Raw genomic sequence first — 46699 nt, 5'->3', positions numbered from 1 at the left:
TTTGGGTGTTTTCTTCTTACCGGGGGGCCGGGGGGTGGGGGTACCCCTGAGGGAGTCAGAGTCCCTCAGGGTTCCCCTCACGGCCCTACCGGGAGACCGATGCGGCGGAGTCGGTGTAGCGGGCGCGGAGTTCGCGTTTCAGCAGCTTTCCCGTGGCATTGCGAGGAAGCTCGGCGACCACCTCGACCCGGCGCGGGCACTTGAAAGCGGCGATCCGTTCCCGGCAATAGGCGATCACCGCGTCCCCGTCGAGCGAGTCGTCGGCGGGGACGACCACCGCGACCACCGTTTCTCCCCACTGCGGATCCGGCGCGCCGATCACCGCGACGTCGGCGATGCCCGGATGCCGGTGCAGCACCTGCTCGACCTCGATCGGATAGACATTCTCGCCACCGGAAATGATCATGTCCTTCTTGCGGTCCACCAAAGTCACGAAGCCGTCCGCGTCGCAGCGGGCGAGGTCGCCGGAGTGGAACCAGCCGCCGCGCATGGTTTCGGCGCTCGCTTCGGGCAGGCCCCAGTAGCCGGCGAAGACGTTCGGGCCGCGCAGCACCAGTTCGCCGACCGTTCCGGTGGGGACGTCGTCGTCGCGTTCGTCCACGATCCGCGCCTCGACGTGCAGGAAGGGCCGTCCGACGGACCCGGCGTGCGAGCGCACGAACGCCGATTCCAGCACCAGGGCGGCGGGGGAGAGTTCGGTCATCCCGAAACCCTCCACAAAGGTCAGTCCCTTGCCCTCGTAGAACTCGATCACCGGCAACGGGCACGGCGCGCCGCCGCACAGCAGGTAGCGCAGGCGCGTCAGGTCGTAGGAATCGAAGTCCGGGACCTGCGTCATCGCCGCCCACATCGCGGGCACCATGAAATGGACGGTGACCTTCTCCCGCTGGATCAGCGCGAGTGTCTCTTGTGGATCGAACTTCCCCGCGACCACCACGGTGCCGCCCGCGTACAGCAACGGCAGGGTGAACAGCGCCAGCCCGCCGATGTGGAAGAGCGGGGCGACGGTCAGCGTGATGTCGGAGGGGAGCAGGCCCTCCCCAGAAGTGAGCACGTTGATCGCGTTCGCCTCCAGGTTGCCGTGGGTGAGCATGGCGCCCTTGGGTCGCCCGGTGGTGCCGGAGGTGTACATCAGCACCGCGACCTCGTCCGGCCCGGTCGGTTCCAGTTCGACGCGGTCCTCTTGGACGAGTTCGCTGTTGTTGACCAGCGTCCGCGCGCCGGAAGCCTCCTTCGCGAGCGCGGCAAAGGTGTCGTCGTGCACCACGACCACCGGCCGCGCGTCTTCGAGGAGGTACTCGACTTCGGCTGCCGCGAGCCGGAAATTGATCGGCAGCGTGATCGCGCCGAGCCAGGCGACCGCGAAGAGCGTTTCGAGGTAGCCGGTGGAATTCAGGCCCAGCAACGCCACCCGGTCGCCCTTGCGCACGCCCAGCCCGCGCAATGCCGCCGCCCGCCGCGCGACCCGCTGTTCGAGGTCGGCATACGTGATCCGCTCGCCGGTCTCCGCGGCCACGAGCGCGACCGACTCCGGGGTGACGGTGCCGCGCCGGGCAATCCACTGCGCCAAGCTCGATGCCATGCCGAGACTCCTTCGTCGCCGGGGACCACGACGAAGGTAACCGTACGGACGGTCAGTGGTCAAACTTTCGGCTACAGTGGGCCGATGCCACCCAAAGGCCGCGCCGGGGACATCCTGGCGACGTTCACCCGCTACGTCGCCGAACGCGGCTACGACGCCGCGAACTTCTCCGACATCGCCGGCGAGCTGGGGCTGTCGAAGGGCACCATCGTGCACCACTTCGGCACGAAGGACCGGCTGCTGGCGGCGCTGCACGAGTCGTACATGCGCCGCAGGCTCGCCGAGGCCGCGCTGATCCGCGAGCGCCTCGCGACGCCGACCCAGCAACTCGCCGGGCTGCTGTACGCGTTCGTGCTGTACCAGGTGGTGGACCGGGAGGCGACCGTCGCGTTCCAGCGCGAGATCGTCCGGCTGGCGGACAGCGAGGCGATGGCGCAGGGCCGCCGGATGCGCGCGGAATACCTCGACCTGGTGCGGGCGGTGTTGTCCGACGGAGTGGCGTCGGGGGAATTCCGCTCGTGCGACGTCGAGGTGCAGAGCCTGCTGATCTTCGGCTCGGCACAATGGGCGTGGACGTGGTTCGACCCGGACGGCCCGGTATCCGCGGAGGAGGTGGGCGCGCAACTGGTCGATTTGGTCCTGGGCGGACTGTTGGTGCGGCGGACCCGGCTCAGCGGACTGACCGAAGTGGACGGAAAGGTGGTCCACGCCGTCCGTCAGTCCATTGCGGACGTCACCGGATCCTGAGCCGCCGCATCATCTTCAGCCCGGACAGCATTCCCTCCACGTACTTCTCGTACTTCTGTCCCGGCCGAGGGCTCATCACGGGCTTCTTCAACACCGCCAGGTTCTGCACGTCGGTGTACTTCAACAGCCCCTGATCACCGTGCCGGGCACCGACTCCGGACGTCTTCACCCCGCCGGAAGGCGTCCCCTTGGCGGCATAAGCCGTCGCCAGACTGTCGTTCACGTTGACGTTGCCCGTCTCCAATCGAGCGGCCACCGCGGAGGCCGCTCGAAGGTCCTTGCCCCACACCGAAGCGTTCAGCCCGTAGTCGGTGTCGTTCGCCAGTTCGACGGCCTCGTCCACCGTCCGGTACCGATGCAACGCCACCACCGGCCCGAAGGTTTCGGTGACCCCGCACAGCATGTCCTTCGTGACGCCTTCCAGAATGGTCGGCTCGAAGAACGCTGGGCCCAGATCCGGTCGGGGACGCCCGCCGCACAGGACGGTGGCTCCCTTGGCGACCGCATCGTCCACATGGGACTTGACCCGGTTCATGTGGTCCACGGAAACCAGCGATCCCATTTCCGGGCCGAAGTCGTAAGCCGCACGGACATCCAGCGAAGAAGCCTTGGCGACAAAGGCTTCCTTGAATTCCTCGTAACGCGACTCCGGCAGGTAGATCCGCTCGATGTGCATGCAGATCTGCCCGGTGTTGCCGAACGCGCCGAACACCGCGCCCGGCACCGCGTCGGCGAAATCGGCGTCCGGGAGCACGATCATCGGGTTCTTGCCGCCGAGTTCGAGGCAGCAGCCGATCAGGTTCCGGCCGGCCTGCTCGCCGATCACCTTGCCGGTGGCGGTGGAGCCGGTGAACATCACGTAGTTGGCCTGGTCGATGAGCGTGGGGCCGACGTCCGGCCCTTCGCCGCACACCACTTGGAACAAACCGCGAGGCAGCCCGGCTTCTTCCAGCAGTCGCACGCCGTAGAGCGGCGAAAGCGCGGTCTTGTTGTCCGGCTTCAACACCACCGCATTGCCCGCCATCAAAGCCGGAATGGCGTCGGAAATGCCGGTGGCGAACGGGAAATTCCACGGCGCGATGATGCCGACGACACCCTTGGGCACCCGGATCTCGGTCGACGACGACACCAGCGGCACCGGTCCGCCGCGCCGGGTCGGAGCGAGCAGTTTGGGCGCCCGCCGCAGGTAGTGGCTCATGATCATCGGCGGATCGCACGTTTCCTCGATCGCCATCCGCCGGTTCTTGCCGCTTTCGACCTGGATCAGGTCGGCGATCGTCCGCGCGCGGTCGATGAAGAGCGAATGCGCCCGCCGGAACACCGCGAGCCGTTGCTTGAGCGGCGTCGCGGCCCATTTCGCCTGCGCCGCCCGGGCGGTGGCGAACGCCTGCTCGATGTCCGCGGGCGTCGACTGCGGCAGCTCCACCAGGACATCGCCGGTGTAGACCTCGGTCAGCGGCCACACCGCGCCTCCCGAGCCCGGCACGCGCGCGACGAGCTGCCGGAGGAACTCGTCGGTCGCCGAGGCCGGGCGAGTGGGCCGGACCGGGGTGACGGTCATGGTCTTCCGCTCCTTCTCAGTTGCCGGAAAGAACCAGCTGCGCGCCCATTTCGCCGATCATGATGCAGGGCGCGTTGGTGTTGCCGCCGGTGATCGACGGCATGATCGAGGCGTCGCAGACCCGGAGCCCGTCCACGCCGCGCACCTTGAGGTCCGGCCCGACGACAGCCAGGTCGTCCACGCCCATCCGGCAGGTGCCGACGCCGTGGTACACCGACGTCGCGCGGTTGAGGATCGCGTCGCGCAGCTCCTGGCCGCGCACCTGCTTGCCGGGGTGGATCTCCTCGTTGATCGAGCCTTTGAACGCCTTCGACGCGAAGATCTCGCGCACCATCTCCGATCCCTCGCCGAGCACTTCGAGGTCGGCCGGGTCGGAGAGGTACTGCGGGTCGATGAGCGGCGTCGCGGACGGATCGGCCGAGGCGAGCCGGATCGTGCCGCGGCTCTTCGGGTAGATCAGCGTGGTGAGCACGGTGAGCGCCGGCCGCTTGTCGACTGGATGCCGGATCGGCGCGTCCTGGTTCGGCGACACGTACGCCCACGGCAGCAGGTGCAGCTGCAGGTCCGGCACTTCCGAGGCTTGCGACGTCTTGAGGAACGCCAGCGCCTCGAACACCGAGTTCGCCAGGAAGGTCGAACCCGGCTTCAGCAGCTCGCGCGCCATCCCGCGGGCGAAATACGGCGCGGTGCCCTTGTTCTTGCACGACGACACCTGGAACGTCAGCGCGTGGAACATGTGGTCGTGCAGGTTGTCGCCGACCGGCAGGTCCGCGAGCACGTCGATGCCGTGCTCCTTGAGGTGCTCGGCGTGCCCGATCCCGGACAGCATCAGCAGCTGCGGCGACCCGACGAACCCGGCGGCGAGGATGACCTCCTTGCCCGCGCGGATCGTGCGGTGCTTGCCGCCCGCGTCGGTCACCTCCACGCCGGTCGCGCGGCCGTTCTCGATCACCACTTTCCGCACGAACACGCGGGACTGGATCTCGAGCGTCCGGGGCGCGAGGTGGTGCAGATAGCCGCGCGAGGCGCTGTAGCGGAGGCCGTCGGCAGCGTTCTGCTGCATCCGGCTGACGCCTTCCTGGGATTCGCCGTTGTAGTCGTCGATGATGTCGCAGCCGATCGCGTCGGCCGTCGCGTCGAGGAACTGCAGCGTGCCTTCCTGCGGGATCTTGTTGCGGGTGATCTTGATCGGCCCGCCCGCGCCGCGGAAGGCGTTCTCGCCGTCCTCGAAGTCCTCCATGCGCTTGTACGCGGCGTTGACGCTGTCGGCGTCCCAGCCGGTGTTGCCCTCGGCCGCCCAGGAGTCGAAATTCGCCCGGTTGCCGCGGACGTAGACCATCCCGTTGACCGAACTGGAGCCGCCGAGCACCTTCCCGCGCGGCACCGGCATGCGCCGATCGAGAACATGTTTCTGCGGGACCGAGTAGAACCCCCAGTCGCTCATCTTCTTGAGCTGGGGCACCGCGTGCAGCGGGGCGACCAGCCCCGGCTTGCGCAACAGCAGCTGCTCGTCGCTCTTGCCCGCTTCGAGCACGATCACGCTGGCCCCGGACTCCGCGAGCCGTCCGGCGACGGCAGCTCCCGAGCTGCCCGACCCGACGACCACGTAGTCGGCTTCGTTGCTCCGGGCCACCCTGGCTGCCATGTCCGCTCCTCGTCCCGCGCACCGCCGAAACTATAACCTGTTCTAGTTCAGGCACGGTATAGCTTTCCCGCTCGCCGCGCAACGCTTGGCGCGCGAACCTGATTGACTTGCCGCATGGGGACCGAGGAAGCGAACCGCCGCATCGACGCCGCGCTCGCCGCCGGGGAGACGACGCTGGATCTGCGGGGGCTGCACCTGACCGAGGTCCCGGCTCGGGTGGCGGAGCTGGGCGGTCTCGAGAAGCTGGTGCTTGAAGGCAACTTCCTGCGGGAGTTGCCGGAATGGCTGACAGACCTGCCGCTGCGGGCGGTGAACGCCCGCCGGAACCGCCTCGTCCGGCTGCCGGAACGGCTGGGGGAGATGACCGGCCTCCGGAGCCTGGAAATCGACCGGAACCGGCTCGTCGAACTGCCGCCGGCGCTGGCCGGCCTCGAACTCGCCGAGTTGTGCGTCGCGTCGAACCTGCTGGCAGAACTGCCGGAGTGGATCGGCGGGATGACCAGCCTGGAGATCCTTGACCTCGGCACCTGCCGGTTGGCGACAGTCCCGGAGTGGGTGCGCGGCCTGCCGAGCTTGGTCCGGCTCGACCTGGACGGCAACCGGATCGAAAACCTCCCCGACTGGCTCGGCGAGATCTCCGGGCTGGCGAAGCTGTACCTGCACGACAACCTCCTGACCGAACTGCCGCCGTGGCTGCGCGGCCTGCCGCTGGCCGAACTGCACCTCGACGACAACCCGCTGGCCGGGCTGCCCGCCTGGCTGGGCGAAGCGGCCGGGCTGAGGGAACTCGGCCTGGCCCGCTTGCGCCTGACGGAGGTCCCGGAGTGGATCGCCGGGCTGAACCGCCTCGCCGAACTCGACCTGGACGGCAATCGGCTGACCGAACTGCCGGGCTGGATCGGCGGCCTGGAGAACCTGACCATGCTGGACGTCGCGCGAAACCGGCTGCGCACGCTGCCGCCGCTGCCGTCCGGACTCCGGGAACTGCGGCTCGCGTCGAATCCCGTCCCGGAGCTGCCCGCCCATCTGGCGACTCTGCGCGGCCTGACGACCCTGACGCTCAGCGACCTCGCCCTGGACTCGGTGCCCGGGTGGGTCCGCGGCTGCACTGGCTTGACGCGGCTGTACGTCGACCAGAACGAGCTGACCGAACTGCCGGAGTGGCTCGGCGAGCTGACCGCGCTGGAAGCATTGTGGACCAACGACAACCGGCTGACCGAGCTGCCGGAGTCACTGCGCTGCCTGCGCAACCTTCGACGGCTGTACCTGGGCAACAACCTGCTGCGCGGCCTTCCCTCGTGGCTAGGCGAGCTGACCGGGCTGACCACACTCGGCGTCGGCGCGTGCGGCCTGACTGGGCTGCCGCAGTGGCTGAGTGGGTTGCGCGGGCTCGAAATCCTGTGGCTGAACAACAATCCGCTGCGTGAGCTGCCGGACTGGTTCGCCCGGCTCGAGAATCTCGTCCAGCTCCGGCTCGACAAGACCCAGCTCGCCGAACTGCCGGACTGGCTGGGCGATCTGGCCCAGCTCACCACGCTGTACCTCGACTCCTTGCCGCTGCGCGAGCTGCCGCCATGGCTGCGGAGAACCGAGCTGACTGACCTGAGCGTCACCAATTGCGGCCTGGAAGCGCTGCCCGAGTGGCTCGGGGATCTGACGTCGCTGCAAGTCCTCCAGGCATCCGCGAACTACCTGGCGGACCTGCCCGGTTCGCTCGGCCGCCTGACCGAGCTGACCGAACTGCGGACGGACAACAACCGGCTCGCTGAGCTGCCTGGCCCGCTCGGCAACCTGCGCGTTCTCTCCGCGCGAGGAAACCTGATCGCGCGGGTGCCGGATTGGGTGCGCCGGTGCTCTGACCTTCGCGAGCTGTCGCTGGGGGACAACCGGCTCAGCGGAGTGCCGGAATGGCTGGGCGATTTCCCCGCGCTGACGAGGCTGGACCTGGCTCGCTGCGACCTCGGCGCGGTGCCCGGCTGCGTGCGCGGCTTGCGTCAGCTCGACGGGCTGGACCTGAGCGACAACCGGATCGCGGAGCTTCCCGGCTGGTTCCCGGAACTCGCGAACCTGACCGACGTGCGGCTGGACCGCAACAAGCTGGCCGTCCTTCCCGCGGAGCTTGCCGAGCTGAAGCGCCTGGGATCGCTTTCCGTGCGGAACAACCAGCTCGCCGAACTGCCGCGATGGCTCGGCTCGTGCCGCTCGCTGACCGAGCTGTACATCAGCACGAATCCGCTGGGCCGTCTGCCGGACGTGGTGGGCGATCTGAGCGGCCTCGCGATGCTCGAGTTCGACGACATCGGGGCGACCGAGCTGCCCGCGTGGCTGGCGGGCCTCACCGGGTTGTTCTATCTCTCGGCGGACGGGAACCCGCTGGAGCGGACAGACTTCGACTTCGGCGGGCTGACCGGGCTGCGCACGCTGTACCTGGCTCGATGTTCGCTGCTTGAGCTGCCGGAGACACTGGCGCGACTCACCGGATTGAAAACTCTCGTTCTCAGCAACAACGTGCTTTTCACGATGCCCGAATGGCTGACCTGCTTGACGGGTCTCACCAGTTTATCCTGGGACGGCAACGAACTCGCGGGCTTTCCGGAGAACATCGGCGATCTCGTCAAACTGAGGTCATTGCGAGCGGGGCGGAACGATCTCCTTAGTGTGCCGGGAAGCCTGGTCGACCTCGCCGCCCTCGAAACGCTCGATCTGTCGGTCAATAACCTGCTGAACCTCCCTGAACCTCTCGACAAGCTCGTGAAGCTCGAAACGTTGTCTTTGGCGGAGAACTCGCTGAGCGAACTCCCGGAGTCCCTGGGGCACGTCGCTGGTCTCCGCAGCCTGGACGTCCGGGGCAATCAACTCACTGCCCTCCCGGAAAGCTTCCCCCGCCTGGAACGCCTCGCCACCCTCCTCCTCTCCGACAACCGCCTCCGCAGCCTCCCCGCCGCCCTCATCGAACTCCCCAACCTCACCACCCTCAGCGTCTCCGGAAACCCCTTCATCAGCCCACCCCCGGAAATCACCGCCAGCGGCTCGGAATCCGTCCTCGAATTCCTCCGCGAACGCGAACGCGGCAGCACCGCGCAATGGGTCTCCAAACTCCTCGTAGTAGGCGAAGGCGGCGTAGGCAAAACCTCCCTAGTCCGAGCCCTAGCCGAAGACGACCACGACCCCGACGAACCTTCTACGCACGGCCTCCTCGTCCGGGACCTCGAACTCGCCCATCCAGGACGCGACGTCCGGATGCGGCTCAGCACTTGGGATTTCGGCGGCCAGCAGATCTACCACGCTACCCACCAGTTCTTCCTCGCCAACCGTTCCCTCTTCGTCCTGCTGTGGAATTCGCGGCTCGGCTGGGAACAGGGGAAACTCCATTACTGGCTCGACATCATCACCGCCCGCGCGCCGGAATCGCCGATCGTTCTCGTGGCCACGCACATTCACGGCCGTCCGGTGGATCTGCCGCTGGCCGAACTGCGGGCGAAATACCCGAGAATCGTCGCGAGCGTGCACGTGGACAACGCGACCAGGGACGGCGTCGGCGAACTCCGCGACCTTCTCGCGCAGCATGCCGCGGAACTGCCGCTCATGGGTTCGGAATGGCCGACGTCCTGGCTGGCCGCCGCGGACGCCGTGCGGCAGACCCAGGAGAACCACATCACGGTCGGCCGGATGTGGCGGATCATGGCCGAAGCCGGGGTCACCGGCGCGGAGCCGAGCCGGTTCATCGCGCGAGCGCTGCACGAACTCGGCGACATCCTCTACTACCCGGACGACCCCGAACTGCAGGAAACGGTCGTGCTGCGGCCCTCGTGGGTCAACGACTACATCAGCCGCGTCCTCGACAGCGACGAGGTGGCCGAGCGGCACGGGCTGCTCACCAGGGAACACCTGACCGGGCTGTGGCACGACCTCGACAAAGGGATTCGCGACCATTTCCTCGGCATGATGGACAAATACGACCTGTCCTACCGCGTCGAGTCGAACGGCGGGGGAGACCTCAGCCTGGTCGTCGAGCGGCTGCAGTGGAATCCGCCGGAATACGAACAGCAATGGGCGGCCGCGCGGGAGAATGCGCGGCAGATCAAGGTCATCTACCAGCTCAACACCATGCCGCCGGGCATTCCGACCTGGTTCATCGCGCGGTCGCACCGGTTCAGCCGCGACGTGCACTGGCGCACCGGCGCGCTGCTCGGCCATCGCGACGGCCGCCACCTCGCGCTCGTCAGCGCGGACCGGCAGCACAGCACCGTCGAGCTGACCGTGCGCGGGCCGTCGCCGGTCGGGTTCTTCATGGTGCTCGACGAGGGCCTCAACCTGACCCTGGAACGGTTTCCCGGCCTGGACATCACGCGCCGCGTGCCGTGCCGGTGCGAGCCGGACTGCCCGGAGCTGTTCGACTACGAGAACCTCCGCGCCCGGCTGGAGCGCACGCCGCCGAAGCACGAGATCGAATGCCATCGCTCCGGCGAGCAGGTCTCGGTGCCGGAGCTGCTGTTCGGCCTCGCGCCGGCGGAGCGTGATTCGACGCGCGCGTCCATGGAGCAGCTGACCCGGACCGTCGAGCAGTTCGGCGAGCGGCTGGAGGAACAGAGCGACTACCACCAGCGGATGTTCCTTCGCCTGCAACGGCTCGCACAGCTTCAGCAGGAAGCCCGCTGCCCCAGCGTGTTCGCGGTCGTCCCGGCCGGGCGGCGGCGGATCACCGGCTCGCCGTACGAGATCCATCTCTACTGCGAGGAACCCGGCGCCTGGCATCGGCTGGACGGCGGCAAGGGCGTCTACCCGGTTTCGCAGCCGCACGAGTGGTTCGTGAAGCTCGGGCCGTACCTGGAACACCTCATCCGGGTCCTGAAACACGCCGCGCCGCTGGCCGGGCCGGTGCTCGGGGTGACCGCCGGCGTGCTGAACGAGCAGCTGAAGTCGGACACCGACCTGATGAAGGAGCTGGCCGCGCAGCTGCCGAAGGACCTGCACCGCGAGCGCGTGCTGCCCGGCTCGGACCGGCCCGACGACGACCTCCCGGAGCCGCACGCGAAGACCGACGCGGACTTCCGCGCGCTGAAGGCCATGCTCGGCAAACTCGACCCGGACGAGGAATGGGGCGGCCTGTCGCGCTACGACACGCCGGAGGGACTCACGCTCTATCTGTGCCCGGAGCACCTGGCCTTCTATCGCAACCCCGCGTGAGCGGCCTTGCTCCGTTCGGTGCGACCCCGCGCACACCGGCTGCGCAAACCAGGCGATAAGCGACACGTCGGACCCTCGGGCGATTGACGACCGGCCGGACGCCGCCGTACGGTGCTGCTCGCGCGACGGCTTCCCGAAGCCGGTGAGATTCCGGCACGGTCGCGCCACTGTGTGCCCATCCCGGGCGAGTCAGGTCGAGGAGCCGTCGTCAGGTCCACCCGCAAGGGACGCGTCATCCCGAAGGAGAGCCATGGCCACCATTCCGGCCGACCGGTCCACGCCGGTCGTCTTGCCCGTGTCGAAAGCCGCTTTGCTGCTCGGCGCGACCATCGTCGGCGCGCTGCTGCTGTACTACTTCATCGGCGTCGACCAGGGCGCGGTCTCGATCTTCGGCAGCGACACGCACGTGCACGAGTTCGTCCACGACGCGCGGCACTTCCTCGGCTTCCCCTGCCACTGACGCGCCCGGAACGGACAACCGAACAATGCAGAACAAGCTGATTCTGCGCGGCCTCCTCGCCGGAGCGCTGGGCGGATTGCTGGCGTTCGTCTTCGCGCGGATCTTCGCCGAACCGCTGACCCAGGCGGCCATCGACTACGAATCCGGCCGCGACGAGGCGCAGATGGCGCTCGACAAAGCCGCCGGGATGGCGAGCGAACACGAGGGCCACGAGATTTTCAGCCGTGCGGTGCAGGGCAACCTCGGCATCGGGCTCGGCATGGTGCTCTTCGGAGTCGCCATGGGCCTGCTGTTCGCGGTGACCTACACCGTGCTGCTGGGCCGCGTCGGCCGGATCCGCGCGCGGGTGCTGGCGGTGCTCGTGGCCGGGGCCGGATTCCTGTCGCTGTACCTCGTGCCGTTCCTGAAATATCCGGCCAACCCGCCGGCGATCGGGCACGAGGCCACCATCGGCGCGCGCACCGGGCTGTACCTGACGATGGTCGTCGCGTCGGTGGTCTTCCTGGTCGCGGCCGTCGTCGCGGGCAAACGGCTCGCGCCGCGGCTGGGCAACTGGAACGCGACGCTCGTCGCGGGCGCCGGGTTCGTCGTGCTGTCCGCGCTCCTGATGGCGCTGCTGCCGTCGCTCGGGTCGCTGGCCAGCAACGTCGCCGAATACGGCCCGCAGACCAGCGAAACCCCGCTGCCGCTCAAAGCGCCTGACGGCCAGATCGTGTATCCCGGATTCCCCGCCGACACGCTCGTCGGGTTCCGGCTGTACTCGGTGCTGGCGCAGGTCATCCTGTGGGCGACCATCGCGCTCGTGTTCGGGCCGCTCGCCGAACGCGTGCTGGACCGCGGGCGCGCGGTTACCGTCGAGGCGTGAACCCGCTGACCGGACTGGGCCCGTTCTTCGCCGTCGACACGCATGCGGCCGAGGAACCGGCCTCGCCGTGGCGTCCGCTCGCTGAAGTCCTCGATGACGGCCCGGTGCTGCGGAGGCGAATCGCGCAGAACCGGGCCGTGCTCGGCGGCGATTTCGTGGAATTGCGGGTCGCGGCGTCGATCGCGCATCTCGGGCTGGCGGCGCGGCTCATCTCGCCCGCGCTGGGGCTGGCTGTCGGGGCGGGAGCGGTTCCGGATTACTCGACGGCTTGGTGGCAGCCGAAGCTCGGCGGTGCGTTTCCGTTGTCTTTGACGAAAGATCCGCCGGTTGAGTCCGATGTGGTCGCTGCCTTCGCGGAACGGGTGCTGCGCGGTCCGTTGGCGCGGCTGGACAAGGCGATGGCGGCGTTCTCGCTGGCGGAGAATGTCCGGCGGGGGAATGTGGCGTCGGCGCTGAACGGCGCGGTGACGGTGCTGCGGTCCGAGCGTCCAGAGTGGACGGACCGGGTCGCCGGAATCGTTGCCGCGCTGGAGGAATTGCCGGAGCTCGTCGGTACTGCGACGCGGGAGAACGGTCGGTTCCGGCGTCGCAGCTGCTGCCTGTTTTATCGGGCGACGCCGGATCGCGACGGTCCGAAGTGCGGGGACTGCGTGCTGGTCTGATCGGTCAGGGCGCTCGGTTGGCTTGGTAGGCGATCATGATTCCGGCGAAACGGTCGGCTTCGTAACAAGGGTCGGCGTACGCGTCCAGCTTGGGATCGGTCGCTGTGACGGTGACGTTGAGAAGCGTGTCGGCGGCGACGCCGGTTTCGACAGTGCAGTGGCCGTCGCGGCTGTCCCGGTGAACGCCGGGGTAGCTGTGGACGAGGACCGGGGCGAAGCCCGGAACCGCGGACCGGCGGTGGTACAGCGCTTCCAGCCCGCCTGAGGTGGTGTCGACGGAGGCGACGTACGTCAGGGCTTTCGTGTCGTGGGGGATCCACGTGCAGGCGGTTTCCCCGGCGGCTGGAGCGGCCGTTCCCTGGTTGCTGACGAAGAACATGGCCAATTGGTGCGAGGTCATCAGATCGCAGGGTTTGGTCGTGAATTGCGTGAGATCCAGCGGGGCGTCGGGCAGCGGCGGCGACAGCCGCGGCGGAGGCGACGGTGCGGACGAGCAACCTGCGACGCCGAGGACGAGCGCGAGCAGCAGGGCAGCCCGGCGACTGTCGTCCGGAGGCACAATTTTGTTCGGCGCCACGGAATTGAGCATAGCGGTATTTCGGCGCTCTCGGTTTTCGGCTGAATGGCAGCGAAAGACCGTTTTGTGCGGCTGAATGCCGAAATCTCTCACTGCGGTTTTCTCAGTAGTGGGCCTTGGGGAGGTCTGTGCCTCGCGCCGCATACCATCGCGCAGCCCTGCGGGGAGGGCCCGGCTGGCCAGGCGGTGCTCCGCATCCCTGGCAAGCCACCGCTACAACGAACCTGCCACACACCGCACCGCTGAGAAGCCCTCACTGCGGTTTCGCGGCCCGGCGAGCAGCCAGGGCAAGCCGGGGAGCCCGGTTTTGTCGGTGCTCGGACCTACGATGCGGAGCATGACGCGATATGTCGACGAAGACCTGCACGACGCGGAGTTCCGCGAGTGCGATTTGACCGGGGCGCGCCTGATCGGCGTCGTCCTGCAGGACGCCGTGATCGACGGGCTCGTCTCCAACCTCGTGGTGAACGGGGTCGAGGTCAGCGAGTACGTCGAGGCGGAGCTGGACCGGCGGCATCCGGTGCGAGTGCTGCTCCGCTCCGAGGACCCTGCTGATCTGCGCGAGGCAGCGCGGCAGCTCCGGGCTGCCTGGGACGCCACGGTCGAGCGCCTCCAGCGTGCGCCCGGCATTGAGCGCCGCAGCGTGAACGACGAGTGGTCGGCGGTGCAGACGATGCGCCACCTGGTCTTCGTTCACGATTCGTGGTTCCGCCGTTGCTGTCTTGGCTCGGCGGAGCAGTTCACGCCGATGGGCATCGGGCCGGAGGTCGAGCCGTACCGGGAAGCGCACGGGCTGGACCGCTCGCTCGATCCGTCCCTCGACGAGATCGTGCGCGTGCGCGACGCGCAGTCCGCCGAGCTTGAGGCCTGGCTTGACGAGGTCACCGCCGCGCAGCTCGCGGCGCCGGCACCGGTGCCCGAGGACGATGTCTGGCCGCCGTACGCGCGGGGCCGCTCGGTGCGGCAGTGCCTGCGCACGGTGCTCAACGAAACCTTCGAGCACCACGGGTTCTGCGTCCGCGACCTCGACCTGATCGAAGCTCAGGAGTAGAGCCGGATCTCAATTGTGCCGGAACCGCCTCAGCGGACCTGCGATCGAGATCCGCGCGGGGAACACTGGTGAAGGAGAGCGTTCGGGAGGTTGCCATGCGGAGGAACTACTGGACCTACAGTGCCGGGCTGCTCGTCGCGTGGGCGCTGGTCTTCCTGCTCGTCGGCCTGCTCCGCGGCGGGCACGAGGTGCAGGTCGTGCTGCCGGTGTTCGGCGGCTTCTGCATCGGCTGGGTGAGCACCACCATCGCGCGGTACGTGTACCCGCCGCCGAAGCAGTGGCTGAGCTGAACGCGTCCCGGTCGCCGAGACGATCGCCGCCGCGGCGGTGCCGTTGTTCGTAGGCTCGGCGCGGTGTTCTCCGAACGAGCGTTCTTCTCCTTCGTCGCATTGGCCGACCCCGCGCGGAAACGCGAGTACAACGAGTGGCATCAGCTCGACCACCTGCCGGAGAACCTGCGCCTCCCCGGCGTCGCGCACGGCGATCGCTGGGCCTGGACCGGCGACGGCGCCGCGAGCCCGGAGCTGGCGGGTGTCGACTACGTCGCGATGTACTGGTTCCGCCCGCCGTACGAGCACAGCGTGGCCGAGTGGCGCAAGCTCGGCGAAGACTCGTTCCAATGGGGCCGCGGGCCGCTGATCCCGGGCGTGCGGCGGCCGTTGCTGGGGTTCTTCACGCCGGTGCTCGGCTACGTCGCGCCGCGCGTCCGGCTGTCCGCGGACGCGCTGCCGTTCCGGCCGAACCGCGGCCTGCACGTCACGGTCACCGAACTGGCCGAACCGCACAGCGACGAAGCGCACGCGCAATTCGCCTGGCAGGACCGGACACGCATCCCTGACCTGCTGACCTGCCCGGGCGTCGCCGGCGCCTGGACGTTCTCCTTCCTCGGCAGGCAGCAGCATTCGACATTGAAGATCGGTTCCGGCGGAGAACGCGAGCCGGGTTCGGTGCGGGTCCGGCTGCTGTACCTGGACGAGGACCCGGTGGAAGTGAGCCGCGAAATGGCCGAGCGAGAGCGCCGCTGGGAGCCCGCACCGCATCCCGAGGCCGAGCGGATGCTGCTTTCCGGACCGGTTCGCACGATCGTCCCGTGGCAGGACTGGTGATCCGCGTCGAGGAGTGGGCCGCGCTGCACGATCTCGTGCACCGCTACGCCGCCCGCGTCGACGAGCGCGATTTCACCGGAGTCGCCCGGTTGTTCGGCGAACCCGGCGACCCTGGCGAACCCGGTGTGCTCGTGCTGCCGGATCCGCCGCGCGAGTTCGGCCCGGTCCGGGAGCATCGCGGCCCCGAAGCCGTCGCAGCGGCCCTGTCAGTGCTGGACGAGGTGCCGCTGACCGCGCACGGCATCACCGGCACCGTCTTCGACCCCGGCGACGACCCCGCGACCGCCCGCGGACGGATCGCCTGCGTCGCCCACCATGTCACCCGGCGCGACGGAAGATTCGCCGACGCGGTGTGGCATCTGCGCTACCTCGACCGCTACGCGAAGACCGGCGGCGAATGGCGGTTCGCGCGCCGCGAGGTGCACCTCGATCTGATCGGAACGAGGGAGGTCCGCGCGTCCCGCCTCGGCCGGTGACCTGCGCCGCGTCACCCGAACGGGCGGACCCGTCCGGGGCGGCGGCGCGACGGGTTTGCCCGGAAATTGCGTAAAGTCGAGTCCATGCCAGGGGACGACGGCCTGCTCACGCAGGACAGCACGCGCGGGCTCACCGCGGCCGAGGTGGCCGAGCGGGTCGCCGCGGGACGGACCAACGACGTGCCCTCGCGCACGAGCCGCAGCGCGTGGGAGATCGTCCGGTCGAACGTCTTCACCCGGATCAACGCGATCTTCGCGGTGCTCGCGGTCATCATCTTCTCCACCGGTTTCCTGCTCGACGGGCTGTTCGCCGGGGTGATCGTGGCGAACAGCGTCGTCGGCATCGTGCAGGAGCTGCGGGCCAAGCGGACGCTGGACCGGCTCGCGATCGTCGGGCAGGTGCGCCCGCGCGTGCGCCGCGACGGGACGAGCAGCGAGCTGGCCCCGGAAGAAGTCGTCGCGGACGACGTGATCGAGATCGGCGCGGGCGACCAGGTCGTGGTCGACGGCGAGGTGCTGTCCGCGGACGCGCTCGAGGTCGACGAATCGCTGCTCACCGGCGAATCGGACCCGGTGGTGAAACGCGCGGGCGACCCGATCATGTCCGGCAGTTTCGTGGTGGCCGGGAATGGCGCGTACCGGGCGACGAAGGTCGGCTCGGAGGCGTACGCGGCCAAGCTGGCCGAGGAGGCCGGCCGGTTCACGCTGGTCGATTCGGAGCTGCGGAACGGGATCAACAAGATCCTGAAGGTCATCACGTACCTGCTGATCCCGGCCGGCGCGCTGTCGATCTACAACGCGCTCTCCGGTTCGCAGGAGCTGCCCGCCGCACTGCGCGGGATGGTCGCGGCGCTCGTCCCGATGGTCCCGGAGGGGCTGATCCTGCTGACGTCGGTGGCGTTCGCGGTGGGCGTGATCCGGCTGGGCCGCAGGCAATGCCTGGTCAACGAGCTGCCCGCGATCGAGGGGCTGGCCCGCGTGGACGTCGTGTGCGCGGACAAGACCGGCACGCTCACCGAGAACACGATGCGGCTGTCCGAGCTGCGGCGGCTGCACGAGGCGGGCGAGGCTCCGGAGACGGTGCTGGCCGCGCTCGCCGCCGCCGACCCGCGGCCGAACGCCAGCCTGGTCGCGATCGCCGAGGGCTGCCCGGCCGCGCCGGACTGGACGCCGACCGCCGTGGTGCCGTTCTCGTCGGCGCGGAAATGGAGCGGCGCGGCGTTCGGCGAGCACGGCGACTGGGTGCTCGGCGCGCCGGACGTGCTGCTGCCCGCCGAATCGGAGGAGCGCGCGGAAGCCGAACGGATCGGCGCGCAGGGCCTGCGGGTGCTGCTGCTCGGCCGGGCCGCGAACGCCGTCGACGCGCCGGACGGGCCAGGCGAGGTCACGCCGGTCGCGCTGGCCGTGCTGGAGCAGAAAATCCGCGGCGACGCCCGCGAGACGCTGGACTACTTCGCCGCCCAAGGCGTTGCGGTGAAACTGATTTCGGGCGACAACGCGGTGTCGGTCGGCGGCGTGGCCCGTGCGCTGGCGCTGCCCGGCGGCGAGGCCCCGGTGGACGCGCGGACGCTGTCCGAGGATCCCGGCAAACTGGCTGAGGAGCTGGAAGGCACCGCGGTGTTCGGCCGGGCGACGCCCGCGCAGAAGCGGTCGATGGTGGCGGCGCTGCAGGCTCGCGGACACACGGTCGCGATGACCGGCGACGGCGTCAACGACGTCCTCGCGCTGAAGGACGCCGACGTCGGCGTCGCGATGGGCGCGGGCAGCCCGGCGACCCGTTCGGTCGCGCAGATCGTGTTGCTGGACAACGCTTTCGCGACCCTGCCGCACGTCGTCGGCGAAGGCCGCCGGGTGATCGGCAACATCGAACGCGTCGCGAACCTGTTCCTCACCAAGACGGTGTACTCGGTGCTGCTGGCGCTGATCGTCGGCGTGCCCGGGCTGATCGGCCTCGACTCGATGCCGTACCCGTTCCTGCCCCGGCACGTGACGATCGTCGGCTGGTTCACCATCGGCCTGCCCGCGTTCGTGCTGTCGCTGGCTCCCAACAACGACCGCGCGCGCGGCGGATTCGTCGGCCGCGTGCTGCGGATGGCCATCCCGGCCGGGGTGGTGATCGGGGCCGCGTCGTTCGTCTCGTACCTCCTGGTCCATCCCGGCAATGCGACCACCGATGCCGCGCAGGTCCAGGCGAGCACCACGGCGCTGATGACGTTGATGGCACTCGCATTGTGGGTGCTGGCGGTCGTCGCGCGGCCCTACACCTGGTGGAAAGCCGCGCTGGTGGCGACGATGGCGGTGGTCTCGGCGCTGATGTTCCTGCTGCCGTGGACGCGCGAGACTTTCGAACTCGACCCGAGCAACACGACGTACACGCTGACCGCGGTGTGCTGCGCCGCGGCGGGAGTGGTGCTGATCGAGATCGGGCGATGGATCGGGAACCGGATCGGGCATGACGGTCCGTGAGGGGAACCCTGAGGGACTCAGAGTCCCTCAGGGTTCCCCTCACGGACCACTGGCGGCGCTATCGCCGGGCGCGGGCGTCCTGGGCGGCCAGCTCGGCGTCGGTCAGGACGATCGCGTCCGGCCCCGGGAAGACGGTCGACTCGTGGTCCGCGCCGAGCCAGCGGACGGTGAACGGCGGGCCGCCGTCCGGCGACCCCACGGCCACGATGCGGCCCCGGTGCTCCGGCACGTCCACGTGGATTCCCTTCACGACCAGCCAATCTCCGCGCTGTGCGTGCATGGTTCCTCCTCTGACGGATGACGACGCCCGGAGCGATACCTCGCCGCGCACGGCGCGAAACCTCGAAGTAGTCCGATCAGGGGTAAGCAAGTGACTTTTCGTGTTCCGCTCGGCGTGACCACGGCGTTCGCGCGGCGGCATCGGGCGCCTCCGCTGGCGGCGGTCTCGCACGACGTCGTCCGCGAGCATTTGAGCGAACCGGCGGCGTGGCTAATCGCGCACCACGTCCCCGCGAAACGCTTTCCGGCCGCGACGGATGATGCTCACGCCCGCCGCTGAACGTCCTGAGTCTGCATCAGCTTCGTCAGCAACCCCACCAACTGACCCCGCTCCTCAGCCGTCAACGTCGCCGCCCAATGCTGTTCCCCCGCGTTGTACGCCGCGAAGCACCGGGCGAACGTCTCCTGCCCCTCCGGCGTCAGCTGCAGCAGCACCGTCCGCCGGTCCTCCTGCGACGGTTCCTTCCCGACCAACCCGTTCGCGGCCAGGTTCTCCACCGCCGCCGACACCGCCGCCCGGCTCATCCCCGACAGCGCCGCCACTCTGCGCAGCTCCAGCGGGCCAGAAGCCGACAGCACCAGCAGCAGCCGCAAACCGGTGCTGCTCAGCTGAGCTGATTCGTTCAGTTTGATCTCGCCGAGCCGGGCATGCAGGTCGTAGGACAGCAGGTCGGTGGCCCGGTGCAGGGTCATCACCAGCCGCATCGCGTCCGGGTCGACCTCGGGCAGGGTTTCGCTCACCGAGCGGACCGCGTGGTCGACAAAGGTCCAGTAATCCGGCTCGGCGGCTTCGGGCTCCCTCACGCCTCTCGATCATGCCAGGTTCCCCGAGATTGTCAAAGGTTGAACGTCAAAGCCTTGACAATGTTCCGGGCCGGCTTCTAGCGTTCCCGGCGTCCGAGAGAGCAATGGAGGTCTCGATGCGACACCGAACCCGAGGGTGCGTTGCCGCCGCCGTGTGTGCGGCGCTCGTGGTGGTGAGCGGTTGTGCCGCTCCGCGGGAGCCCGCGCCGGAAGGCGCGCAGAAGAAAGGGGCCGGGGCGGAGGCGGCGGTCCAGGTCGACGCAGGGCTCAGTGCGCTCGTGCCGCAGCGGTACCGGGACAAGAAAACGATCACCGTCGCGACCAGCGCGAGTGTCCCGCCGCTCGCGTTTGTCAATAGCGGCAACAACAACGAGATCACCGGCGTGGTCGTCGACCTGACGAAGGCGTGGACGAAACTGCTCGGCCTGGACGTGCAGGTGGTGCGCACCGAGGGCGGCAACGTCATGCCGGGTGTCCTTTCCGGACGGTTCGACGCCGTGATGTCGGTGGGGGACTTCACATCCCGGCAGCCCACCATGGATTTCGTCGACTTCCTGCGCGGCGGCACCGCGTTGATGGTTCGTTCCGGGAATCCGCACGGCGTCAAAGGGATCGACGATCTGTGCGGCCGTTCGCTGGCCATCGGGCGCGGGTCGATCGAGGAGACCGACGCGCAGCGGGTCAGCAAGGAATGCGTCGGCAACGGCAAGCCCGCGGTGAACATCAACGCGTTCGCCGACGGGCAGGCGATGGTGCTGGCCCTGCAGAGCGACCGCGTCGAGACCGCGTGGAACGACATCGCGCCGGCGAACTACCTGATCAAGCAGAACCCCGGCCAGTTCGAGCTGACCGGCGACGGCGTGCACTGGCTCGCGCCGTACGCGGCCGGGTTCCGCAAGGACGACACGCAGTTGCGCGACGCCGCGCGGCGTGCGCTGCAGAAGCTCGTCGAGGACGGCACCTACCGCAAGATCCTCGACGAATGGGGGCAGGGCTCGATCGCCGTCGACCGGGTCGTGGTCAACGGTTCCCAGTTCTGAGCCGCCCGGTCCAACGAAGAAGGAGAAACACATGGACTACCGCCGCATCGGCCGCGAAGGGCCCACGGTTTCCGCGCTGTCGCTCGGGTCGTGGAACACCTACAGCCGGATGACGTTCGAGGCGGGCGTCGCGCTCGTCCGGCGCGCGTTCGACCTCGGCATCGATTTCCTCGACGTCGCTTACTACCGCGACAAACCGCACACCGAGGTGCTGCTCGGCCGGATCCTCGACGTCGTCGGGAAACCTCGCGAGGACTACGCGATCGCCGAAAAGGTCTGGTATTTCGACTATCCGCGGCAGCCGCTCGCCGAACAGCTCGACGAATCGCTGGTCCGGCTCGGCACCGATTACGTCGACGTCATCATCACCGAGCACCCGCGGCCCGGGATGGACGTCGCGGCGATCACCGAGGAACTCGCCGGTCTGGTCACCAGTGGCCGTGCCCGCAGCTGGGGCGCGCTGAACTGGTCGGCCGCCGACCTCCGCACCGCTTACGACCACGCCGCGGCGCAAGGAATTCCGACCCCGCAGCTGGTCCAGCTCAAATACAGTGTCGCGCGCAGGTCCGTTGTGGACAGTGCGGAGTACCAGAAGCTGTTCGCCGAAACGGGAATCTCGCTGCACGCCTCCGACACCATGGAGGGCGGAATCCTCGCCGGAAAGCTCGACCCCGAACGCAAGATCGGCATCGACACCGGCGGCATCCGCGAGCGCATCAAGGAACTCGTGCCTCGCTTGAAGGAGATCGCGGCCTCGTTCGACGCGAGCCCGTCGCAGCTCGCGCTCGCGTTCTGCCTGGCGCAGCCCGCGACGGCGTCGGTGCTGTTCGGTTCCACCCGGATCGCGCAGATCGAGGACAACGTCCGCGCGGTCGAATTGGCCGGCGCGCGCGGCGCGGAGATCGTGGCCGCGCTGGCCGGTCTCGGCGTGGCGGGGCACGAGAACGACGCGCCCTATCCGCACACCGAACGGACGCTCGGCGAGTTCGTCACCGTCTGACCCCCGCGGCGGCCGTCCCCGCGACGGCCGCCGTCCGGGCCGCTCTGAAGGAGCCCTGATGCCGACCTCCACCTCCACCCGCGCGCCCGTCGAGGCTCCGGCGAGCGTCCGGTTCGCCCGGCGACGGCAGCCGGCGCGCTGGCTCACCGCGGGCGCCGCGCTCGTGCTGGCCGCGATGTTCGCGCACTTCCTGATCACCAACCCGCGCTGGGACTGGCGTCTCGTCGGCGGGTACCTGTTCTCGGCCGACATCCTGCGCGGCCTGCTGAACACCGTGCTGCTGACCTTGATCAGCAGCGCGGCCGGGCTCGTGGCGGGCGTGGTCGTCGCGCTGATGCGGCTGTCCGACGACCCGGTCCTGCGCTGGGTCGCGACCGCCTACATCTGGTTCATCCGCGCCATCCCGGCGCTGGTGCTGCTCTTGCTGATCTTCTTCCTCGGCGCGCTGCTGCCGAAGCTGTCGCTCGGCATCCCGTTCGGCCCGGAGTTCCTCAGCGTGCCGACGAACCGGCTGATCTCGCAGTTCTCCGCCGCGGTCGTCGGGCTCGCGCTGGTGCTCGGCGCGTACAGCGCGGAGATCTTCCGCGCCGGGATCCTGTCCGTGCCCGCCGGGCAGCTGGAAGCCGCGACCGCGCTCGCGATGACGCGGCGGCAGCGATTGCGCAGAGTCGTTCTGCCGCAGGCGATCCGCGTGATCATCCCGCCGCTGAGCAACGAGCTCGTGACCATGTTCAAGAACACCTCGCTGGTGTCGGTGGTCGGCTACACCGAACTGCTCACCACCGTGCAGCTCATCTACGGCCGCACCTACCAGACCATTCCGCTGCTGCTGGTCGCCTGCCTGTGGTACCTCGTGCTGACCAGCCTCGCGATGATCGGCCAGCGCTGCCTCGAACGCCGTTTCGGCCGCGGGTTCGCCGCGGGCCGCCCGGGAAAGGAGCACTCGCGATGACGTTCCTGCGGCTGTCCGGCGTGCGCAAGAGCTTCGGCCCGCTCGAAGTGCTGCGCGGCGTGGACCTCGACGTCGGCCGGGGCGAGGTGGTGTGCCTGATCGGACCGTCCGGTTCGGGCAAGAGCACCCTGCTGCGCTGTGTCAACCATCTGGAAACGGTGGACGGCGGCGAGATCCGGCTCGAAGACGAGCTGATCGGCTACACGCGCAAAGGCGACACGTACTACCCGCTCGGCGACCGCGCGGCGGCCCGGCAGCGGCGTCGGTTCGGGATGGTGTTCCAGGGCTTCCATCTGTTCCAGCACCTCACTGTGCTGGAAAACGTCGTCGAAGCGCCCACTCGGGTACTGCGCCGGTCCAGGGGCGAGTGCACCGAGCAGGCGCACGAGCTGCTCGCGTCGGTCGGGCTGGCCGAGAAGCACGCGGCGTATCCGCGCGAGTTGTCCGGCGGACAGCAGCAGCGGGTCGCGATCGCGCGGGCGCTGGCGATGGAGCCGGACGTGATGCTGTTCGACGAGCCGACGTCGGCGCTCGACCCGGAACTGGTCGGCGAGGTCCTCGGCGTGATGCGGCGGCTCGCGGAGCGGACGATGACGATGATCGTGGTGACGCACGAGATCGGCTTCGCGCGGCAGGTTTCGGACCGGGTCGCGGTGATGGACGGCGGGACGATCGTGGAGCTGGGCACACCGTCGGAGGTGCTGGGCGCGCCGAAACACCGGACGACGCAAGTGTTCGTGCGGTCGCTGGGGGAGCGGACCTGAGGGAGGGCCGGACCGGCCCTCCCTCGCCCTAACCGTCCAAATGGGCCAGGAACTCCTCGTTGAACCGCTGCCCGATCCGCTGCACCGCGTGCGGACTGCCGGGGAACAGCACCCGCTTGGCGGACAACCCTTCCGCCAGCGCATCAGCGACATCCTCGAACCCCGGAGTCCCGCCGCCGGTCACCACCAGCTTCGGGAACGGCGTGCGGGCCAGCGCCTCCACCGGCACACCTGTCTCCCACGGCCGTTCCGTCATCAGGTTGCGGGCAGCCTCTGCCATCGGCGGCGGAAGCGGCGACGGCAACGGCAGATCGACGTTCAGCACCCGAAGAAACCCAGCCACGAACGTCGCCGGATCGCTGTCCGCGGCGGCCGACCAGTACTCGCGGAGGGCCGTGGCGAGCTGGTCGGCGGCGGGACGGCCGGAGCCGTTCGGCAGGGCGGGCGGCTCGACCACGGTGAGCGACCAGACCCTGTCCGGTGCGAGAGCGGCGGCCCGCATGGCGACCACGCCGCCCATCGAGGTGCCGAGCAAATGCGCGCCGTCGCCGAGGAGTTCGGCTACGTCGGCGGCGTCGTGGTCCGGGTCGATCCGGGCGACCGGCGGGCTGGGCTGGTATCCCCGGCGGTACGGGGCGATGATCCGGAACCGGTCCGCGAGCGCTTTCTGCTCGCCGAAAGCGGCGGCGGCCGAGCTCAGGCTGCCGTGCACCATGACGATCGGCGGGCCGGATTCTCCCCACCGTTCGGCGGCCAGGTCCGTCATCGGGCGGCCGCCTCGGCGCGGGCGAAGACGCCGCGGTCGATGTCCAGGCGGCGGGATTCGAAGCGCCAGCCGTCGGCGGTGCGGACTGCGACGTCCTGGTAGACGCCGGTCGCGATGATGAAGGGCGGCGCTTCTACCTGCAGCTTGGTGACCAGGCAGGTGACGGTCGCCCGGTCGGCGTCACCGGTGACGACGTAGTTCGTCAGGAGGTGGCGGGCACCGTCCTCTTTGCCCGCGGCGATGTGTCCCTTGATGAACTCGGTCCGTTCGGCGCGGCCGGTGAAGGTGCCATAGGTGGAAATGAACTGTCCATCCGGGACCCAGGCATCGACCCAGCCGTCGACGTCGTGGTTGTCGAGGGCGCGCATTTGGGTGTTCGAAAGCTCGACGATCGCGAGTTTGTCCTCAATGGATAGTGGCATGACGGCGGTCTCCTCAGGCGGTGCGGAGTTGTGATGCGCAGAGTCTGCGCAGCCCGCCGTCCCGGGACTATCGCCTGCGCGAACCGCCGTCATCGGTTTTGCGCAGCATCGCGGACGGCGATTCGCCGAACCGGCGCTTGAACTGGGCAGCGAAATCGCCGAGGTGCACGAAGCCGCAAGCGGTTGCGGTCGCCGTGACTGTGGTGCTGGCCGGATCCGCTGCGGCCAGCAGCGCGCGGGCTCGGTCGAGACGCTGTTCGCGGAGCCATTCGCTGAGGGTGCGGCCGGTTTCGCGGCGGAAGCCGAGTTGCAGGCTGCGCAGCGACACCCCGCAATGCCGGGCCACCGCCGCCATGGAGAACGACTCCGGCAGGTGCGCCAGCAGGTAGTCCATCGCGCGCCGGACCCGCGCTGACGACGGCGATTTCGCTTCTGCGGCAAGGGATTCGCTGAGGGTGTTCGGGTGACCGAGCAGCAACGCCTCGGCCAGCAGCGCTTCGAGGTGCCCGGTCCGTGCGCCACCGCCGGACAGATGGATCGCGGCCTCGACCAGCGCCAGCACGCCGGGGGAGACCGCGTTCGCTCGAAGATCGAACTGCACCGCGATCGTGCCGGGCACCCCGGCGAGCAGCGCGGCGGTCCGCTCGACCAGCGGCCGGTCGAGGCGCAGCACGACCTGGTCGAACTCGCCGTCGAGGTCAAGCCGGAACGCGCGGTACGGGCTCACCACCGACGCTGCTCCTGGCCGCAGCACTGCGTTCGTCGCGCCGTAGGCGAACCGCGCCCGGCCGCCGACCGGCAGCGAAAGCAGGAACTCGTCCTGCTCGGGAGCCAGTTCCGAGATGCTCACGGCTGCGCCGTACCGCAGCCGGTTCAGCGAGACCGAACCGGCGGCGAGGTGGTCGAGCCGCGCGGAAAGCCGGCGCTCGCGGACCCGCAGCGTGTGCGGGCGCAGGGCGGAACTGCACGCGCCGACGACCTCGTCCACGTCGTCGTCGGCGCGCACCATCCGTTCCCCGCGCTCCCGCACGAGCAAGGCGATCCCGGCCAAGCGGCTCATCGGTGGAGCGTACGTCGGCTACGGCCGTGGTCAAGAGCGCCGGTACCACCCGACGGCGCAACCGCTCGCACGTCCGGCTTGTTCGCTCGCGTTCTGGTCAAGATCTTGCCCGTCCGCAGTCGCTTCCGGCAGCCAGGCCGCGCAGTACTCATGCCCGTACCGCTCCAGAAACCCGACCACCTCCCGCGTGGTCACCGCCGGAAACCCAAGCCGCGGCCGGAGTTTCGCCAGCCGCCGAGCCGGGCGCAGCCCGTGCGCGGACAGCACCTGCGCGGCTGCTTCCACGGCGGCGAGGTCGCATTCGGACAACACGAGCAAACCCAGCCGGACTCCGGCGGGACGGAACTGTTCGGCGAAGAACCGGGACGCGGGATCGGCTGCCATGCCCGGTACCGTACGCGGTTAATAGACATCGCAGTAGGCTGTCATGTAGATTACCGCGCTACCCGGGCAGCGCGGCCTCGGCCGCCGCCCACCACACCACGTCAGCGAAGACGACCGGGCGCACAGGAGGTGCGGGGTGGCGGACAACTCTCGCGAAATCACCATCGACCCACGGAAAAATCCGGCGACCGAACACACGAGGGGGAACTCCGCGTTCCTCGTGGCGGCGGGCGCGACAGCCCTCGAGTACTACGATTTCATGCTCTTCGGCATAGCCGCGTCGATCATGTTCGGCCCGGTCTTCTTCCCGGTGGCCAACCCGCTGACCGCCACCCTGCTCGCGCTCGCGAGTTTCGGCGTCGGCTTCGTGGCGCGTCCGCTCGGCGGGATCCTGTCCGGGCATTTCGGCGACCGCTACGGCCGCCGTCCCGTGCTGCTCGCTTCGCTGGTCGCGATGGGCACGGCGACGACGCTCGTCGGCCTGCTGCCCGGGTACCGCCAGATCGGCTGGTGGGCTCCGGTTCTCCTGGTGGTGCTGCGGCTGGTGCAGGGACTGGCGACCGGAGGCGAGAGCGGCGGCGCGATCGTCTACGGCGTCGAGAACGCGCCGGCGGGCAAACGCGGCGTGTTCGGCAGTTACTCCGGCATGGGCCAGAGTTTCGGCGCGCTGCTCGCGATCGGCGCGTTCACGGCCGTTTCGGCGGCGATGCCGGAAAGCGCGCTGCTCAGCTGGGGCTGGCGCGTCCCGTTCCTGGCGGGCGGGATCGTCACGCTGATCGGCATTCTGGCGTTGGCGCGCACCCGCGACACCAAGGATTTCGTCTCCGAGGTCGGTGCCGGGAAAGCCGGCCGGACGCCGTTGCGGGTGCTGTTCCGTGAACATCCGCGTGCGCTCCTGCTGGCGACTGGCCTGAGCGTCGGCACGAACGGCCTCATCTACATCCTGCTCACCTTCGCGATCACCTACAGCAAGGACAACGGCTGGTCCGGTTCGCAGGCGCTGGCCGGGCAGGTCGTGCTGGTCGCGGCGGTCGCCGCCGCGGTGATCTTCGCCGGCGCGCTCGCCGACCGGATCGGCGCGCACAAAGCGGTGGTGCTCGGCGCGGTGCTGACCGCGGTGTTCAACTTCGTCCTCTTCGGCGTGATCGCGGGACACAGCCAGGTCGCGTTCTTCGCGGCGTTCGCCGTCGCCGGGGTGATCAACGCGCTGATCACCGGGCCGACTCCGGTCTATTTCGCGAGCCTGTTCCCGACCAAGGTCCGCTACAGCGGCGTTTCGCTCGCGTACCAGACCGGTGCGGCCATCAGCGGATTCGCGCCCGCGGCGGCGGTGTTCTTCTTCGATGTCTCCGGACAGGCGGTGTGGTCGGTTCCGTTGTTCGGCGTGGTGCTCGCGGGGATCCTCGCGGTCTGCACGCTGCTGCTGCGAAACAGCGCGCGGGAATTCGAGACGGAAGGGGAGCGGCGATGACGGCGAACCGGCTGGGTTCCGGCGTGGTGGCGCACGAGACCGATCCGGTGGACCCGGGCAGCCTGCGCGCGGTGATGCGCGGGTTCGCGACCGGAGTGACCGTTGTGGCCACGGCCGACGAGGACCGGACGTTCGCCGCGGTGGTCAACTCGTTCACTTCGGTTTCCCTTGCCCCGCCGCTGATCCTGGTGTGCTTGAAGACCGGTTCGCGGACCTGTGCCGCGATCGAGCGGCGAAGGCTCTTCAGCGTCTGCGTGCTGGCTGACGACCACCAGCGGCATTCCGAGCGGCTGGCTCGGTCTCAGCCCGCTGTGGACGACGAAGCTTTCGAGTTCGCGCACGGGCTTCCGGTGATCCGGGACGCTCCGGCCGGGCTGCTGTGCCGAGTGGACTCGACGCTGGTGAAGGGCGACCACGTGATCGTGATCGGCTGCGTCGTGGCGACCAAGCTGGCCGAGCGGGACCCGTTGCTGTTCTACAACGGACAGTACCGGGTGCTGCCCGGTCAGGGGGTCGCGGACGCGGGGTCGACGGCCTCGGCGAAGTAGGCGGCCGCGCGCGGCCGGAGCGCGTCGAGGACCTCGTGGTACACCGCGAGCGCCTTCGCCCGCGCTCCGGCGTGCGGTGTCCACAGTGGAGGGAGCTCCGGGTCGAGGTTCGCGAAGGACCGGAACGTGTGCAGCATCGTGGTGCACGCGAGGAACGCGTCTTCCGGCGCCGGTTCCGGTTCGGTCGCGAGCGCGGCGTAGCGCCGGGCGAACCGTTCGTACTGCCCGGCGAGGTCGTCGAGCTGCCACAGATGGCTCAGCAGCGCGGCGGGCACGGTCTCCTCGTCCAGCCGGCATTGGAAAATCGCCACCTCGTCGGAGATGCCGAGCAGTTTCGCGTAGTCCTTCACCTCGCGCAGATAGTCCTTCGGCGAGGCCCACACGGCTTCCTGCAGCTGCCCGAACCCGTGGAACCGCAGCTGCTTGACGAAATTCGACCGGTCGGCCTTGCGGCTGTCGCCGAGGTTGTGCCACACGACGGTCCAGGTCTTGGGCGTGTCGTCGGCCGCCGCGAGCGTGGCGAGCCGGTTGTCGCCGTCCTCGAGCAGATGCAGCGCGCGCGGGCTGAGCGTGTAGGAGATCGCGCGGCCGCGGCGGTGCCGTTCGGCGAGCCCGCGGTGCACCATCCGGTTGAGCGTGATCCGGCCGGTCGCGGTGGTGACGCCGAACTTTTCGAGCAGCACGACGAGCCCGCCGGACCACATGGGCGCCGTCCTCGGGTGCAGGTAGGCGCCGAACATGCTGAAGAGCAGGCCCTGCGGTTTCGGGTCGAACAGCGGATCGTCGGTCGAGGTGCGCAAGCCGCCAGCATAGCCCAGCCGTCGCGGCGGCTGACCGGTCCCGAATAGTTGACAGTGCGCTCCGGTGCGATGAAGAATACCGGCTATGACGTCGACCTACGCAACGCCCGGCGAGGTCCGGGGGAACGAATGGCAGGCCCCGTTGTCGAGCGCGGCGGTGCGGGCCAACGCCGTCGCGCTGGGCCCGCTGGTCCGCGCCGAAGCTGACCGCTGCGAATCCGAAGCCCGGCTTTCCGGCGCTCTGACGCGCGCGTTCCGCGACGCGGGCCTGTTCCAGATGGGGTTCCCGGCGAGCCGCGGCGGCCTCGAAATGCCGCTCGCGGACCAGCTCGCGGTCGTCACGGAGATCGCGCGCCACGACGCGGGCGCCGGCTGGAATGTCGCGGTGCTCAACGCGTCGGGCTACTACGCCGGACGGCTGGGGCAGGCCGCGTACGACGAGCTGTACCCGACGCGAGACCTGCCGACCGGCGGCTCGTTCCACCCGCCCGGCCGCGCGGAGATCGTCGACGGCGGCTATCTGGTGAGCGGCCGCTGGGACTGGGGGAGCGGCACCCCGACGGCCGAGCGCATCGTCGGCGGCTGTCTCGTCTACCGCGAAGGCGAGCCGGTGCGGCGCGCCGACGGCCGTCAGATCCTGCTGGGCGTCTGGCTTCCGCGCGCCGCGGTCCGGCACGCCGGGAACTGGCAGGCGCTGGGAATCCGGGGCTCCGGCAGCGGATCGTACGAGATCGCCGAGCCGGTTTTCGTTCCGGAGAAGCATGTTTTCGACCGGGAGGCTCCGCCGGACCCGGACGCGGATCCGCTCAACAAGCACGTCGGCCTGTTGTTCTTCCCGCTGACCGGGGTGTGCCTCGGGCTGGCTCGGCACGTGGTCGAACTGACGCTGGACGCCGTCCGCACACGCTGCCGCGGCAAGGTGTCCACACTGGACACCGCGACGAAGCAGCAGCTCGGGCAGGCGGCCGCCGAGACGGACCTGGTGTACCGCGGCATCGAGGAAGTCGCCCGCCGCGCCGACGAGGCGATCTTCACGCCGGGGCGCGTGCTGGATCCGGTCGAGGAAGCGCGGCTGCGGGTCGCCAACAGCCAAGCGGGCGAAACCCTGCGGCGAGTCCTCGACCTGTGCGTCGATCTCTACGGTTCGCGCTACATCTACCAGTCCGATCCGCTGGAACGGGTCATCCGGGACGCGTGGGGCGCGCTCGCGCACTTCGGCGCGAAGAAGTTCCACTGGGCTGGGTACGCCGAAGAACTGCTGGGAGCTGCTTCGTGACGACCGTGCGCGTGGTGGTCGAAGAGGGTGCTTCGCCGCGTTGCGGTCTCGCGACGGACGACGCGTTCGAGGTGACCGGCCCGGTGTTGCGGATTCCGTCCGGCAAGCCGTTCTGTCTTCAGGCGATGCTGGCCGCGGTCCCGCTCGTGATGTCCAAAATGGATCCTCGGCCGCCGGAGGATTGGCTGGAGCGCAAGCCGTTCGTGTGCTGCCCCGACCCGGACGACGACGTCCTGCTCCGGCTCGAACGGGTCGGGCCGTGACCGCGCGCCTGCGGTGCACGGTCGAATCGATGAACTACTCGGCCTGCGAACTGGCCGTCGGGGACAGCTTCGACCTCGGCGACCGCGGCGTCGAACTGCCGGAGGGGCGCGGATTCTGCATGTTCGCGATCTCCGCCGTCGCGTCCGCGCTCGCCGGACGGGCCGGGCCGGAACCCTTGTCGGCGTGGCTGGCCCGCGAACCGCTCGTCGCCTGCCCCGATCCGCCGGAGAACTTGGTCATGCGGGTGCGCGCACTGCCGGAGAAAGGACCGTGACCATGGAACGCGACCTCGTAGTGAGCGTGCGGGTCGGCGCGGCGGGCCACGGGACGCGCGGCCTGACCGCGGCGGCGGTCAACGCCGAGGAGGCCGGATTCGACCAGGTCTGGGCGGGCAACGACATCTTCGGGCCGCCGGGCATCGCCGGGCTCGCTTCGATGCTGCTGGGGACCAGCCGGATCTCGGTGGGCGCCGGCGTGCTCGACCCGGTGTCGATCCATCCCGCGCAGATCGCGCAGCTGGCGAGCGGTTTCCAGGAAATGTCCGGCGACCGGTTCCTGCTCGGCCTCGGCGCGGGTTCGGACCTGTTCCTGGGCTGGGCCGGGCTTAAACCGGCGAAACCAGTGGTGCGCACGCGGGAAGCGATCGTCGCGATCCGCGAGCTGACTTGCGGCCGCAGTCCCGCGGGCGTGCCCGGGGCAGGGGATTTCTGGTCTGGGCAAGCACGGATCCAGCAGCCGCGCCCAGTGCCGATCTACGTCGGTGCGATGGGACCCAGGATGCTGGAAATGACCGGCCGGCACGCCGACGGCGCGCTGCCGCTCTGCCTGCCGCCGCGCCAGGTTTACCGCGCGATGGAGCAGATCGGAGCCGGCGCCGCGAAGGCGGGACGCCCGATGGCCGAGCTCGATGTCGCCGCGTGCCTGTGGTGCTCGATCGACACCGACGCGGCCGCGGCGCGACGATTGCTCGCCCGGCACATCGCGCACTACAGCGGCTCGCTGAGCACCGACGCACTGGTCGCGAACGGCCTCGATCCGGAGGAATTCGCGCGGACCCAGCAGTTGGTGCTCGACGGTGACGAGGACGCCGCGATCGACACGGTGCTCACGTCCTCGACGATGCTCGGCCTGGGGATCGCGGGTGGGGCCGCCGAGGTGATCGAGCAGTGCGGGACGTTGATCGAGGCGGGGGCGCGGCATTTGTCGTTCGGCCCGCCGATGGGCCCGGACGCGCTGGCCGCGGTGGCATTGCTGGGCAAAGAGGTTTTGCCGGTGCTGCGCTCTGAGTTCGGCTCGTGAACGGCGGCCGGCGATGAACCCGGCAGCGCTCGGAACGGCGGGATCGCAGGTGCGTTCGGAGCTCGCGCCGTGCTCGGCGTAATCGTGATCGGCGGCCGCCGCGCGAGGATCCGCGGCGACGTCGGGTGTCCGGAGACCTACTCGGAACCCGTCGTCTTCGAGACGGCGGCGGGCGCCTCGATGCAGCAGGTCTTCGACGGCCGCGAGCGCGAAATGCTGCCGTCCCTCGCCGAGGCCGGGCAGGCGCTGATCGAGCGCGGCGCGACGATCCTCACCACCACCTGCGGTCTCCTGACCACCCTCCAGCACGACCTGGCCGCACGGTTCGCCGCTCCGGTCGCGGTCTCCCCGCTGCTGCAGGCACCGCCGCTGCTGAAGGCCGTCGCGCCCCGGAAAATCGGGGTGATTACGGCGATCGCGGACCTCCTCACCCCCGTCAGACTGGCCGCGGCGGGGATCGCCCCGGAGCGCGTCGAGGTGCTGGATCTGTCCGGGACGCGGCATTTCCTCCCGGCGCTGCGGAATGGCCTCGCCATCGATCCTCGGCTCGCGGAACGAGAGATCCGCGAGTCCGTGCGGGCGGTCAGTCCAGAGGTTGGCGCGCTCGTAGTCGAATGTGCCAACCTTCCGCCCTACAGCGCCGCTTTGCGGGCTGCTACCGGACTGCCGGTATGGGACGCGCTCGACCAGCTTCGGTGGCTTACCCGAGCGTGGCAGTCACCACCGGACGCTCGGTCGGTCCACTGTTGACATTGGTGCGGCGGTGCCAGCGCAACTGACCGTCGCCGAACTCGACGGTGACGGTGTCGTGGAACGGCGATTCCACGAAATACCACTCCAGCACCAATTCGCGCGGAGCACGCCACTGAGCCGCGGCGAGGACGCGGGTCGATTCGGCCTGGTACGAGTGGTGCAGCTGCCAGGTGCTGACGCCGGTGTCCGACTCGACCCACGTGGACAGTCCACAGCGGACCGAATGGCGGCCGCGCGCGTCGTCCAAGGTCACCACGAGAACATCATCGTCCATTGTGAACGAGATCTCCGAGATTCCGTCCTCATTGGACTCGCACTCGTACCTGTGGCCGTGAAGCTCAACGGAGGTCGGCGAAAGCGCAGGGGCCGCTACATCGGCGAGGTCATCCACCAGCAAAGCGTCGGCCATAGTGGACGGTGCGCCGTCGAACGCGGGCACCAGCAGATCGTGCACCATTCCGGACAGCAGCCGGTGCTTTCCGTGCGTGATGCTGCCGGTCGTGACGACGACCGCGTCGTGCTGGGGGAGCACGAAGACGTCTTGGCCGAACATGCCGGACGCCCGGTAGCCGCCGTCGGCGTCGAGCCACAGCTGGTAGCCGTAGCCTTCCGGCCGTTCGTCCGCCTCGGCGCCGGAAACCGGGACGAATTCGGTGCCGTTCCAGGTTCCGGCGTCGGCGTTCTGGACGTGCCACGCGGTGGCCTCGCGCACCCAGCCCGCGGGCAGGATCCGCTCGCCCTGCCAGAGTCCGTCGTGCAGGTGCAGGACGCCCCACTTCAGGAAGTCGATGCTGCGCAGGCTGAGGCCGTTCCCGCCGGAGCAGATGCCTTCCGGGTCGGTGTCCCAGCTGTGCCCGGCGAAACCGAGCGGTTCGAACAGCCTTGGCCGCAGATAGTCGAAGACCGAGTGGCCGGACGTCCGTTGCACGATGGCGGACAGCATGTGCGAGGTCGCGCTGGAATACGTGAACGCCTTGCCCGGAGGGAGGTCCACGGGAGTGCGCAGGTACTCCCGCACCCAGCTGGTCTTCAGCAGCCGCCAGGTCTTGCCAGAGAGGCCGACGCGGTGACCGGTCCGCATGGTCAGCAGGTCTTCGACGGTGATCGCGCGCAGGTGCTTCGACGCGTCGGACGGTACGAGTTCCGGGAAGAACGAAACCAGGTGATCGTCCAGGCGCAGCAATCCTTCGTCCAGCGCGAGCCCGATCGCCGTGCCGACAAAGGACTTCGTCGCCGAATGTGTCGTATGTGGACGGTCCGCGCGATACGGCCACCAGTAGTGCTCGAACGCCAGCTTGCCCGAGCGGTACACCAGGAGACTGTCGAGCGAGATCCCGTCGGCGGTCAGCCGCTCCAGGAAACCGCGCACGCCTTGGGCGTCGAGGCCCGCTTCGGACGGGGCGGCGGAGGGGAAAGCAGAGGTCACGAAGGCTCCCGGACGAGTGTTTTCTTGCGGTTCGCGAGCCGTTCGGCGACCCGCGAAAGAAGGATGTTGACGACGATGTAGAGCAGCCCGGCCCCGACGTACGCCTGGATGAAATCGCCGCTGAACTCGCCGAGCACCTTGCCGTTGTTCAGCAGTTCGGCGATGCCGACGACGTAGCCGAGGCTGGATTCCTTGATCACCCGCACGGTCTGGCTGATCAGCGCGGGCGCGAGCGCGCGGGCCGCCTGCGGGAGCACGACGAACGCCATGGTCTCCCAATGCCGCAGGCCGATCGCGTGCCCGGCCTCGCTCTGCCCGCGGCCCACCGCGAGGATCCCGGCCCGCACGATCTCGGCGAAGATCGCGCCGGCGTGCGCGACGATCGCCAGCACCAGCTGCCAGAAGATCGGCACCCGGACGCCGAGCAGCGGCAGCCCGAACATGAAGAAGAACAGGATCAGCAGCAGCGGCATCGCGCGGAAGAACTCGATCACGGTGGCGCAGGGCCAGCTCAGCCACCGTTTCCGGCTCAACCGGCCGAGCGCGAGCAGCACCCCGACCGCGACCGACAGGACGGTGGACACCAGGCCGACCAGCAGCGTCATCGCCAAGCCCTGCAACAGGAATCGCAGCATCGCGCCGTCGACCAGGATCGCCCACCGGGCCGGGTCGAGCTGGCCGGAGGCGCCGAGCCGCACGAGGACCAGTGCCAGCAGCCCGAGCAATACGAGTCCGCAAAGGATCGACACGGTGCGCAGCCGGGCTTTGGCCTTCGGGCCGAGCGCGTCGAAGAGGATGTCGTCGTTCACCGGAGCACCCGGACCTTTCGCTCGACGAGCCGCACGACCCCGCTGACGGCCAGGTTGATGACGAGATAACCGCAGGCCGCGACGGCGAAAGCCAGGATCGGCTCGGCGGTCTCGAGGTTGAACGAGCGGGTTTCCAGCGTCAGTTCGTCCACGCCGACGGCGGCGCCGAGCGCCGACCCGAGCGCGACGTTGATCAGGATCGTGCCCAGCGGCTGCACCATCGCCCGAAACGCTTGTGGCAGAAGGACATCCAGTACGACGCGGCGGAACGGCAGCCCGATCGCCCTGGCCGCCTCGACCTGCCCGCGATCCACCGCGCGGATGCCCGAGCGAATGGTTTCGCAGACGTACGCGGCGAAGTAGACGCCGAGCGCGAGCACCAGACACCAGAACAACGGAATCAGTACGCCCGCGTCGGGCAGCCCGAAGATGAGCAGCACGGCGATCAGCAGCAACGGCGAGTTGCGGACGAGATCGACGTAAAGCCGGCCGGCGATGCGCAGCGGCCGGACCGGGCTGATCCGGCAGATCGCGACGACGCAGCCGAGGACGAGCGCGAGCGGAAAGGCGCACGCGGTGAGCAGCAGAGTGGTGGTGAAACCGCCGAGGATTTCCCCAGCATGGCCGGAAAGCACGGGCGATCTCCCTTCAAGAGCCGGGGACTGAGCCGGGCCGGGGCGGCTCGGGGGCGGGACCGGACACGAGCGGGCCGACGGTCTGTTCCCACAGCCGCCGCCAGCTTCCGTCGGCGGTGATGCGCTGCAGGAAACCGACGACGATCTGCTTGAACACCGGATCGTCCTTCGGCAGGCCGATGCCGAACGGGCTGCTGCCGTACGTCGCGGGCGTCATCCGCAGCCGCGCGTCGACCGCTGCCTTGCCGAGCAGGATCGCGGTGTTCGCCGACCACGCCTGGACCCGGCCCTGCCGCACCGCGGCGGCGCACTGGCTCGATTCCTCGAACACCACCGCGCGCGCCTGCGGACACGCCTTCTGCAGCGCTTCTTGCGCCGCGCCAGGCTGGACCGCGACGTCTTTGCCCGCCAGATCGCGCACGGCGGTGACCTGCGGACCGTCCGCGCCGACGACGATGCCGGAGCGCGCGACGTAGTACGGCCCGGCGAAGGAGACGAGCCGCGCCCGGCTTTTGCTGATCGTGTAAGTACAGACGGCGACATCGACGGATTGGTTCTGCAGGATCGCTTCGCGGGTGTCGGCGCCGCCGGTGATGGTGTCCACCTCGGGCGTGCCGAGCAGGTATTTGGCTAGCAGTTGGGCGATCCCGATGTCGAAACCGGTGATCTTGCCGGTGGCCGGGTTCATCATGCCGAACCCGGGCGTGGTCACCGAACCGGACTGCCGCAGCACGCCTTGGGCGCGGATCCGGCGCAGCGTCGGCGTTTCCGGCAGGTCGACGCCGACCGGGCCGCGTGCGACGGCGTCGGCTTGGTCGAGCGTGGCGTACGCGGGATTGCCGGCGGTACGGGTGGTTCCGCCACTGCAGGACGCGAGCAACGGGACCGCGCCGGCGGCGAGCAGACCGGCGCGCAACGCGGTCCGGCGGGGGAGGGGAGCGGGCATCAGGGTCCTCCAGGCAGGCGTTCGAACACCTCAGTGGCTGAGCACGCGGGCGAGGAAATCGCGCGCGCGTTCGGTTTGCGGCGAGCCGAAGAAGACGTCCGGCGCGGCGGATTCGGCGATCCGGCCGTCGGCCATGAACACGACGCGGTCGGCGGCCTTGCGGGCGAAGCCCATCTCGTGGGTCACCACGATCATGGTCATGCCGTCGGCGGCGAGCGCGGTCATCACGTCGAGCACCTCGTGGATCATCTCCGGGTCGAGCGCGCTCGTCGGTTCGTCGAACAGCAGCACGCGCGGCTCCATCGCCAGCGCGCGGGCGATCGCGACCCGCTGCTGCTGCCCGCCGGACAGCTGCGCCGGGTACTTGTCGCCGTGCGCGCCGACGCCTACTCGCTCCAGCAGTTCGTCGGCGCGTTCGTGCGCCTCGGCGCGGCTCAGCCCACGGACGCGGACCGGGCCGAGCATCACGTTCTCTCGCACGGTTTTGTGCGCGAAGAGATTGAAGGACTGGAACACCATGCCGACGTCCGCGCGCAGCCGGGCGAGATCCGCGCCCTCGGCGGGCAGCGGGCGGCCCTCGATCTCGATCGAGCCCTCGTCCGCGGTCTCGAGCCGGTTGACGCAGCGGCACAGCGTCGATTTCCCGGACCCGGACGGGCCGATGACCACGACGACCTCGCCGCGCCGGACGTCGAGGTCGATCCCGGTCAGCACCCGGGCCGATCCGAACGACTTGCCGACGCCGCGCAGCCGTACCAGGGGCTGATCTGTCCTCATGAGTGCTCCTCGTCGAGCCGGCAGGTAGGGTTCACTACACAACGGAGAACCTTCCGGCATCTTGTAGTAGCCACTACGTCCAGTCAAGGGTGTCATGTCCACTACTTATCTCGGCGGCGACCACTTCGACGACCACGTCCGCGCCCGGCTCGACGACCTCAAGCCCGCGGAACGCCAGGTCGCCCGGTTCATGCTGGCCAACCCGAACGAGGTCCTGTTCTCCTCGGCCGGCGACCTCGGCGCGGCGGCCGGGACCAGCGACGCGACCGTCGTCCGCACCGCGAAAGCGCTCGGCTATTCCGGCCTGCCGGAGCTGAAGCGCCACCTCGGCCAGACGTTCACCGCGCGCACCGAGCCGACCGTCCGGCTGAGCGCGGCGATCGAGAACCTCGGGTCCACCGGGTCGCGCCAGATCGACCGGGTGATGGCCGACAGCGCGGAGCGGTTGCAGGAAATGCAGCGGCAGCTCGCGCCGGAGGCAGTCGAGGAAGCGGCGCAACTGCTGCTCGACGCGCGGATGGTGTTCACCTGGGGGCTCGGGCTGTCGTCGGTGTGCGCCGAGTACGCCGCGTTCCGGCTCGCCCGCCGCGGGCTGGTGACGCGGCACTGCGACGACACGGGGTTCCGGCTCGCGGACGCGTTGCTCCCGTTGAATGCCGACGACGCGGTGCTGGTGTACGTCCCGGCTCGGCAGAATCGCGATGTCGAGCTGATCCTGCGCTACGCGGAGGAAGTCGGCGCGGCGGTAGTGCTCGTGACGAGCGACCTGTCGGCGGATCTCGAAGCCCGGGTCCGCGTGGTGCTGCCGGCTCCGGATTCCCCGACGAAGTTCACCGGCGAAACCCTGACCGCCTCGATCGTCACCGACATCCTCGCGCACACCATCGCGAGCCGGGAGCCGGACCGCGCGAAGACGACCGCGGACCTGCTGACGCGCCTCCGGGCGGACCTCGGCGAGCGGAAGTAGCCGCTCACGAGCGGCGATCCCGTCCAGTCGGGGTCGCCACTCGCCGGGCCCGCCTGGCCAGCCCGGCCCTCGCAACCCCCTGAACTGCTAAAACACACTACTCTACGGTGGTATACACGGCGCGTATACCCATGTTGTATAGTGATCTTCACCCCCGGGATTCCGGGGTCAAGGGAGGAACAGGGGAATGTCGGTTTCACATACCTTGCTCGGGTTGCTCGAGTCGGGGCCGAGACACGGGTACGACCTGAAACGGGCGTACGACGAGCAGTTCGGGCACGACCGTCCGCTCGCGTACGGCCAGGTCTACTCGACGCTGTCGCGCCTGCTGCGCAACGGCATGGTCGAGGTCGCGGGGGTCGAGAGCGGAGAAGGACCCGAGCGCAAGCGCTACACGATCACCGACGCCGGGGTCACCGACGTCGAGACCTGGCTGGGCACTCCGGAAAACCCGGAGCCGTACCTGCAGAACACGCTGTACACGAAGGTGGTCCTCGCGCTGCTGTCCGGCCGCGACGCCACCGACGTGCTCGACGTCCAGCGCAGCGAGCACCTCAAGGTGATGCGCTCGCTCACGAAGCGGAAGTACGAGGGCGACCTCGCCGATCAGCTGATCTGCGACCACGCGCTCTTCCATCTTGAGGCGGACCTGCGGTGGCTCGAGCTCACCGCGGCCCGGCTCGGCGAACTCGAGAAGGCGGTGCGCTGATGACCAGGCCGGGAACTCCGTTGCTCGTGGGCAACGGGCTGCACAAATCGTTCGGCCAGACGCGGGCGCTCGACGGGGCGGCGCTGGCCGTCTCGGCGGGGGAAGTGCTCGCGATCATGGGCTCGTCCGGTTCGGGGAAATCGACGCTGCTGCACTGTCTCGCCGGGATCGTCCGGCCGGACTCGGGCGTCATCCAGTACGGCGGCCAGGACCTCGTCGCGATGGACGACAAGGGCCGGAGTGCGTTGCGGCGCACCGAATTCGGCTTCGTGTTCCAGTTCGGCCAGCTCGTTCCGGAGCTGACCTGCCTGGAGAACGTCGCGCTTCCGCTGCGGCTGACCGGGGCGAAGCGCGGGCCGGCCGAGGCCAAGGCGACGGAATGGCTCGCCCGGCTCGAGGTCGACAACCTGGCGAAGCGCCGCCCGGGCGACGTCTCCGGCGGGCAGGCGCAGCGGGTCGCGGTGGCGCGGGCGCTGGTGACCGGGCCGAAGGTCGTCTTCGCCGACGAGCCGACCGGCGCGCTCGACTCGCTCAACGGCGAGAAGGTCATGCAGATGCTCACCCAGGCGGCGCGGGAAACGCACGCCGCGGTGGTGCTGGTGACGCACGAACCGCGGGTCGCGGCGTACTCCGACCGCGAGATCGTGGTGCGGGACGGGCGCACGGTCGACCGGGAGCTGGTCGCATGACGCGGGATCTGCTGCTGGGACTCCGGCTGGCCGTCGGGGGCGGCCGGATGTCCGGCTCGGCGCTCCTGCGGCTCGCGATGACCGCGTTCGGGATCGCGCTCGCGGTCGCCGTGCTCCTGCCCGCCGCTTCGGTGAGCCACCTGGTGAACGCGCGGGCGGACCGCGCGGCGGCGATCAAGCAGGACACGGCGCCGCGCGAGGGGATCGCGCCGCTGGCGACGTACCGCTGGTACCCGTCGGTCGGCGCGGACTTCCTCCAGCTGACCGCGGTGGCGCCGACCGGGCCGAATTCGCCGGTGCCGCCGGGGCTCGACCGGCTGCCCGCGCCGGGCGAGGTGATCGTGTCGCCGGCGCTGGCGGAGAAGCTGAACTCGGCCGACGGCGCGTCGGTCAAGGCACGGCTGCCGGGGAACGTGGTCGGCCAGATCGCCGAACCGGGCGTCAGCGACGCCGCCGACCTGACGGCGTACTACGGGTCGACCCCCGCGGAAATCAAGGCCGAGGGCGAAAACGCCAGCAGCGTTTACGCCTACGGCAAGCCCGCCGAAGGGTTCACCCTGCCGTTGGTGATGTGGATGGTCATCGCGCCGATCGCCGCGGTGCTGCTGCTGCCGTTGCTGATCTTCGTGACCACCGCGTCGCGAATGGGCGCGGCGCAACGAGAACGGCGGCTCGCCGCGCTCCGGCTGATCGGGGTGGACGCCCGGTCGATCAAGCGGGTCGCGGCGGCGGAATCGCTGGTCGGCGCGGTGATCGGGCTCGTGGCGGGCGGTGCGCTGTTCTACGCGCTGCGGCCGTTCATCGGGGACTGGCTGCCGTTCGGCCTGCGCGTGTTCGCGGACGATTTCACGCCGTCGTGGATTTCGTTGCTCGTGATCGTGCTGCTCGTGCCCGGGCTCGCGGTCGGCTCGGCGCTGTTCGGGCTGCGCCGGACGATCGTCGAACCGCTCGGCGTGGTCCGCCAAGGCAAACCGGTGCGGCGGCGGATGTGGTGGCGCTGGACGATCACCGGAATCGGCGTGGTGTTCCTGCTCGGGACGCTCGTCGTGGCGCCGGGGTCGGGGGACCAGGGCGCGGCGATGGCGCTCGCGGTGGGCAGCGTCTTCCTGCTCATCGGCGTCGCGGCGCTGCTGCCGTGGCTGGTCGAACGGATCGTGGAGCGGCTGCAGGGCGGGCCGCCGTCGTGGCAGCTCGCGGTGCGCCGGCTGCAGCTCGACAGCGGCACCGCCAGCCGGGTGGTGTCCGGGCTGGTCGTGGTGCTGGCGGGGACGATCCTGGTCCAGGGCGTGCTCACGTCGATGACCAACCGCACCTCGAGGGCGTACCACACGCCGGACGGCGTCGCGGCCGCGCCGGTGCGAGTGGACACGACGACCGCGCACGAGGCCGAGGTCCGGCAGCGGCTGTCCGGGGTGGCCGGGGTGACCGGTGTGCACAGCGCCAAATCCGTGCAGTTCAAGGCTGGTGAACAGCACGTCTTCGGCACTCTCGGGGACTGCGTGGCGCTGAAGACGCAGGCGAACATCGGCGACTGTGCGGACGGTGACGTCTTCTATGTCACGGGCACGTCGGCCCAGCCCGCCCCGAAGGGCGAGTTGCGGATGACCAACTACCGCAAGGACGTCGAGGTCGACGGTCCGAAGTGGACGGTTCCGGAGAACATCCGGGTGGTGTCCTCGGCCAACGATGCGAAGGGCGTGTCCGGCGACCTGATGATCACGCCCGGCGCGCTCGGCGGCATCCAGGCGCCGGGGGAACGCCTGCAACTGCTGGTCGCGGGCGCCGGCGGAGCCGATGCGCTGATCGACCGGGTCGCGACGGAATTGCGCCCGCTGGCGTGGAAGGCAGAAGTCGGCAAGACGGACTACATGGCCGACTTCTCCGGCCGCGACGAGCGGATGATGGCGAGCTTCCGCGCGGTGCTGCTGACCGCGTCGCTCTTCGTGCTGGCGGTGGCCGCGATGAGCCTGCTGATGCTGTCGATCGAGCAGATCAGCGAGCGGCGTCGTCCGCTGGCGGCGCTGTCCGCGTCCGGCGTGCCGATCGGCGTGCTGGCCCGCGGATCGCTGTGGCAGACGGCGGTTCCGGTAGTGGTCGGGGTGGTGCTTGCCGTCGGGGCCGGGCTCGGCTTGACCGCGCCGATCCTGCGGCTGGCGAAGATGCCGATGATGGTGGACGGCGGAGTCCTGGCCGGGCTGGCCGGCGCCGCGGTGGCCGCGGTGCTGCTGGTGACGGCGCTGACGTTGCCGCTGCTGCGCCAGGTGACGCGGCTGGACACGTTGCGCTCGGAGTAGACCCGGGGGTGCGGGGCAAGTCCGTGAGGGGCTTCTTGAGGAGGTGGGATTCCTTCAAGAAGCCCTTCACGGCTTTCGCGAGTGGCTGATGGTGTCTGTGAGGGGAACCTTCACGGACTCTGAGTCCCTCACGGCTTTTGCCGCAGCGACGACACCTCGCCGACCGTGGCGGCTCAAGTTTCCTGCTGCACCAAGCCGAGTTCCGCGCACCCGTCCCGGAGCGGTTCCAGGCCGAACGCGTCCACCGGACCCACCACTCCGGGCTTCACCGGTCCCTCGACGCTCAGCCGAATCGCCGCCCACGCCAGCAAATCGCCGGTGAGCGTGTAGGCGTTCGGCCCCTCGAACCGCACCTCGACGCGGGAATCGGCGACCGCGACGACCTGTGCGCCGGTTTTCGCGCGCTCGGCGGCGTCCGGTCCACCGGACGGCCCCTTGATCAGCCCGCTCGCCGCCCGCATCACTGGGCCGGCGACCGCGGTCAGGGCGGACACCGCGGGCATCACCCGGCTCAAGGCCGGGAACCATCCATTGTAGACAGTCACCTCGTCGAGCGACGGGTAGTTCCCCGGCAGGAAAAGAACTTCGGTGCCGGAAACGAGAAACGCCGCCTTGGACCGTCCGCGGACCGGAAACGCGCGCACCCGGCTGCCGGTTCGTTCCTCGATCAGGCGTCGGCCCCGCCAGCGCAGCGACGGCAAGGTCAAGCCGTCACGCATAGTCTCGCGAGTGCCTTGGCTCAATCCGCGATAGAGCGGTCCGGTTGCGAAGTATCCGATCTCCAGCGTGCGCACGGCATCTCCGGCTTCCCGCGCGGCGAGCGCGCCGGCCAGGATCCCCGGAACGTAGTCGTAGCCGAAGGCCGGGACCATCGCCGCGCCGGTTTCCACGGCTCGCTCGTGGTGTCGTTCCCGGAGGGTGCGAACGAAACCGACCTCGCCGGTGGAGTCGAGATAGTGCGCGCCGGAGTCGGCGGCGGCTTGCGCGGCCGCGTGGCCGATCCGGTCGAACGGGCCGACGGTGGCGACCAGAACGTCCCCGGGCCCGGCCAGCGAGCGAAGGCTCGCGGGGTCCCCGACGTCCGCGACCGCGATCTCCAGATCGCCGTGTTCTGAAGCAAGAGCCTCCAGCGCGGTCCGGTTGCGTCCGGCGAGAACTGGCCGTATTCCGCGCCGCACCAGTGATTCCAGGACCAGGCCGCCGGTGTAGCCGGTCGCGCCGAAGACCACGATCCGCCCGGTCATGCCGTCACCGGAACGTGCCGGCGGAGGAAGTCGACCTGGTCGGCGACTACCCGTTCGAAAGGATCTCCTTGGTAGATCGCGAAATGCCCGTCCGGATAGGTGTGCACCTCGCCGCGCGGCGCACGGGCGGCATACCGCAGCGTGGGTCCGGCCGGAGCGACGGAATCCTTCTCGCATACCGCGAACAACGTGGGCACTTCGATCCTCCCGACACCTCGACCCGGGCGATACCGCAGAATGTCGAACACCGCCCGGGCCGCGACCTCGTTGCGGAAATCGCTGCCCGGCGGCACGAGCGCAAGATACCCCGGCTCGGCGTCCGGCGCAGTCATCAGCGCGGTGCCTCGCTGCGGACCGGCAGTGGCGATCAGGTGCGGCGGCCGTCCGAGCCACTGGCCGACGACATCCCGGGCGGCGGCGACGGTGGCCTTCGCCGAGCTGGCCGGGTGCATGGCCAGCGCGGAGGAGATGCCGTCGGTGAACGGGCATTGCGCGATCGCGGCCACGAGCCCGGCCGGGCGGCGCGCGGCGGTGGCGAGCACGTGCCCGCCGCCGAACGACGTGCCCCACGCGATGACGCGGTCGCCGTCGACCTGGGGGAGCGTACGCGCGTAAGCGAGCGCGGCGGTCCAGTCGGCGAGTTGTTTCCGCGGGGACAGCAGGTGGCGCGGGGTGCCTTCGCTGCCGCCGAAATGCCGGTAATCGAAGACAAGACACGCGTATCCGGCGGCGGTGAAGCGTTCGGCGTAGGCGGCGAGCCCCATTTCGCGGACCGCGCCGAGACCGTGCGCCATCACGATCACCGGCGGATTTTCGTTCGCTGGCAGGTAAAGCGTGGCCGCGCAGTGGTCGCCGCCGACCGGGAAGGACACGTTCATGCCGGGATCTCCTCTCGGGCGGCGGCACTGGCCACCGGACGGTCGGCGGGAGTGCGACCAGCCGGGCGACGGGCGCCGCGACGCCGTTCGAGCCGAAGGTCGCGCATGTAGTCGTCGTAGTCAACCTGGATGGTGTGCCGCTTGGACGCGACGTAACGCCGTGAGATCCGCCGCCGGTGCGTGTCGATTTCGCGCTCCATCGCGGCCGCGCCGGGCAGGTGGTAGCGGCCTTGCAGATGGTCGGCGATCAGCAGCGCCTGCCGTTCCGCGATCGGCATGATCGCGCCGAGCGGCTGCACCAGTCCCACGAAATACAACCCGGGCACGGCCGGATGGAAAACCCGCCGGTAGAGCCGGATCTCGTTGTCGCCGGAAGGATCGAGGAAATCCTGGTCGAAGAACGGGAAACTGATCTTGTACCCGGTGCAGAACACCACGAGGTCGGCCGCGACCCGGCGGCCGTCGGCGAACACGACGTCGTCCCCGTCGAAGCGTTCGATGTTCGGCACCGGCGTGATCGCGCCGTGCGCGAGCCGATCGAGGATGCGGCTGGACATCGTCGGATGCGCCTGTGCGAACTTGTGGTCCGGCGCGGGCAGCCCGTACCGCGTCATCGGACCGGTCGCGGCGGCCATCAACCGGCGCGCGACCGGCCAGCGCAACGCGGAGGGCAGCCATTCCTTCCCGGCGATCTGGTCGTACGGCTTGCCCCACACGTATTTCGGGATCACGTGCACCCCGCTCCGCGCGGAAAGATACGTCTCGGCGGCGTGGTACGAGGCATCGACAGCGATGTCCATCGCGGAATTGCCCATGCCGACCACCACGACGCGCCGTCCGGCCAACTGGGATTCCTCGGTGTAGGAATGCGAATGCAGCACCTCGCCGCGGAATTCTTCGACGCCGGGGAACATCGGCTCCGGCAGCCGCGGATCCCAATGGTGGCCGTTCGCGACGAGCACCGCGTCGTACCGTTCGATGTCCCCTGTGGACAGTGTCATCGCGAAGCTGCCGTCCGGCTTCGGCTCGACGTGCGTCACGCCGGTGCCGAACCGGATGCGGTCGCCGAAGCCGAAATGCTCCGTATACGCCGCGAAGTAGTCGGCGATCTGGTCGTGCCGGGCGAAATCGGGCAGATTCGCGGGCATCGGGAAATCGCTGAATTCCATCCGCTGCCGGGAGGTGTTGATGTGCAGGGACCGGTAGGCGGCGGAGACCCCGTTGCGGTTGCCCCACACCCAGTTCCCGCCGACCCGGTCGGACAGTTCGCAGCAGTCCACGTCGATGCCGCGTTCGGCGAGCACCTTGACGGCGGCGATCCCGGACGAGCCCGCGCCGACGACGCAGACCCGGAAGCTGTTCGCGGACATGCGCTCTCCTCCTTATGACCGGTGGTCATATGACCGGCGGTCATAGAGTACGATCGAAGGGCGGGGAGAGTCAAGAAGAGGAGGTCGGCGGTGCCGACGGGAACGTGGGAGCGGCTGCCGGAGAAACGGCGGGCGGCCGTGCTGGCGGCGGCGGAGGCGGAGTTCGCGGCGCGCGGCTTCAGCGGCGGCAGCCTCAACACGATCTGCCGCGAGGCCGGCGTGTCGAAGGGCAGCCTTTTCCAGTACTTCACCGACAAGGCCGACATGTACGTCCACCTCGCCGAGCTGGCGAGCGTGCGGATCCGCGCGGCCATGGAGGCCGAGATCGCGAAGCTCCCGTGGGACAAGGACTTCGCCGGTTCGCTCGACCAACTGCTCGACGCGTGGGTGCGGTATTTCTACGACCATCCGCTCGAGCGCGCGATGACCGCGGCGGCCAACCTCGAGCCCGATCCGATCGCCCGCACGCCGGTGCGCGAGGCGGTCAACAGCCACTACCTGGCGGTGCTGCGGCCGCTGGTCGAACGCGCGGTGGCGGCGGGGCAGCTGCGCGCGGACACCGACGTCGAGATCGTGTTGTCGTTGCTGCTGCTGGTGTTGCCGCACCTCGCGCTGGCCCCGCACGTCGAGGGGCTGGACCCGCTGCTCGGCCTGGTCGAGGGCGATGCCGCGCACGCGGCGGCGACCGCGCGCCGGATGACCGGGGCGATGCTGGCGCCGTATCTCCGCTGAGCGATACCGGGCGCGCGGAGGCGGGAAATGCGGTTCGCCGCGTCCCCGCCGGAAATCCGCCGTGGTATAGACTGGCGCGGCCCACGTGATTACCGATTCGCCGCACGCGCACCGACAGGGGTCGACCGATGACCAGCAAGAAGAACGCCACGCCGGCCGGGGAAAAAGGCGGCAATCGGCGGCTGGCGGAAAAGGTGTCGGAGCGGATCGAAAAAGACATCATCGACGACGGGTGGCGCGTCGGATCGGTGCTCGGCTCGGAAACGGAGCTGATCGAGCGGTACGGGGTCAGCCGGGCGGTGTTCCGCGAGGCGGTGCGGCTGGTCGAGCACCAGCAGATGGCGGCGATGCGCCGCGGTCCCGGCGGCGGACTCGTGGTGACAGAACCGGATCCGGGCGTCGTGCGCAACGCGGCGCGGGTGTACCTGCGGCACGCGGAGGTGAGCCGCAGGCAGCTGATGGAGGCGCGGACCGCGCTCGAGGTGGCGGGCATCGCGCTGGCCGCGGAAAATCTGACGGAATCGGGAATCGTCCGGCTGAAAGAAGCGCTCGAATCCGAACGCGAACTCATCGAACAGGGATTCACCCGCGGGCACGCGCGCAATCTGCACCGCGTTATCGCCGAACTCGCCGGAAACCCGGCGATCACATTGTTCGTGGAAGTGCTCGCGCAACTCGATCAGGACATCGTGCAGCGGGAATGGGACGCCGAATCCTCCGGCGGCGAACACCGCGACGCGGCCCGCGAATCGCACGAGGCGCACGAAGCGATCGTCGCGGCCCTCGTCGCCGGGGACGCTCCGCTGGGCCAGCACCGGATGCGTCGGCACCTGCAGGCCATCGCCGCGTTGCTGCGGCCGGAAGCTTGACCTTCAGAGTACACTCTTTCAGCTCCTCTTGGCAGTGCATCAGGATTCTGGCTTCAGGTCTGGTAAAAGAGTATACTGTATTGATGC

The 46699-nt window shown here is 69.4% G+C and carries 47 protein-coding genes and 1 riboswitch; of the genes, 28 read left to right on the top strand and 19 right to left on the bottom strand.

Annotation, left to right across the window (positions count from 1 at the left end; genetic code table 11):
* Positions 1-85 precede the first annotated feature (85 nt).
* Positions 86-1582: a long-chain fatty acid--CoA ligase gene (locus ACFXI3_RS36250; protein ID WP_378405776.1), complete on the bottom strand. Its 1497-nt coding sequence runs from the start codon at positions 1580-1582 to the stop codon at positions 86-88.
* Between the two features lie 84 nt (positions 1583-1666).
* On the opposite strand from ACFXI3_RS36250, the gene ACFXI3_RS36245 reads away from it, so the two are divergent.
* Positions 1667-2329 carry a TetR/AcrR family transcriptional regulator gene (locus ACFXI3_RS36245; RefSeq protein WP_378405774.1) on the top strand — a complete coding sequence of 221 codons (663 nt, stop codon included), beginning with the start codon at positions 1667-1669 and terminating at the stop codon, positions 2327-2329.
* On the opposite strand, the gene ACFXI3_RS36240 is transcribed toward ACFXI3_RS36245, so the two are convergent.
* Positions 2316-3890, bottom strand: a complete 1575-nt coding sequence (locus ACFXI3_RS36240) for a succinic semialdehyde dehydrogenase (RefSeq protein WP_378405772.1) — start codon at positions 3888-3890, stop codon at positions 2316-2318. The two genes, ACFXI3_RS36245 and ACFXI3_RS36240, sit on opposite strands and share 14 nt — an antisense overlap.
* Positions 3891-3906: 16 nt before the next feature.
* Entirely contained in the window at positions 3907-5535 is a 1629-nt protein-coding gene (locus ACFXI3_RS36235; RefSeq protein WP_344264305.1) for a GMC family oxidoreductase N-terminal domain-containing protein, read from the bottom strand.
* Between the two features lie 114 nt (positions 5536-5649).
* Here ACFXI3_RS36235 and ACFXI3_RS36230 point away from each other — a divergent pair, with 114 nt between their 5' ends.
* The 4 genes from ACFXI3_RS36230 (at position 5650) to ACFXI3_RS36215 (ending at position 12709) form a co-directional block, all read left to right on the top strand.
* Entirely contained in the window at positions 5650-10722 is a 5073-nt protein-coding gene (locus ACFXI3_RS36230) for a COR domain-containing protein (RefSeq protein ID WP_378405770.1), read from the top strand.
* A gap of 138 nt (positions 10723-10860) precedes the next feature.
* Positions 10861-10916, top strand: a riboswitch (cobalamin riboswitch).
* Between the two features lie 56 nt (positions 10917-10972).
* Positions 10973-11182 carry a CbtB-domain containing protein gene (locus tag ACFXI3_RS36225; RefSeq protein ID WP_009077103.1) on the top strand — a complete coding sequence of 70 codons (210 nt, stop codon included), beginning with the start codon at positions 10973-10975 and terminating at the stop codon, positions 11180-11182.
* A 25-nt stretch (positions 11183-11207) separates the two neighbouring features.
* A complete protein-coding gene (locus ACFXI3_RS36220; RefSeq protein WP_378405768.1) occupies positions 11208-12047 on the top strand; it encodes a CbtA family protein in 840 nt (279 codons plus the stop codon).
* Positions 12044-12709 carry a (2Fe-2S)-binding protein gene (locus tag ACFXI3_RS36215; protein WP_378405766.1) on the top strand — a complete coding sequence of 222 codons (666 nt, stop codon included), beginning with the start codon at positions 12044-12046 and terminating at the stop codon, positions 12707-12709. The genes ACFXI3_RS36220 and ACFXI3_RS36215 overlap by 4 nt, the downstream gene beginning before the upstream one ends.
* Positions 12710-12713: 4 nt before the next feature.
* On the opposite strand, the gene ACFXI3_RS36210 is transcribed toward ACFXI3_RS36215, so the two are convergent.
* A complete protein-coding gene (locus tag ACFXI3_RS36210; protein ID WP_378405764.1) occupies positions 12714-13286 on the bottom strand; it encodes a DUF3558 family protein in 573 nt (190 codons plus the stop codon).
* Positions 13287-13623: 337 nt separating this feature from the next.
* On the opposite strand from ACFXI3_RS36210, the gene ACFXI3_RS36205 reads away from it, so the two are divergent.
* The 5 genes from ACFXI3_RS36205 to ACFXI3_RS36185 all read left to right on the top strand — a co-directional run bounded on the left by ACFXI3_RS36205 (position 13624) and on the right by ACFXI3_RS36185 (position 18385).
* A complete protein-coding gene (locus ACFXI3_RS36205; RefSeq protein ID WP_378405762.1) occupies positions 13624-14337 on the top strand; it encodes a DinB family protein in 714 nt (237 codons plus the stop codon).
* Between the two features lie 95 nt (positions 14338-14432).
* Positions 14433-14627: a hypothetical protein gene (locus ACFXI3_RS36200; protein ID WP_344264328.1), complete on the top strand. Its 195-nt coding sequence runs from the start codon at positions 14433-14435 to the stop codon at positions 14625-14627.
* A gap of 63 nt (positions 14628-14690) precedes the next feature.
* Complete coding sequence (locus ACFXI3_RS36195) at positions 14691-15443, top strand: hypothetical protein (RefSeq protein ID WP_378405760.1); 753 nt, start codon at positions 14691-14693, stop codon at positions 15441-15443.
* The gene (locus ACFXI3_RS36190) at positions 15428-15919 is read left to right on the top strand and encodes a nuclear transport factor 2 family protein (RefSeq protein WP_378405758.1); all 492 of its coding nucleotides are present in this window, start codon (positions 15428-15430) and stop codon (positions 15917-15919) included. Before ACFXI3_RS36195 ends, ACFXI3_RS36190 begins: the two co-directional genes overlap by 16 nt.
* Before the next feature lie 84 nt (positions 15920-16003).
* Positions 16004-18385: an HAD-IC family P-type ATPase gene (locus tag ACFXI3_RS36185; RefSeq protein ID WP_378405756.1), complete on the top strand. Its 2382-nt coding sequence runs from the start codon at positions 16004-16006 to the stop codon at positions 18383-18385.
* Positions 18386-18443: 58 nt separating this feature from the next.
* On the opposite strand, the gene ACFXI3_RS36180 is transcribed toward ACFXI3_RS36185, so the two are convergent.
* Positions 18444-18665 (bottom strand): DUF1918 domain-containing protein, encoded by a 222-nt coding sequence (locus tag ACFXI3_RS36180; RefSeq protein ID WP_344264340.1) that lies wholly within the window; start codon positions 18663-18665, stop codon positions 18444-18446.
* A 90-nt stretch (positions 18666-18755) separates the two neighbouring features.
* Between ACFXI3_RS36180 and ACFXI3_RS36175 the strand changes: the two genes are divergently transcribed.
* The gene (locus tag ACFXI3_RS36175) at positions 18756-18944 is read left to right on the top strand and encodes a hypothetical protein (RefSeq protein ID WP_378405754.1); all 189 of its coding nucleotides are present in this window, start codon (positions 18756-18758) and stop codon (positions 18942-18944) included.
* Here the strand turns inward: ACFXI3_RS36175 and ACFXI3_RS36170 are convergent.
* On the bottom strand, positions 18929-19468 hold the full coding sequence (locus ACFXI3_RS36170) for a MarR family winged helix-turn-helix transcriptional regulator (RefSeq protein ID WP_378405752.1): 540 nt from the start codon (positions 19466-19468) through the stop codon (positions 18929-18931). The genes ACFXI3_RS36175 and ACFXI3_RS36170 overlap by 16 nt on opposite strands.
* A gap of 116 nt (positions 19469-19584) precedes the next feature.
* Here ACFXI3_RS36170 and ACFXI3_RS36165 point away from each other — a divergent pair, with 116 nt between their 5' ends.
* The 4 genes from ACFXI3_RS36165 to ACFXI3_RS36150 are packed head-to-tail and all read left to right on the top strand — an operon-like array spanning position 19585 to position 23224.
* The gene (locus ACFXI3_RS36165; RefSeq protein WP_378405750.1) at positions 19585-20508 is read left to right on the top strand and encodes an ABC transporter substrate-binding protein; all 924 of its coding nucleotides are present in this window, start codon (positions 19585-19587) and stop codon (positions 20506-20508) included.
* A gap of 31 nt (positions 20509-20539) precedes the next feature.
* The gene (locus tag ACFXI3_RS36160) at positions 20540-21508 is read left to right on the top strand and encodes an aldo/keto reductase (protein ID WP_378405748.1); all 969 of its coding nucleotides are present in this window, start codon (positions 20540-20542) and stop codon (positions 21506-21508) included.
* Between the two features lie 58 nt (positions 21509-21566).
* Positions 21567-22460 carry an amino acid ABC transporter permease gene (locus tag ACFXI3_RS36155; protein WP_378405746.1) on the top strand — a complete coding sequence of 298 codons (894 nt, stop codon included), beginning with the start codon at positions 21567-21569 and terminating at the stop codon, positions 22458-22460.
* Positions 22457-23224 (top strand): amino acid ABC transporter ATP-binding protein, encoded by a 768-nt coding sequence (locus tag ACFXI3_RS36150; RefSeq protein WP_378405744.1) that lies wholly within the window; start codon positions 22457-22459, stop codon positions 23222-23224. Before ACFXI3_RS36155 ends, ACFXI3_RS36150 begins: the two co-directional genes overlap by 4 nt.
* Positions 23225-23252: 28 nt before the next feature.
* Here the strand turns inward: ACFXI3_RS36150 and ACFXI3_RS36145 are convergent, their stop codons facing one another.
* The 4 genes from ACFXI3_RS36145 to ACFXI3_RS36130 form a co-directional block, all read right to left on the bottom strand.
* Positions 23253-23990, bottom strand: coding sequence for an alpha/beta fold hydrolase (locus ACFXI3_RS36145; protein WP_378405742.1), 738 nt, complete (start codon positions 23988-23990; stop codon positions 23253-23255).
* Positions 23987-24412, bottom strand: coding sequence for a nuclear transport factor 2 family protein (locus tag ACFXI3_RS36140; protein ID WP_378405740.1), 426 nt, complete (start codon positions 24410-24412; stop codon positions 23987-23989). The genes ACFXI3_RS36145 and ACFXI3_RS36140 overlap by 4 nt, the downstream gene beginning before the upstream one ends.
* A gap of 67 nt (positions 24413-24479) precedes the next feature.
* Complete coding sequence (locus ACFXI3_RS36135) at positions 24480-25472, bottom strand: helix-turn-helix domain-containing protein (protein WP_378405738.1); 993 nt, start codon at positions 25470-25472, stop codon at positions 24480-24482.
* Between the two features lie 30 nt (positions 25473-25502).
* The gene (locus tag ACFXI3_RS36130; RefSeq protein WP_378405736.1) at positions 25503-25856 is read right to left on the bottom strand and encodes a hypothetical protein; all 354 of its coding nucleotides are present in this window, start codon (positions 25854-25856) and stop codon (positions 25503-25505) included.
* Between the two features lie 136 nt (positions 25857-25992).
* Between ACFXI3_RS36130 and ACFXI3_RS36125 the strand changes: the two genes are divergently transcribed.
* Together ACFXI3_RS36125 and ACFXI3_RS36120 are read left to right on the top strand one after the other, a co-directional pair.
* A complete protein-coding gene (locus tag ACFXI3_RS36125) occupies positions 25993-27327 on the top strand; it encodes an MFS transporter (protein WP_378405734.1) in 1335 nt (444 codons plus the stop codon).
* Positions 27324-27875: a flavin reductase family protein gene (locus ACFXI3_RS36120; RefSeq protein ID WP_378405733.1), complete on the top strand. Its 552-nt coding sequence runs from the start codon at positions 27324-27326 to the stop codon at positions 27873-27875. The genes ACFXI3_RS36125 and ACFXI3_RS36120 overlap by 4 nt, the downstream gene beginning before the upstream one ends.
* Here ACFXI3_RS36120 and ACFXI3_RS36115 read toward each other — a convergent pair.
* Positions 27833-28675: a PaaX family transcriptional regulator C-terminal domain-containing protein gene (locus tag ACFXI3_RS36115; RefSeq protein WP_378405731.1), complete on the bottom strand. Its 843-nt coding sequence runs from the start codon at positions 28673-28675 to the stop codon at positions 27833-27835. The genes ACFXI3_RS36120 and ACFXI3_RS36115 overlap by 43 nt on opposite strands.
* 85 nt (positions 28676-28760) lie before the next feature.
* Between ACFXI3_RS36115 and ACFXI3_RS36110 the strand changes: the two genes are divergently transcribed.
* From ACFXI3_RS36110 to ACFXI3_RS36090, 5 genes are all read left to right on the top strand, one after another.
* The gene (locus ACFXI3_RS36110) at positions 28761-29951 is read left to right on the top strand and encodes an acyl-CoA dehydrogenase family protein (protein WP_378405729.1); all 1191 of its coding nucleotides are present in this window, start codon (positions 28761-28763) and stop codon (positions 29949-29951) included.
* On the top strand, positions 29948-30214 hold the full coding sequence (locus ACFXI3_RS36105) for a TIGR04076 family protein (protein ID WP_378405727.1): 267 nt from the start codon (positions 29948-29950) through the stop codon (positions 30212-30214). Before ACFXI3_RS36110 ends, ACFXI3_RS36105 begins: the two co-directional genes overlap by 4 nt.
* On the top strand, positions 30157-30489 hold the full coding sequence (locus ACFXI3_RS36100) for a TIGR04076 family protein (RefSeq protein WP_377876306.1): 333 nt from the start codon (positions 30157-30159) through the stop codon (positions 30487-30489). Before ACFXI3_RS36105 ends, ACFXI3_RS36100 begins: the two co-directional genes overlap by 58 nt.
* Before the next feature lie 2 nt (positions 30490-30491).
* Entirely contained in the window at positions 30492-31514 is a 1023-nt protein-coding gene (locus tag ACFXI3_RS36095; protein ID WP_378405725.1) for an LLM class flavin-dependent oxidoreductase, read from the top strand.
* 69 nt (positions 31515-31583) lie between these two features.
* Complete coding sequence (locus ACFXI3_RS36090; RefSeq protein WP_378405723.1) at positions 31584-32264, top strand: hypothetical protein; 681 nt, start codon at positions 31584-31586, stop codon at positions 32262-32264.
* On the opposite strand, the gene ACFXI3_RS36085 is transcribed toward ACFXI3_RS36090, so the two are convergent.
* Genes ACFXI3_RS36085 through ACFXI3_RS36065 form a run of 5 tightly spaced genes read right to left on the bottom strand, consistent with a single transcriptional unit; the run spans position 32215 to position 36860 of the window.
* The gene (locus ACFXI3_RS36085; RefSeq protein WP_378405721.1) at positions 32215-33693 is read right to left on the bottom strand and encodes a serine hydrolase domain-containing protein; all 1479 of its coding nucleotides are present in this window, start codon (positions 33691-33693) and stop codon (positions 32215-32217) included. The two genes, ACFXI3_RS36090 and ACFXI3_RS36085, sit on opposite strands and share 50 nt — an antisense overlap.
* Complete coding sequence (locus tag ACFXI3_RS36080) at positions 33690-34502, bottom strand: amino acid ABC transporter permease (protein WP_378405719.1); 813 nt, start codon at positions 34500-34502, stop codon at positions 33690-33692. The genes ACFXI3_RS36085 and ACFXI3_RS36080 overlap by 4 nt, the downstream gene beginning before the upstream one ends.
* Positions 34499-35137 (bottom strand): amino acid ABC transporter permease, encoded by a 639-nt coding sequence (locus ACFXI3_RS36075; protein WP_344264404.1) that lies wholly within the window; start codon positions 35135-35137, stop codon positions 34499-34501. The genes ACFXI3_RS36080 and ACFXI3_RS36075 overlap by 4 nt, the downstream gene beginning before the upstream one ends.
* 13 nt (positions 35138-35150) lie before the next feature.
* Positions 35151-36083, bottom strand: a complete 933-nt coding sequence (locus ACFXI3_RS36070; RefSeq protein ID WP_378405717.1) for a transporter substrate-binding domain-containing protein — start codon at positions 36081-36083, stop codon at positions 35151-35153.
* A 30-nt stretch (positions 36084-36113) separates the two neighbouring features.
* Positions 36114-36860 (bottom strand): amino acid ABC transporter ATP-binding protein, encoded by a 747-nt coding sequence (locus ACFXI3_RS36065; protein WP_378405715.1) that lies wholly within the window; start codon positions 36858-36860, stop codon positions 36114-36116.
* A 94-nt stretch (positions 36861-36954) separates the two neighbouring features.
* Here ACFXI3_RS36065 and ACFXI3_RS36060 point away from each other — a divergent pair, with 94 nt between their 5' ends.
* From ACFXI3_RS36060 to ACFXI3_RS36045, 4 genes are all read left to right on the top strand, one after another.
* Positions 36955-37827: a MurR/RpiR family transcriptional regulator gene (locus tag ACFXI3_RS36060; protein ID WP_378405713.1), complete on the top strand. Its 873-nt coding sequence runs from the start codon at positions 36955-36957 to the stop codon at positions 37825-37827.
* Between the two features lie 187 nt (positions 37828-38014).
* Positions 38015-38536 (top strand): PadR family transcriptional regulator, encoded by a 522-nt coding sequence (locus ACFXI3_RS36055; protein WP_344264414.1) that lies wholly within the window; start codon positions 38015-38017, stop codon positions 38534-38536.
* Positions 38536-39225, top strand: a complete 690-nt coding sequence (locus tag ACFXI3_RS36050) for an ABC transporter ATP-binding protein (protein ID WP_344264417.1) — start codon at positions 38536-38538, stop codon at positions 39223-39225. The genes ACFXI3_RS36055 and ACFXI3_RS36050 overlap by 1 nt, the downstream gene beginning before the upstream one ends.
* Positions 39222-41519 (top strand): FtsX-like permease family protein, encoded by a 2298-nt coding sequence (locus ACFXI3_RS36045; RefSeq protein ID WP_378405711.1) that lies wholly within the window; start codon positions 39222-39224, stop codon positions 41517-41519. The genes ACFXI3_RS36050 and ACFXI3_RS36045 overlap by 4 nt, the downstream gene beginning before the upstream one ends.
* Before the next feature lie 173 nt (positions 41520-41692).
* Here ACFXI3_RS36045 and ACFXI3_RS36040 read toward each other — a convergent pair whose 3' ends face one another.
* Genes ACFXI3_RS36040 through ACFXI3_RS36030 form a run of 3 tightly spaced genes read right to left on the bottom strand, consistent with a single transcriptional unit; the run spans position 41693 to position 45011 of the window.
* The gene (locus tag ACFXI3_RS36040; protein ID WP_378405709.1) at positions 41693-42763 is read right to left on the bottom strand and encodes a saccharopine dehydrogenase family protein; all 1071 of its coding nucleotides are present in this window, start codon (positions 42761-42763) and stop codon (positions 41693-41695) included.
* A complete protein-coding gene (locus ACFXI3_RS36035; RefSeq protein WP_378405707.1) occupies positions 42760-43641 on the bottom strand; it encodes an alpha/beta hydrolase in 882 nt (293 codons plus the stop codon). Before ACFXI3_RS36035 ends, ACFXI3_RS36040 begins: the two co-directional genes overlap by 4 nt.
* Positions 43638-45011 (bottom strand): flavin-containing monooxygenase, encoded by a 1374-nt coding sequence (locus ACFXI3_RS36030; RefSeq protein ID WP_378405705.1) that lies wholly within the window; start codon positions 45009-45011, stop codon positions 43638-43640. Before ACFXI3_RS36030 ends, ACFXI3_RS36035 begins: the two co-directional genes overlap by 4 nt.
* A gap of 90 nt (positions 45012-45101) precedes the next feature.
* On the opposite strand from ACFXI3_RS36030, the gene ACFXI3_RS36025 reads away from it, so the two are divergent.
* Both ACFXI3_RS36025 and ACFXI3_RS36020 read left to right on the top strand, forming a co-directional pair.
* On the top strand, positions 45102-45743 hold the full coding sequence (locus ACFXI3_RS36025) for a TetR/AcrR family transcriptional regulator (protein WP_378405703.1): 642 nt from the start codon (positions 45102-45104) through the stop codon (positions 45741-45743).
* 128 nt (positions 45744-45871) lie between these two features.
* Positions 45872-46612: an FCD domain-containing protein gene (locus tag ACFXI3_RS36020; protein ID WP_344264435.1), complete on the top strand. Its 741-nt coding sequence runs from the start codon at positions 45872-45874 to the stop codon at positions 46610-46612.
* The last annotated feature ends 87 nt before the right edge of the window (positions 46613-46699 follow it).

It is taken from the genome of Amycolatopsis sp. NPDC059235, assembly GCF_042754125.1.
GTDB classification, from domain to species: Bacteria; Actinomycetota; Actinomycetes; order Mycobacteriales; family Pseudonocardiaceae; genus Amycolatopsis; species Amycolatopsis albidoflava.
The sequence above is the reverse complement of the archived record's forward strand: the minus strand, read 5'-3'. Positions and strand labels throughout refer to the sequence as shown.

Bases quoted from the DNA above. Each gene is read 5' to 3' on its own strand.
- ACFXI3_RS36250 (WP_378405776.1), bottom strand. From the start codon at position 1,582: ATGGCATCGAGCTTGGCGCAGTGGATTGCCCGGCGCGGCACCGTCACC.
- ACFXI3_RS36245 (WP_378405774.1), top strand. From the start codon at position 1,667: ATGCCACCCAAAGGCCGCGCCGGGGACATCCTGGCGACGTTCACCCGC.
- ACFXI3_RS36240 (WP_378405772.1), bottom strand. From the start codon at position 3,890: ATGACCGTCACCCCGGTCCGGCCCACTCGCCCGGCCTCGGCGACCGAC.
- ACFXI3_RS36235 (WP_344264305.1), bottom strand. From the start codon at position 5,535: ATGGCAGCCAGGGTGGCCCGGAGCAACGAAGCCGACTACGTGGTCGTC.
- ACFXI3_RS36230 (WP_378405770.1), top strand. From the start codon at position 5,650: ATGGGGACCGAGGAAGCGAACCGCCGCATCGACGCCGCGCTCGCCGCC.
- ACFXI3_RS36225 (WP_009077103.1), top strand. From the start codon at position 10,973: ATGGCCACCATTCCGGCCGACCGGTCCACGCCGGTCGTCTTGCCCGTG.
- ACFXI3_RS36220 (WP_378405768.1), top strand. From the start codon at position 11,208: ATGCAGAACAAGCTGATTCTGCGCGGCCTCCTCGCCGGAGCGCTGGGC.
- ACFXI3_RS36205 (WP_378405762.1), top strand. From the start codon at position 13,624: ATGACGCGATATGTCGACGAAGACCTGCACGACGCGGAGTTCCGCGAG.
- ACFXI3_RS36200 (WP_344264328.1), top strand. From the start codon at position 14,433: ATGCGGAGGAACTACTGGACCTACAGTGCCGGGCTGCTCGTCGCGTGG.
- ACFXI3_RS36185 (WP_378405756.1), top strand. From the start codon at position 16,004: ATGCCAGGGGACGACGGCCTGCTCACGCAGGACAGCACGCGCGGGCTC.
- ACFXI3_RS36180 (WP_344264340.1), bottom strand. From the start codon at position 18,665: ATGCACGCACAGCGCGGAGATTGGCTGGTCGTGAAGGGAATCCACGTG.
- ACFXI3_RS36165 (WP_378405750.1), top strand. From the start codon at position 19,585: ATGCGACACCGAACCCGAGGGTGCGTTGCCGCCGCCGTGTGTGCGGCG.
- ACFXI3_RS36160 (WP_378405748.1), top strand. From the start codon at position 20,540: ATGGACTACCGCCGCATCGGCCGCGAAGGGCCCACGGTTTCCGCGCTG.
- ACFXI3_RS36155 (WP_378405746.1), top strand. From the start codon at position 21,567: ATGCCGACCTCCACCTCCACCCGCGCGCCCGTCGAGGCTCCGGCGAGC.
- ACFXI3_RS36150 (WP_378405744.1), top strand. From the start codon at position 22,457: ATGACGTTCCTGCGGCTGTCCGGCGTGCGCAAGAGCTTCGGCCCGCTC.
- ACFXI3_RS36145 (WP_378405742.1), bottom strand. From the start codon at position 23,990: ATGACGGACCTGGCCGCCGAACGGTGGGGAGAATCCGGCCCGCCGATC.
- ACFXI3_RS36140 (WP_378405740.1), bottom strand. From the start codon at position 24,412: ATGCCACTATCCATTGAGGACAAACTCGCGATCGTCGAGCTTTCGAAC.
- ACFXI3_RS36135 (WP_378405738.1), bottom strand. From the start codon at position 25,472: ATGAGCCGCTTGGCCGGGATCGCCTTGCTCGTGCGGGAGCGCGGGGAA.
- ACFXI3_RS36130 (WP_378405736.1), bottom strand. From the start codon at position 25,856: ATGGCAGCCGATCCCGCGTCCCGGTTCTTCGCCGAACAGTTCCGTCCC.
- ACFXI3_RS36120 (WP_378405733.1), top strand. From the start codon at position 27,324: ATGACGGCGAACCGGCTGGGTTCCGGCGTGGTGGCGCACGAGACCGAT.
- ACFXI3_RS36110 (WP_378405729.1), top strand. From the start codon at position 28,761: ATGACGTCGACCTACGCAACGCCCGGCGAGGTCCGGGGGAACGAATGG.
- ACFXI3_RS36095 (WP_378405725.1), top strand. From the start codon at position 30,492: ATGGAACGCGACCTCGTAGTGAGCGTGCGGGTCGGCGCGGCGGGCCAC.
- ACFXI3_RS36070 (WP_378405717.1), bottom strand. From the start codon at position 36,083: ATGCCCGCTCCCCTCCCCCGCCGGACCGCGTTGCGCGCCGGTCTGCTC.
- ACFXI3_RS36065 (WP_378405715.1), bottom strand. From the start codon at position 36,860: ATGAGGACAGATCAGCCCCTGGTACGGCTGCGCGGCGTCGGCAAGTCG.
- ACFXI3_RS36060 (WP_378405713.1), top strand. From the start codon at position 36,955: ATGTCCACTACTTATCTCGGCGGCGACCACTTCGACGACCACGTCCGC.
- ACFXI3_RS36055 (WP_344264414.1), top strand. From the start codon at position 38,015: ATGTCGGTTTCACATACCTTGCTCGGGTTGCTCGAGTCGGGGCCGAGA.
- ACFXI3_RS36050 (WP_344264417.1), top strand. From the start codon at position 38,536: ATGACCAGGCCGGGAACTCCGTTGCTCGTGGGCAACGGGCTGCACAAA.
- ACFXI3_RS36045 (WP_378405711.1), top strand. From the start codon at position 39,222: ATGACGCGGGATCTGCTGCTGGGACTCCGGCTGGCCGTCGGGGGCGGC.
- ACFXI3_RS36040 (WP_378405709.1), bottom strand. From the start codon at position 42,763: ATGACCGGGCGGATCGTGGTCTTCGGCGCGACCGGCTACACCGGCGGC.
- ACFXI3_RS36035 (WP_378405707.1), bottom strand. From the start codon at position 43,641: ATGAACGTGTCCTTCCCGGTCGGCGGCGACCACTGCGCGGCCACGCTT.
- ACFXI3_RS36030 (WP_378405705.1), bottom strand. From the start codon at position 45,011: ATGTCCGCGAACAGCTTCCGGGTCTGCGTCGTCGGCGCGGGCTCGTCC.
- ACFXI3_RS36020 (WP_344264435.1), top strand. From the start codon at position 45,872: ATGACCAGCAAGAAGAACGCCACGCCGGCCGGGGAAAAAGGCGGCAAT.